34 protein-coding genes, 1 tRNA gene and 3 pseudogenes (2 of these 38 running past the window's edge) are annotated in these 57,671 nt (G+C 74.2%); 9 read left to right on the top strand and 29 right to left on the bottom strand.

Annotated features, from left to right (window positions below; translation table 11 throughout):
- Together OHB00_RS08945 and OHB00_RS08940 are read right to left on the bottom strand one after the other, a co-directional pair.
- Positions 1–1,864: the 5' portion of an FtsX-like permease family protein gene (locus OHB00_RS08945; RefSeq protein ID WP_406433007.1), read on the bottom strand. 479 nt of this gene lie to the left of the window's left edge; 1,864 of the gene's 2,343 nt are visible here — the first part of the coding sequence; the start codon lies at positions 1,862–1,864; the stop codon falls past the left edge of the window.
- Positions 1,861–2,553, bottom strand: coding sequence for an ABC transporter ATP-binding protein (locus OHB00_RS08940; protein ID WP_406433005.1), 693 nt, complete (start codon positions 2,551–2,553; stop codon positions 1,861–1,863). Before OHB00_RS08940 ends, OHB00_RS08945 begins: the two co-directional genes overlap by 4 nt.
- Positions 2,554–2,726: 173 nt before the next feature.
- On the opposite strand from OHB00_RS08940, the gene OHB00_RS08935 reads away from it, so the two are divergent.
- Positions 2,727–3,956 (top strand): sensor histidine kinase, encoded by a 1,230-nt coding sequence (locus tag OHB00_RS08935; RefSeq protein WP_406433003.1) that lies wholly within the window; start codon positions 2,727–2,729, stop codon positions 3,954–3,956.
- Positions 3,953–4,627 (top strand): response regulator, encoded by a 675-nt coding sequence (locus tag OHB00_RS08930; protein WP_406433001.1) that lies wholly within the window; start codon positions 3,953–3,955, stop codon positions 4,625–4,627. The genes OHB00_RS08935 and OHB00_RS08930 overlap by 4 nt, the downstream gene beginning before the upstream one ends.
- A 23-nt stretch (positions 4,628–4,650) precedes the next feature.
- On the opposite strand, the gene OHB00_RS08925 is transcribed toward OHB00_RS08930, so the two are convergent.
- Together OHB00_RS08925 and OHB00_RS08920 are read right to left on the bottom strand one after the other, a co-directional pair.
- Positions 4,651–8,916, bottom strand: a complete 4,266-nt coding sequence (locus tag OHB00_RS08925; protein ID WP_406432999.1) for an HAD-IC family P-type ATPase — start codon at positions 8,914–8,916, stop codon at positions 4,651–4,653.
- Between the two features lie 22 nt (positions 8,917–8,938).
- Positions 8,939–9,526, bottom strand: coding sequence for a hypothetical protein (locus OHB00_RS08920; protein ID WP_406432997.1), 588 nt, complete (start codon positions 9,524–9,526; stop codon positions 8,939–8,941).
- A 676-nt stretch (positions 9,527–10,202) separates the two neighbouring features.
- Here OHB00_RS08920 and OHB00_RS08915 point away from each other — a divergent pair.
- On the top strand, positions 10,203–11,534 hold the full coding sequence (locus OHB00_RS08915) for an enolase C-terminal domain-like protein (protein ID WP_406432995.1): 1,332 nt from the start codon (positions 10,203–10,205) through the stop codon (positions 11,532–11,534).
- A gap of 4 nt (positions 11,535–11,538) precedes the next feature.
- On the opposite strand, the gene OHB00_RS08910 is transcribed toward OHB00_RS08915, so the two are convergent.
- Entirely contained in the window at positions 11,539–13,128 is a 1,590-nt protein-coding gene (locus tag OHB00_RS08910; protein ID WP_406432993.1) for an MFS transporter, read from the bottom strand.
- 190 nt (positions 13,129–13,318) lie between these two features.
- On the opposite strand from OHB00_RS08910, the gene OHB00_RS08905 reads away from it, so the two are divergent.
- Entirely contained in the window at positions 13,319–14,314 is a 996-nt protein-coding gene (locus OHB00_RS08905) for an Lrp/AsnC family transcriptional regulator (protein WP_406432991.1), read from the top strand.
- A 25-nt stretch (positions 14,315–14,339) separates the two neighbouring features.
- Here the strand turns inward: OHB00_RS08905 and OHB00_RS08900 are convergent, their stop codons facing one another.
- The 15 genes and pseudogenes from OHB00_RS08900 to OHB00_RS08830 all read right to left on the bottom strand — a co-directional run bounded on the left by OHB00_RS08900 (position 14,340) and on the right by OHB00_RS08830 (position 42,510).
- Positions 14,340–14,963 carry a DedA family protein gene (locus OHB00_RS08900; RefSeq protein ID WP_406445687.1) on the bottom strand — a complete coding sequence of 208 codons (624 nt, stop codon included), beginning with the start codon at positions 14,961–14,963 and terminating at the stop codon, positions 14,340–14,342.
- A 226-nt stretch (positions 14,964–15,189) separates the two neighbouring features.
- Positions 15,190–16,002 (bottom strand): thioesterase II family protein, encoded by an 813-nt coding sequence (locus OHB00_RS08895; RefSeq protein WP_406432989.1) that lies wholly within the window; start codon positions 16,000–16,002, stop codon positions 15,190–15,192.
- Positions 15,999–17,597, bottom strand: a complete 1,599-nt coding sequence (locus tag OHB00_RS08890) for a hypothetical protein (protein WP_406432987.1) — start codon at positions 17,595–17,597, stop codon at positions 15,999–16,001. The genes OHB00_RS08895 and OHB00_RS08890 overlap by 4 nt, the downstream gene beginning before the upstream one ends.
- Positions 17,581–18,795, bottom strand: a complete 1,215-nt coding sequence (locus OHB00_RS08885) for a 2-oxo acid dehydrogenase subunit E2 (RefSeq protein WP_406432985.1) — start codon at positions 18,793–18,795, stop codon at positions 17,581–17,583. Before OHB00_RS08885 ends, OHB00_RS08890 begins: the two co-directional genes overlap by 17 nt.
- On the bottom strand, positions 18,792–19,829 hold the full coding sequence (locus OHB00_RS08880; RefSeq protein WP_406432983.1) for an alpha-ketoacid dehydrogenase subunit beta: 1,038 nt from the start codon (positions 19,827–19,829) through the stop codon (positions 18,792–18,794). Before OHB00_RS08880 ends, OHB00_RS08885 begins: the two co-directional genes overlap by 4 nt.
- On the bottom strand, positions 19,826–20,773 hold the full coding sequence (locus OHB00_RS08875; protein WP_406432981.1) for a thiamine pyrophosphate-dependent dehydrogenase E1 component subunit alpha: 948 nt from the start codon (positions 20,771–20,773) through the stop codon (positions 19,826–19,828). Before OHB00_RS08875 ends, OHB00_RS08880 begins: the two co-directional genes overlap by 4 nt.
- 60 nt (positions 20,774–20,833) lie before the next feature.
- A pseudogene (locus tag OHB00_RS08870) lies at positions 20,834–21,043 on the bottom strand (acyl carrier protein); the annotation flags it as partial.
- 24 nt (positions 21,044–21,067) lie between these two features.
- Positions 21,068–21,283, bottom strand: a pseudogene (locus tag OHB00_RS08865) (MbtH family protein); the annotation flags it as partial.
- A gap of 59 nt (positions 21,284–21,342) precedes the next feature.
- On the bottom strand, positions 21,343–22,662 hold the full coding sequence (locus OHB00_RS08860; protein ID WP_406445685.1) for an MFS transporter: 1,320 nt from the start codon (positions 22,660–22,662) through the stop codon (positions 21,343–21,345).
- Positions 22,663–22,705: 43 nt separating this feature from the next.
- A complete protein-coding gene (locus OHB00_RS08855) occupies positions 22,706–27,616 on the bottom strand; it encodes a condensation domain-containing protein (protein WP_406432979.1) in 4,911 nt (1,636 codons plus the stop codon).
- Positions 27,613–33,909 (bottom strand): amino acid adenylation domain-containing protein, encoded by a 6,297-nt coding sequence (locus OHB00_RS08850; protein ID WP_406432977.1) that lies wholly within the window; start codon positions 33,907–33,909, stop codon positions 27,613–27,615. Before OHB00_RS08850 ends, OHB00_RS08855 begins: the two co-directional genes overlap by 4 nt.
- Positions 33,910–34,015: 106 nt before the next feature.
- A complete protein-coding gene (locus tag OHB00_RS08845; protein WP_406432975.1) occupies positions 34,016–35,887 on the bottom strand; it encodes a BTAD domain-containing putative transcriptional regulator in 1,872 nt (623 codons plus the stop codon).
- 208 nt (positions 35,888–36,095) lie between these two features.
- Positions 36,096–37,166, bottom strand: a complete 1,071-nt coding sequence (hppD, locus tag OHB00_RS08840; RefSeq protein WP_406432973.1) for a 4-hydroxyphenylpyruvate dioxygenase — start codon at positions 37,164–37,166, stop codon at positions 36,096–36,098.
- A 425-nt stretch (positions 37,167–37,591) separates the two neighbouring features.
- Positions 37,592–40,642, bottom strand: a complete 3,051-nt coding sequence (locus OHB00_RS08835) for a type I polyketide synthase (RefSeq protein WP_406432971.1) — start codon at positions 40,640–40,642, stop codon at positions 37,592–37,594.
- The gene (locus tag OHB00_RS08830; RefSeq protein WP_406432969.1) at positions 40,639–42,510 is read right to left on the bottom strand and encodes a non-ribosomal peptide synthetase; all 1,872 of its coding nucleotides are present in this window, start codon (positions 42,508–42,510) and stop codon (positions 40,639–40,641) included. Before OHB00_RS08830 ends, OHB00_RS08835 begins: the two co-directional genes overlap by 4 nt.
- Before the next feature lie 207 nt (positions 42,511–42,717).
- Between OHB00_RS08830 and OHB00_RS08825 the strand changes: the two are divergent.
- A pseudogene (locus OHB00_RS08825) lies at positions 42,718–43,029 on the top strand (winged helix-turn-helix domain-containing protein); the annotation flags it as partial.
- A 9-nt stretch (positions 43,030–43,038) separates the two neighbouring features.
- A complete protein-coding gene (locus OHB00_RS08820; RefSeq protein ID WP_406445683.1) occupies positions 43,039–43,608 on the top strand; it encodes an AfsR/SARP family transcriptional regulator in 570 nt (189 codons plus the stop codon).
- A gap of 24 nt (positions 43,609–43,632) precedes the next feature.
- On the opposite strand, the gene OHB00_RS08815 is transcribed toward OHB00_RS08820, so the two are convergent.
- From OHB00_RS08815 to OHB00_RS08790, 6 genes are all read right to left on the bottom strand, one after another.
- Positions 43,633–44,463 carry a class I SAM-dependent methyltransferase gene (locus tag OHB00_RS08815; protein ID WP_406432967.1) on the bottom strand — a complete coding sequence of 277 codons (831 nt, stop codon included), beginning with the start codon at positions 44,461–44,463 and terminating at the stop codon, positions 43,633–43,635.
- Positions 44,464–44,614: 151 nt separating this feature from the next.
- On the bottom strand, positions 44,615–45,781 hold the full coding sequence (locus tag OHB00_RS08810) for a substrate-binding domain-containing protein (RefSeq protein ID WP_406445681.1): 1,167 nt from the start codon (positions 45,779–45,781) through the stop codon (positions 44,615–44,617).
- Between the two features lie 68 nt (positions 45,782–45,849).
- A complete protein-coding gene (locus OHB00_RS08805) occupies positions 45,850–46,944 on the bottom strand; it encodes an ABC transporter permease (RefSeq protein ID WP_406432965.1) in 1,095 nt (364 codons plus the stop codon).
- Positions 46,941–48,452 carry a sugar ABC transporter ATP-binding protein gene (locus OHB00_RS08800; RefSeq protein WP_406432963.1) on the bottom strand — a complete coding sequence of 504 codons (1,512 nt, stop codon included), beginning with the start codon at positions 48,450–48,452 and terminating at the stop codon, positions 46,941–46,943. Before OHB00_RS08800 ends, OHB00_RS08805 begins: the two co-directional genes overlap by 4 nt.
- Positions 48,453–48,619: 167 nt before the next feature.
- Positions 48,620–51,658, bottom strand: a complete 3,039-nt coding sequence (locus tag OHB00_RS08795) for a SpoIIE family protein phosphatase (protein WP_406432961.1) — start codon at positions 51,656–51,658, stop codon at positions 48,620–48,622.
- Positions 51,659–51,742: 84 nt separating this feature from the next.
- Positions 51,743–52,732, bottom strand: coding sequence for a cyclase family protein (locus OHB00_RS08790; RefSeq protein WP_406432959.1), 990 nt, complete (start codon positions 52,730–52,732; stop codon positions 51,743–51,745).
- A 151-nt stretch (positions 52,733–52,883) separates the two neighbouring features.
- Here OHB00_RS08790 and OHB00_RS08785 point away from each other — a divergent pair, with 151 nt between their 5' ends.
- Positions 52,884–54,134 (top strand): PP2C family protein-serine/threonine phosphatase, encoded by a 1,251-nt coding sequence (locus tag OHB00_RS08785; RefSeq protein ID WP_406432957.1) that lies wholly within the window; start codon positions 52,884–52,886, stop codon positions 54,132–54,134.
- Between the two features lie 28 nt (positions 54,135–54,162).
- On the opposite strand, the gene OHB00_RS08780 is transcribed toward OHB00_RS08785, so the two are convergent.
- Positions 54,163–54,744 carry a TetR/AcrR family transcriptional regulator gene (locus OHB00_RS08780; protein ID WP_406432955.1) on the bottom strand — a complete coding sequence of 194 codons (582 nt, stop codon included), beginning with the start codon at positions 54,742–54,744 and terminating at the stop codon, positions 54,163–54,165.
- A gap of 214 nt (positions 54,745–54,958) precedes the next feature.
- On the opposite strand from OHB00_RS08780, the gene OHB00_RS08775 reads away from it, so the two are divergent.
- Together OHB00_RS08775 and OHB00_RS08770 are read left to right on the top strand one after the other, a co-directional pair.
- Positions 54,959–56,386: an MFS transporter gene (locus OHB00_RS08775; protein ID WP_406432953.1), complete on the top strand. Its 1,428-nt coding sequence runs from the start codon at positions 54,959–54,961 to the stop codon at positions 56,384–56,386.
- A gap of 43 nt (positions 56,387–56,429) precedes the next feature.
- Positions 56,430–56,503 (top strand) — tRNA-Pro (locus OHB00_RS08770).
- 215 nt (positions 56,504–56,718) lie between these two features.
- Here the strand turns inward: OHB00_RS08770 and OHB00_RS08765 are convergent.
- Both OHB00_RS08765 and OHB00_RS08760 read right to left on the bottom strand, forming a co-directional pair.
- Positions 56,719–56,961 (bottom strand): hypothetical protein, encoded by a 243-nt coding sequence (locus tag OHB00_RS08765; protein ID WP_406432951.1) that lies wholly within the window; start codon positions 56,959–56,961, stop codon positions 56,719–56,721.
- 363 nt (positions 56,962–57,324) lie between these two features.
- Positions 57,325–57,671: the end of an ABC transporter substrate-binding protein gene (locus OHB00_RS08760; protein ID WP_406432949.1), read on the bottom strand. It continues 523 nt past the right edge of the window; only the last 347 of its 870 coding nucleotides appear in the window; its start codon lies beyond the right edge, outside the window; its stop codon occupies positions 57,325–57,327.

Below are 57,671 nucleotides of genomic sequence, written 5' to 3'. Positions count from 1 at the left end.
GCGCCGCGTCGAGGTGCCTGACGTACGCCTTCGGGTCGGTGCCCGGGGCGAGCCGTACGGCGCGCTCGGCGGGGTACAGGTCCGGGTCGGCGGACCGGAGCGTCGCCAGGTCCGTGAAGACCCGCATGCCCTGCCGGCCGGTGTCGAAGACCTCGCCCACGATCCTGGTCCGCACCGGCGAGCCGTTCACGGTGAGAGTGACCGTGTCGCCCACCTCGGCCCCGCTCGCGGTCAGGAACGGGGTCGCCGCCACCGCCTCGCCGGCGGTCCGGATCCAGCGCCCCGACACCATGACGAACCCGCCCCAGGAGGCGTCGCCGTCGTACGCGGTCACCGGCACGCTGTCCGTCACCCCGGCCACCTTCGCCTCGGTGGTGGCGATGCCGTACTGGTCGCGGGTAGCCCGCTGGGCGGCGACAGCGGTCTTCACGGCGGCTGCCTGGGCGGCCGTCACCTGTTGAGCGCCCGGCCCGACGGGTACCGGGCCCTGCACCCGCGCGGCGCCCACTGCCACGTCCGCCGCGTTGTGGTTCTTGGCAGCGATCACCTGCTCCAGGGACGCGGCCATCCCGACGGCGAAGGTGACCGCCGCCGTGCCGAAGACGACCGCCGCGACCATCGAGGCGGCCCGGGCCGGCCGGTGGAAGGGCCGGGCCAGCCCGACCCCCACCGCCCGTGGCACCGGCAGCCGGGCCGCGATCCGAGCGGCCGTACGGCCCCGGCCCGCCGCCGGGGTGCGGCCCACGGACAGCGCGTCGACCGTGCGCAGCCGCCCGGCCCGCCAGGCGCTCACCCACGCGGTGCCGGCCACCACGCCCAGCACCCCGCCCACGACCGCCAGATCCAGCCCGGCGGACACCCCGAGCCCGACCGAGCCGTACACGGCAGAGGTCTCCGCCAGCAGCGGCGCCGCGAGCAACTGCCCCACGGTCACTCCGAGCCCGGTGCCGATCGCGGCCGGGACCAGCGCCTGCCCGACGTAGGCCCGGACGACCTGCCCCGGAGTGCAGCCCACCGCCTTGAGGACGCCGATCCGCCGCAGCCCGGTGCCCACCGCACCGGCGACCACGTTCCCGACGACCAGCGCCGACATCACCAGGCCCAGCACCCCGAAGGCCACCAGGAACGGCACGTAGAGAGCCGTCTCGCGGGTCGCGAACTCCCGTACGGAGAGCCACGACCGGGAGCCGGAGAGGACGCCCTTCGGCACCGCCGCCGACACCGCCGCGCGGTCCTCGGCGACCTGGGCGGCGGTGGCCGCGTGGGCGAAGCGGTACAGCATCTGATAGCCGCCGGGGCGGCCGGAGGCGGTGAGCGCCGGGATCTGCGCGGGCACCACCCAGGCGTCGGCGGTACGGCTCACCGAGCGGGCCGTGCCGACCACGGTGAGCGTCGGACCGCCGGGCAGACCGGGGAACCTGAGCGTCTCCCCGAGGCGCACGGGCGGCCCGTCCGAGTCCGCCGCGAGCACGATCTCGCCGGTCCGCCGCGCCCACCGGCCCTCGGCCGGCGTGACCTGATCCACCGCACCGCCGGGATCCGCCCGCCCCACGACCGACAACGCGCCCGCGTTCTGCGGTGCGGCGGTCGCGGTCGGGAACGGGCCGGAGGTCCCGGTCACCCCGGACGCGTGTGCGGAGGCGGCGAGTCGGGCGGTGGTGACCCGGCGTGCATCGAACTGCGCGGTGAGCTGGGCGCCGTGCTGGCGGGCGAAGGCGTGGTCGAAGGGCGCCCGGGAGGCCGCCAGCAGCGCACCGGCCAGCACGGACGCCGTCACCGCCAGCAGCGTGGCCAGCACGACGACCAGGGTCTGCGTACGGCGACGGGTCATGCCCGAGCCGACCACCCGGAGCAGGGCGCTCATCGGACCGCCTCCGCCGTGACGTCGGTGATGATCCCGCCGTCGGCGAGCTGGACCGTGCGCCGGGTGCAGGCCCGGGCCAGGTCGTGGTCGTGGGTGACCAGGACCAGGGTCTGGCCGTCGGCGTTCAGTTCCTTGAGGAGGCGGGCGACGTCGGCGCCGGACGCGGAGTCCAGGGCGCCGGTCGGCTCGTCGGCCAGCAGCAGCGCCGGGCGGTTCATCAACGCCCTTGCCACCGCGACGCGTTGGCGCTGACCGCCGGAGAGCCGGCCCGGGTAGGCGGTCGCCTGCGCCGCGATGCCCAGGGATTCGAGCAGTTCGCCGGCCCGGCGGCGGGCCTCGCGCCGTCCCGTTCCGGCGAGTTGGGCGGGCAGGGCCACGTTGTCCGCGACGGTCAGGTCGTCCAGCAGGTTGAAGAACTGGAACACCATCCCGACCTTCGCCCGCCGGTAACGGGCCGCGCCCGCCTCGCCCAGCCGGTCCACCCGGACCCCGTCCACGGTCACCGTGCCCTCGTCCGGCCGGTCCAGGCCCGCGATCAGGTTCAGCAGCGTCGACTTGCCGCTGCCGGAAGGACCCAGCACCGCGACCGCCTCCCCGGGTGCCACGGTCAGGGTCACGTCGTGTAGCGCGGGCGGTCCGGCGTCGTAACGCCGTGCAGTGTCCCGCAGTTCGATCAGCGGTGCCGTCATCGGTGGGCCTCCGTCCCTCGGTGGGCGCCGACGCTAGGGAACGGCCGGGGGCGGGCACGACGGCCGCCGGGGGTAATCGCCGTACCGTGCCGGAGGTACGGGGTGCGGGGTCATCCTTGAGATGTAGTCGGGCGAGGGATGCCCGGGGAGCCCAGGTCGCCGAGAATGGGGCGATGACCACGAGACGGGCGCCCGGCCCACTGGTACGACTGCGCGCACTGGCCGAGCCCAGCGGTCCCGCGCCCGGGCCCACCGGGCGTGGCCGGCTCTTCGACGCCGGTCTCGCCCTGGTCGTCCTCGTCTCCGAGATCCAGTACGCGGCGGACCCGGATCCTCCGACCGGGCGGCACGGCACGGCGGGCCTGATCTGCCTGGCGATCCTCGCCTCCGTGCCGCTCGCCTGGCGCCGCCGGTACCCGCTGGCCGTGCTCTGGACCGTGCTGGCGGCGAACATGCTCACCCCTGGAGACGTCACCCGGCTCACCTTCTACGCCTGTGTCATCGCCGCCTACAGCGCGGCCGCCTACAGCCCCCACCGGATGGCGGCGACGGGCACGCTCGTGGTGGCCGTGCTGGTCACCTTCACGATCGGGAGGTCGGTCCCGCACACGCCCTTCGGCGTCGAACCGACCGTCCCCACCCAGTACGTGCCGCTGCTGATCTCCGCGCCGCTGGTGATGACCGCCGTCGGACTGCGCACCTGGAAGGTGCGGGCGGCCGAGAGCCGGATGCGGCTGGCGGAGGTGGAGCGGCGGCAGGCCGAGGCGCTGCGCACCGCCGTGGAGCACGAACGCGCCCGGATCGCCCGGGAGTTGCACGACGTCGTCACGCACAACGTCAGCGTGATGGTCATCCAGGCCGGTGCCGCCCGTAAGATCATGGCGAGTTCGCCGGAGCTGGCGCGTGAGGCGCTGCTCTCGGTGGAGGCGGGCGGCCGTACGGCGATGGGGGAGCTGCGGCAGGTGATGGGGCTGCTCACCATGGACGACCCCGAGGACCCGGAGCTGGAACCGCAGCCGGGTCTGGCACGGCTCGGCCCCCTGATCGACCGGACCCGCGGTACCGGCACCGCCGTCGAGCTGTCGGTCCGCGGAACGGTCCGGCCGCTGCCCGGCGGGGTCGAGCTGACCGCCTACCGTGTGGTGCAGGAGGCGCTGACCAACACCCTGAAGCACGCGGCCGGTTCACGGGCGGACGTGCGCGTCGACTACGGCGAGGACGAACTGCGCGTCGAGGTCAGCGACTCCGGTGGCACCCCCGGACCGGCCGCCGCCACCGGCAACGGGCGCGGTCTGATCGGGCTGCGCGAGCGGCTCGCCGTGTATGGCGGCACCCTCGACAACGGGCCGCGTCCGCTGGGCGGTTACCGGGTCCGCGCGCTGATTCCCCTGGAGCGCACGTGAGTTCGCCGAGCGTTCCGCCGCGGGTCCTGGTCGCCGACGACCAGGCCCTGGTGCGCACCGGCTTCCGGCTGATCCTCACCGCCGACGGCATCGACGTCGTCGCCGAGGCCACGGACGGCAACGAGGCGGTGGCCGCCGTACGGCGCACCCGGCCCGACGTGGTCCTGATGGACATCCGGATGCCCGAGCTGGACGGCCTGGAGGCCACCCGCCGCATCCTCGCCACCCCCGACCCGCCCCGGGTCCTGATGCTGACCACCTTCGACCTCGACCGGTACGTGTACGCGGCGCTGTCCGCCGGGGCCAGCGGCTTCCTGCTCAAGGACGTCAGCCCCGAGCACCTCACCGCCGCCGTGCGCACGGTCCGGTCCGGTGACGCGCTCCTGGCGCCCGCCATCACCCGCCGACTCGTGGAACGCTTCGCCCGCGCGAGCGCCGGCTCCACCGCCCTGCACCGCGACCTCGCCCACCTCACCCCGCGGGAACTCGACGTCCTGCGGCTGCTCGCCCAGGGGCTGTCCAACGCCGAACTCGCCGGCCGCCTCCACCTCTCCGAGGCCACCGTCAAGACCCATGTCTCCCGTGTCCTCGGCAAGCTGACCCTGCGCGACCGCGCCCAGGCAGTGGTCGTCGCCTACGAGACGGGGCTGGTCACCCCGGGCGGTCGTTGAGGGACGGGCCGAGAGGGGCGGACTCACGGGCGCGGCAGCAGGTTCGCGACCCTCCGCTCCAGAAGCGGCAGGGCGCGCTGGCTCCAGACGGCCGCGGCGACCGACGCGGCCACGACGGTCAGGGCGAACGGGCCCAGCGGGGTGCAGCCGAAGAAGTGACTGAGTCCCGGTGTCTCGATGACCGCGACCAGGACGGCGGCCGAGCCGAGGGAGGCGAGGCGGACCAAAGCGCTGTCCCGGCGGTCCAGCAGGGTCTGGATGAGCTGGGTGCCGACCACCGCGGCCAGTGCCATCGTGCTGGAGCGGCGGGGCGTGCCGGGCGTGCCGCGGCCGATGAGCCAGGCCATGAGCGCGCCCGCGCTGGTCGTCAGCGCGCGGTGCCGGATCTGCCGGAGCAGGGGCGCGCCGAGCACGTCCGACGGCGCCCCGGGGTCCGGCTGCTCGGCCGTCTCCTTCGGCGTGACCGCCACCGCCATCGCCGGGAACAGGTCGGTGAAGAGGTTGACCAGCAGCATCTGGCGGGTGGACAGCGGGGCGCTGCGGGACAGCAGGGTGCCGAGGATGCCGAAGCCGATCTCGCCCGCGTTGCCGCCGATGAGGATGGCGACGGCGTCCGCGACGCTGTGCCACAGCGACCGGCCCTCCCGGACGGCGTCGATCAGCACCGTCAGGTCGTCGTCGGTGAGGACGAGGTCGGCCGCGTTGCGGGCGGCGGCGGAGCCGCGGGCGCTGATGCCCACACCGATGTCGGCGGCGCGGATCGCGGCCGCGTCGTTGGCGCCGTCGCCGACCATGCCGACCACCCGCCCCGCGTCCCGCAGCGCCTCGACGACCTGCAGCTTCTGCTCCGGCGCCACGCGGGCCACGACACCGGCGTCACGGAGCATCCGGGCCCTGCCCGTCCGGTCGGCGGCGGCCAGCTCGTCGCCCGTCACCACGACCGTGTCCGCGGGCCAGCCCAGCTCGGTGGCGATGGACCGGGCGGTCTGCGGATGGTCGCCGGTGAGCATCACCGGCCGTATGTGCTCCTCGTGGAGACTGCGCACCAGCTCCTTGGAGGTTTCGCGCGGGGTGTCCGCGAAGCCGAGCAGTCCCAGGAACTCCAGGTGTTCCAGAGGCTGTTCGAGGAGGCTCGGCGCGTCGTCGGTGTCGCCCGTGCGGCGCTGGGCGACGGCCAGGACCCGCAGGCCCTCGGCGGCCAGTGCCTGCGCCGTCCGCGAGGCGTGCTGGGCGACGTCGGAGCAGGTGGGCAGCACGGTCTCCGGGGCGCCCTTCACCACCAGCAGGGACGGCTCCTCGCCGGGCCGGCCGACGGCGGCGGCGTATCCGCGGGCCGCCTCGAACGCGAGCTCCTGCGACTGCTCCCACTCGGGGTCGGGTTCGGCCGCGTCCAGGACCGCCGCGTCGGTGGCGTGCTCCGGCGGGCCGTCGCCGTCCTCGAGCTGGGGGCAGGCCCGGGCGGCCGCCCGCAGGATGCCGGCCGCCGCCTTGTCGTCCGGGGCATGGCTCTGCCCGTCGGTGCCGGCCACCTTCACCAGGCGCAGTGTGTTCTCGGTGAGCGTGCCCGTCTTGTCGAAACAGATGGTGTCCATCCGGCCGAGCGCCTCCAGCGCGCGGGGCGCCCGGACCAGCACCCCGGCCCGGCTCAGCCGCCGGGCGGCGGCCAGCTGGGCCACCGTCGCCACCAGTGGCAGCCCCTCCGGCACGGCGGCGACCCCGACGGCGACGCCGCCGCTCACCGCCTCCCTGATCGGGGTCCCGCGCAGCAGCGCGAGCCCGGTGATCGCGGCGCCGCCGCCGAGCGTCAACGGCAGTGCTTTCGCGGTGAGTTCATGCAGCCTGGCCTGCACTCCGGCGGCCGGGGGCGTCCGCGCGGCCAGGTGGACCGCGCGGGCGGCCTCGGTGCGCTCGCCGGTGTCCACCACGACCGCCCGCGCGTGACCGGCGGCCACCGTCGTGCCCTCGAAGACCATGGAGTGCCGGTCGGCCACCGGCACATGCGGGGTCGCGACGGTGTGCTTCTCGGTCGGCACCGACTCCCCGGTCAGCGCGGACTCGTCGACCTCCAGGCCGTCCTCGGACAGCACCCGGGCGTCGGCCGGCACCACGTCGTCCGTGTGCAGGTCGATCACGTCGCCGGGTGCCAGGCGTGCCGCGTCCACGGTGTGCGTCTCCGGCTCCTCGGCGGAGTCGGCCACCCGGGCCTGCCGTTTCTGCTCGGCGAGCAGCCCGGACACGGCCTGTTCGGCCCGCAGCCGCTGGATCCCGCCGATCAGGGCGTTGAGGTCCAGCGCGCCGACCACCAGCAGGGCGTCCACGGCCGAGCCGACGATCGCGGACGCGGCCGAGCCGACGGCGAGCACCGGGGTCAGCGGGTCGTCCAGTTCACTCCGTACGGCGTCGGCGAGCCGCCGGGCCCATCGCACCGGCGTGAGCAGCGGGCCCGGGGACGGCTCGGCGGTCTGTTCCCGCTCGCCGGGCGGTTCGCCCTCCCGTTCGTGCTCCAGCCGCTCCAGGGTTTCCCGCGGCCCGAGTTCGTGCCAGTGCACCCGCGCCCTGGGCTGTGGAGCCTCGGCTCGTGCCACCCGCAGGGCCGCCCGGGTCCCGGACAGCAGGGCGGCCGCGGCGGCGCCGTCCACCGGGGCGTGCCGCAGACCGGGCAGCGCGATCCAGCCGCGGCCGTGCCGGCTCCTCCTCTCGCCGACGGCCACCAGCAGTCCGGAGAGCGCGGCACCCGACCGGGCCAGGGTCTGCGCGCGCCGGCCGACCCGGCGCGCGGCCGGTATCGCGGTCAGCAGCCGCCACACATCGGGCAACCCGTACAGGGCGAGGGCGTCGGCGCTCCAGACGACCGCGCTGCCGCCGTCGGTGAGCGCGAGCGCGATGTCGCCGGCGAGCAGCCCGGCCAGCGTCCCGGTGTCCCTGCCCGACCACAGCCGGGCCACCGTGATCACCGCGCCCGCGTCCTCGGGCAGGGAGTACACGATGTCGTCCAACGGCCGCCGGGCGTCCACCACCTGGTCGGCGAGGCCGGTGAAGTCCTCCAGCGCCGGGTCCTCGACAAGCACCACCCGCAGTCCGGCGCGCCGGGCCGCGTCCAGCACCGGCTCGGTCCACGGGTCGGGTTCACCCTCCGCGGTGCACACCGCGCTGGGATGCAGCACGAGCGTGCCGGCCAGCTCCAGCTCGCGCAGCCGCTCCGGATCGCGGACCAGCAGCCCCGACCGGGCCAGTACGGCGCCGAGCACCGCCTCGAAGGCGGTCGGCCCGTACCGGGCGGCCTTGGGGGAGCCCGCGAGTACCGCCTCCGCCGCCTCGGTGACGTCGTGCTTGACCAGCAGGGTGGCCGCCGCGCCCAGCACACTGCCGGCGAAGGCGTGCGTGGCGTACTCCTGGGCCGGGGTGGTGCGCAGGGGCGGGCGCGGCCGGCCGCCGTCGCCGACGCTCGGCCGGTCCGGGGTGCACAGCTCGTCGTGGAAGAGCTCGAAGGCGGCCGCCCGCGCCATGGTGTCGGCGAGCTGGCAGGCGCGCAGCGCGCTGTCGAGCAGCAGCGCGGCGGGGGTCTGCCCGGCCCCGTGGGCCGCCGCGTTGGCACAGGTCAGCAGCAGATCCATGGCGTCGGCGCCCAGGTGGGCGCGGATCACGCCGCGCACGCGGGGGTTCTCCCTGAGCACCGTCACCACCGCGGTCACCGCGCGCGGGGAGGGCGGGAGCCGCAGGGAGTACGCGGCGACGCCGGCACCGGCACCGACCAGGTCGGCCGCGAGTGTCGCAAGGGCCGCCCGGATGCCCTCCGGGTCGGCCGGGTGCGTGACCTCCTCGGGGCCGTCGGCGGCCATGGTGAGACCGTGCCGGGCGGCGAGGTCGGCCGCGTGCGCCACGACCTGGTCCGTGGCCGTCTCCTCGGCGGCGGCCACCACCAGACGGCCGAGGCCCTCGTCCCAGTAGGCGAACAGGACGTCAGGGTGTTCGGTCAGCACCTCGGCGACATGCGCGGCGATCCGGCGCAGACCGCCCGCGGCGCCGGCCTCCCCGGGGTCGGCCGCCCGCAGCGCGAGGTGTGCGCGGGTGCCGGACCGCCACTGCCGTGCGTCGCCGAGCAGCGCGTTGCGGGCCGCACGGGTCATCCGGGCGGCCGTGTCCAGGCTTCTCGCGCCGGCCCGCGCGGTGCCGGCCGCCGCCCCCGCGACCGCACCGACTCCCGGCGCGGCCGCCCGGGCCAGCAGCCGGGGCGCCTCGGACAGGACCCGCGCGGCCAGTGAGGGCACTGTCGGCAACCCGAGCGCCATCGCCCGTCAACCCCGGCGCACGTCAGCTGGTGGGCGGCGGCGCTGGGGCCGGGTCGGTGGACGGCGGATCCTCGGGCCCGGGCGATGCCTCCGGTTCGAGGGGCGGTGCCATCCGGTTGACGGGCGGGACGAGCGGGTCAACGGCGGGTGCCGTCGGCGCCGCCGGATCACCCGGCCGTGTCCAGGCGCCGCCCGGCATCTCGTCCTCCCGCATCGGACCCGGGGCGCCGGCGGCCGGAGCCTGCGGCGCCGTCGTCTCCGTCGCCGCATCGCCCATCGCCACGTAGGCGCCGTGGCCCGCGGTGTCGGTCATGCCCGCGCCCGCTTCCGGGTGGGCGGTCTCGCCGTCGTGCTGCGGACGGGGCTGGGTGAGCCAGGCCACCGCCGCACCGGTCAGCGCCACGGGCCACTCGACGACTCCGACCGCCCCGAGCACACCGGCTCCGGCGTACACGGCCATCCGGCGACCCCGGGGCGAGACGGCCCCGATCCTGTCCAGGGTCTCCTCGGCGGCCTTGGTCACCATCCCGGCGCCGGGCACGTGGCGCACCGCCGAGGCAGCGTTCCGCAGGGGCGCGGTGAGGGCCGAGGACGACTTCTGCTCAGCCATGGGACTACTCCTCGTCAACGCAGGGATCACACGTTCTGCGTGCCGAGTGCCCCAACCGCCGCGGGACATCTGGGATCTACCAGACATTTGGGAAAGTTTGGGTCCTGGAGGCCCCCCTGGGCGGCGGATGCCGACGGCGGACCCCAGGGCGGGCCTCGTCGGGCTGCACGGGTCGCCGGCAACGGCGCCAGGGGGCAGCGGCGGGGATGGGCGGCGCGGCTTGGCGGCCCGGTCTGCGGTGGCCGGTCCGTGGCGCGGTTGTGCGGGCGGGCGATGCCGGCAGCCGGTCTGCGGGCCGGCGTGAGCGGAGGGGCGGTGGGGCTTGGTGGCGCGGCTGTGTGTGCGGGCGATCCTGACGGGAGGTATCGGCAGCCGGGGTCAGCGGCCGGTCCTTGCGGGGCTTGGCGGCCGGTCGTGGCGGGGTGCGGGTAGGCGGTGGCGGTGGCGGTGGCGGTGGTGGTGGTAGTGGCGGTGGCGGGGTCGGGCTCGGGCGTGGCCCGGTGGGCCCGGGGCTGTTGTGGGCCCGTGTCGCACGTGGGTTGTGGCGTCTGGAGGGGGCGAGTGGGAGCCGTCGGGGTGTGAGGAGCCGGTCTGCCATTGACCGGAGTGTGTCCGCATCCATAGCCTCTATCTGCATATGTAGATGACGCTTCCGAGGCAGTGAGGACGTTCGCCCATGAGTCAGCCCTTCGTCACCCGTTTCTCCGTGTATCCGGTGGCAGGCCGGGACTCGATGCTGCTCAATCTCTCCGGTGCGCACGCTCCCTGCTTCACCCGCAACGTCGTGGTCGTCGAGGACTCCGAGGGGCGGACCGGGCTCGGCGAGGTGCCCGGTGGGGCGGCGATCACCCGGACGCTGCGGGATGCCGCGCCCCTGGTCGTCGGCGCACGGCTGGGGGACTACCAGCGGGTGCTGCGGGCGGTGGGGGAGGAGTTCGGCGGACGGGACGCCGGCGGCCGCGGCGAGCAGACCTTCGACCTGCGCACCACCGTGCACGCCGTCACCGCAGTCGAGTCCGCCCTGCTCGACCTGCTCGGCCAGCACCTGGAGGTACCCGTCGCCGCCCTCCTCGGCGACGGCAAGCAGCGCGACTCGGTACGCGTCCTCGGCTACCTCTTCTACGTCGGCGACCCCGGCCGCACCGACCTGGACTACCTCCGCGAACCCGACTCGGACGTGCCCTGGTACCGGATCCGCCGCGAGGAGGCCCTCACCCCCGACTCGATCGTCCGGCAGGCCCAGGCGGCCTACGACCGCTACGGCTTCCGTGACTTCAAACTCAAGGGCGGAGTGCTGGAGGGCTCCGAGGAGGTCAAGGCCGTCCAGGCGCTGAAGCAGCGCTTCCCCGAGGCCCGGATCACCCTCGACCCCAACGGCGCCTGGTCCCTGCGGGAGGCCGTCGAGCTGTGCCGTCCGCTGCTCGGCACGCTCGCCTACGCCGAGGATCCCTGCGGAGCCGAGGGCGGCTACTCCGGCCGTGAGATCCTCGCCGAGTTCCGCCGGGCCACCGGTCTGCCCACCGCGACCAACATGATCGCCACCGACTGGCGTCAGCTCACCCACGCCCTCGCCCTGCAGTCGGTGTCGATCCCGCTGGCGGATCCGCACTTCTGGACCCTGCGCGGGTCGGTGCGGGTCGCCCAGCTCTGCCACGAGATGGGGCTGACCTGGGGCTGTCACTCCAACAACCACTTCGACATCTCGCTGGCGATGATGGCCCACTGCGGTGCCGCCGCCCCTGGCGACTACAACGCCCTGGACACCCACTGGATCTGGCAGGAGGGGCAGGAGCGGCTCACCGTCGAGCCGCCGAGGATCAGCGGTGGCGAGGTCGCCGTCACCGACGCACCCGGGCTCGGCGTACGGCTCGACATGGAGCGACTGCTCGCGGCCCATGCCCTCCACGAGGAGCAGGGCCTCGGCGCGGTGCGGGACGACACGGCCGGGATGCAGTACCTCGTGGAGGGCTGGGCCTTCGACGCCAGACGGCCCTGCCTGGTGCGATGAGGGGTCAGGCGCCCCGCGCCGCCGAGACCTTCTCGGCCGTGGGGTGCCCCGTCGCCCTGAGCGTCCGCTGCTGCCGGGGTGCGCGCAGCAGGACCACCGCGACCAGGGCGGCCAGCAGCGTCAGGCTGCCCGCCGTGATCAGGCACAGGCGCATTCCGTCCAGGAAGGAGTCGCCGAGCGCGCCCATCGTCCGGCCGGTCGCGGCGCCCAGGTCCAGCCCGGCGACCGCGCCGAGGCCGTCCGTCTGCGCGGTCGTGACGATCCGGTCCTGAGCCGCGCCGGTGACCCCCGCGTCGGTGAGGTGCCCCGGCAGCGCGTCGAGGGCCCGGCTGGTGAGCAGCGCGCCCAGGACGGCCGGACCGAGGGCGCCGCCGACCTGCCGGAAGGCGTTGTTGCCGGCGGCGGCCATGCCGGCCAGGTGGTACGGCACGGAGGCCACCGCGGTCGCGGTCATCGGCGTCATGACGAAGCCCATGCCGAGGCCCAGCAGGGCGAGCCGCCAGGCCGCCGAGCCGAACGAGGTGTCGGCGGCCAGACCGGTCAGCGCGAACTGGGCGGCGGCGACCAGCAGCAGACCGCCGGTGATCATCACACGCGCCGATATCCGGTGCATCAGCCGCCCGGCCGGCCCGCCGACCAGCAGGGCCGCTCCGGTGACCGTCAGCAGCCGCCACGCGGCCTGCATGGTGTCGAGCCGCTGCACCATGCCGAAGTAGAGGCTGAGCACGAAGAAGAACCCGATGAGCGCCAGGAAGCTGGTCATCGCGACCAGCGTGGTGGCGGTGAAGGCGGGGCTGCGGAACAGGCTCAGGTCCAGCATCGGGCTGTCGCTGCGCCGCTCCGCCAGCACGAACGCGGCCCCGGCGACCACGGCCGTGAACAGCGCCACCATCACCTTGACGTCGGTGAACGAGCTCGCGCCGCCCTCGATCACGCCGTACACCAGGGCGGTGACCGCGAGCGTGGCGGTCAGCTGGCCGGGCCAGTCCAGGCGGCGCCCGTGCGGCGCCCGCGAGTCGGGCAGCCACCGGGCCGCGGCCACGGCCAGCAGTGCGACGGGAACGCTCGGCAGATAGATCCAGCGCCAGGAGAAGTGCTGGACGACCACACCGGCGATCGGCGGGCCGACGGCCAGGGCCGCCATCAGGCAGGTGGCCCAGACGCCGATGAACTTGCCGCGCTCCCGGTGGTCCGGCACCGCGTGGCTGATCAGCGCCAGCGTGGTCGGCAGCAGCGCGGCCGCGCCGACCCCGGCCAGGGCCTGCCCGGCCCAGACCACCTCGATCGAGCGCGCGCACAGCGCGGTGACCGCGCCCGCCGCCGAGAACAGCAGGCCCGCCCGGAACACCTTCTTGCGCCCGTGGACGTCCCCGAAGACGCCCGCGGTCAGGATGAACGCGGCCATCGGCAGCACGAACGCGTCCTGCACCCACGACAGCTGGGCGGTCGACGCGTTCAGCGCGGCCTGCAGGGCGGGCAGGCTCACGGCGACGGTGGTGACCGGGAGGTAGGCGACGAAGACGCCCAGGCAGGCCATGACGATCGTGGCCGCCCGCCGCTCGACCCGCACGCTCGCCGGTGTCGTGACGTTCACGGAGATACTCCTTCGCGGCGCACCGCGCCGCGGTCGAAGACCACCGGCGTGTCCGGTGGCCTGTGTGGTACGGACTTCCGAAGGGAAACCCGCCGCCACAGCATCCGGTCTCGCTCACGCAACCGCCAACCAACTCGGCCCGCACCCGCAGAATCCTCCAGATGACGGAGGGGCATGGCACACTTCCACCATGCTTGACGAGGTGGACCGAAAGATCCTCCGCACCTTGCAGTGCGCGCCCCGGCTGCCCTTCCGCCGGATCGGCGAGGTGGCCGGGGTCTCCGAGCAGACCGCGGCCCGCCGCTACCAGGCGCTGCGCCGCAGCGGGGCGCTGCGCGTGGTGGGGCTGGTCAACCCGCGGGTGTACGGCGCCGCGCAGTGGGTCACCCGTATCCGCTGCCGTCCCGACCGGGTCGCCCCGCTCGCCGACGCCCTCGCCCGGCGCCCCGACATCTCCTGGGCCCATCTGGCCTCGGGCGGCTCGGAGATCATCTGCGTCATGCGCTCACCGCTCGACATGCCGCGCGAGGACGTGTTGCTCCGCCAACTGCCCAGGTCCGCCTCGGTCCTGGACGTCAGCATCGACCTGATCATCCACAACTACGACGCTCCCGGTACCGCGGGCTGGACCGGCTACGGCGACAGCCTCGACCCCGCGCAGGTCCGGCTGCTGACCTCGGAACGGCCGCCGCTCACCCCCGGGCCGCCGCCCCCGCCCGCCGACGAGGACGCCCCGCTGCTCGACGCCCTCGCCCAGGACGGCCGTACCACCCATACCCGGCTCGCCGAACTCACCGGCTGGTCGCTGTCCCGGGTGGCCCGCCGGCTGGAGACGCTGGAGAGCTCCGGAACCCTTGAGTACGAGGTCGAGCTGCTGCCGGAGCGGCTGGGCCACCGGCTCAACGCCATCCTCTGGCTGCGGGTGGCCCCCGCCCACCTGGAGCGGGTCGGCGCGGAGGCCGCCCGGTACGAGGAGGTCCCCTTCGCCGGCGCCATCAGCGGGGAGCACAACCTGATGGTCAGCGTCATCACCCGTGATCCCGAGGACTTCTACCGCTTCCTGACCACCCGGATCGCCGCGACCCCGGGCATCGACGGCTACGGCGTCAGCATCAGCGTCCACCACCTCAAGAAGGCGGCCTCCCTCATCTCCCGGGGCCGCCTGGTGCCGCCGGCGTCCGTCTAGACGGACGCCCCGCCCGCGAGCGGAGTCAGTGGCCGCGGCGCGCCCGGCGGGCCTCCAGCAGCAGCGGCAGCAGGGACAGTCCGACGATCACGGCGACCAGCGGCAGCAGATAGCGGTCGATGTGGGAGACCGAGGAACCCAGGGCGTACCCGGCGAGCACGAAGCTCTGCGACCAGAGGACCCCGCCGACGGCCTGCCAGACGGTGAACGGCCGCACCGGTACCCCGAGCGCCCCGGCCGCCGGATGCAGCACCGACCGGAGCATCGGCACGAAACGGCCGATCACCAGCGCCTTGCCGTATCCGTAACGGGCCAGCAGGCGCTCCGCCCGGACGGCACCCTCCCGCACCCGCGGTCGCGAGGTACGGGCCAGCAGCGGCCGCCCGCCGTGCCGGCCGATCAGATAGCCGACCTGTCCGCCCGCCACCGCGCCGACGGCCGCGCACACCAGCACCTGCCACAGCTCCAGCCGGGGCGGCCGGTCCGCGGTCGCCGCGCACAGCACACCGGCCGGGAAGAGCAGCGTGTCACCCGGCAGGAAGAAGCCGACCACCAGCAGCCCCGACTCGGCGAAGATCACCGCCAGCACGCCCAGCGCCCCGAAGGCAGCGAGCAGCGAACCGCTGTCCGTCGGATTGACGGCGATCACCACGCTCGCCTCCCCGCCCTGTTCGCCGGCCGTCTCACTCAAGTGTCGCGTGACAGTGCCCGCGGACCCGCCCGTGACACCGCGCGCCCGGACGTCCGGCCTCCCGCCGCGGCACATGCCGACGGCGCGCAGCATGCCGATCTCACGGCGACGTTCGGTGACCGGCATCGCCAGGAGCAGGTTCAGCGCCGAGGAGCGCACCCTGCTGTCCTCGAAGACCCCGCCGTCAGACCCCGGCAGGACGACCGTGACCGGTTCCGCCGCGCCGGGAGCCGTGGTCCGTGGCGGCGCGGTGGGGCATGGACCGGATCGCCGCGCAGAGGTCGTCGACCCGTTCGCGGTAGTAGAAGTGGCCGCCGGGCCATGTCCGGCGCTCGAAGTCGCCCGCCGTCCAGGCCCGCCAGGCCGCCAGGTGGTCGTCGGTGACCCAGGGGTCGCCGGTCCCGCCGAGGGCTAGCAGGGGCACCCGGAGCGGACCGTGTTCCGGCCGGTAGCGGGCGAGCATCAGATAGTCGGCCCGCAGCACCGGGATCACCAGGTCGGCCAGGTCGTCCGTGTCGACCGGCGAGCCCGTCGCCGCCGCGCCCTCGGCGAGCTCGGCGAGCCAGTCACCGCGCCCCATCGACAGCACGCGCGCGGTGTCGAGACGGACCCGGTCCGGCGGCGGAGCGGCCGAGACGACCACCCCTGCCGGGGGCCGGCCCATGGCCGTCAGCAGTGCGGCGATCTCGTAGCAGAGCAACCCGCCCATGCTGTGACCGGCCAGCACCAGCGTGCCGGTGCCGTACCGGACGATGTCCCGGGCGGCCTCCGCCGCCACCTCGGACAGGCTGGTGGCGTGCGGCTCGGTGCTGCGCGGACCGCGTCCCGGGTACTGGATCACCAGTGCGGTGTCGCCGGGCCGTACCAGCCTCGGCGGCAGCTCGGCGAGCGAGTAGGCGCTGCCCCCGGCGAACGGGGCGAGCACGAACGTCACGCCCGCCGGGTCACCCGCCTCGCCGAACCGCCACAGCAACGGGGTGAGCGGTCTGCGGCTCACCACGGCCGCCGCACCGCCCGCACGGCGACGCTCCGGCCGCCGCCGTCCCACGTGCGCTCCTCGGCCCCGGCCGCGAATTCGAGCGCGACACCGTTGCGCCCGGTCGGGGTCAGCACCAGCTCGACCGTGCCGCAGCCGTGGCGTCCCGCGATGTCCACGATCCGCTGCAGGACGAGCGGCTCGACCCCGCGGCCCATCACCGGGCACGAGACAGAGAACACCTCGACCCGGCAGATGTCCGGGGACAGCGCCAGCGCGGCCACCGCGCCCAGACCGTAGTCGCCGAACCGGTCGTGGACATCGGCCGTGAGCAGGACCCGGTCGTCCCCGCCGGCGAAGTCGGCCGGGCTGAACCCGTCCGGCACCGGGCCCAGGACGAAGTCCTTGGACCGCGCCAGCAGATCGGCCACCTTGGGGGAGAGGCCGCCGGCGGTCTCGTCGAACGCGACCGACACGTCCAGGCCGGCCACGAACTCCTCCAGCGACAGCGTCCGGGCAGATTCCGCCGAGGGCGCCGTGCCGTCCGTGCCGTCCGGTCCCGGCCGCCCGCGCAGGGGCCGGTCGAAGACGCCCGCCTCCCGCAGCTCGGCGGGCCAGGCCTCGGGAGCCGGGCCGAGGAGCACCGGCTGGAGTCCCTCGACCCCGTCGGCCGCCGCGGCCAGCCCGGGGTCCGCGGTCAGCAGCAGGCACGGCCCGAGGCCGTCCGCCGCCGCGCGCAAGGACTCGGCGTCGCCCGCGCCGGCCGGGTCCGACGCCAGGTACGGTGCCAGCGGGGCCCAGGCGCCGGTCAACGCCGTCAGGAACGCCTCCCCGTCGACCGGTCCCGCGACCGTCAGACGCACACCCGCCTCGGCCAGCCGGACCAGCGGATCGCTCAGGACCTCCGGACAGCCGGGTGCCAGGAGGTCGCCGCCCAGCACCGCGGCACGGGGCACCCCGCCGAAGTGGACCCCGAGGAGCCGCGCGACTCCCAGCCCGAGCCGCCAGAACACCTCCTCGGTGTAGGGGATGCGGGCGAACGCGTACAGGCCCGGGTGGTGGGCGCGCAGCGCGCCGACGTCGCGCACGGCTTCCTCCGCGTCGGCGACCAGCACATGCGGGTGGGCCGCGAGCCGGTCCCGCAGCCGCTGCCTGGCCGCCGTGGCGGCCGCCGCGACCCCGTCGGGGCGTCCGGCGTCGGCCACCCCGGCCCGGTCCTGGGGAAGTGCGGGAACCACGAACACCAGGCAGATCTCCCTGCGTCCGGCCGCCTGCAGGGCCGCGTCCGCGATCCGCAGCAGCTCGCCCTCCTCGTCGCCGTCCGGCATCTCCTCCCAGCGCGGGGCGACGACGAGCACGTCCGGGTCGAGCCGCGCCATGCGCCCGTCGTCGTCCAGGCACTCGGGCAGGATCTGGTTGAACGGCCCGAAGACGATCTCCGGGACCAGACCCGCGTCCGCGAGCGCGGTGTGCAGGTACGGCTCGATCGGGTCGATGGTGTAGGAGGCCAGCACGCCGGTGCGCAGGACCGCCGGGGCGGCCGGCAGGCCCCGGCGGCGGGTCCGTACGGCGGCGGCCGCGGCGGCCAGGTCGTCCCGCTCAGCGGTCGCGGGCATCGGCCCCCGCCTCCTCACCGCGCACACCGGCCAGGGAAGGCCGGGACACCCCGGCCGCGTCCGCGCCGGGGTCGCCGAGCCCGGAAGGTGATTCCAGCGCCTTCTTGATCGCTTTCAGGAACTCCACCGCGGTACTGCCGTTGACGAACCGGTGGTCGTAGGCCAGCCCCACGACGGCCACCGACCGCGCGACGACGGCGCCGTCGTCGGTGAACACGGCCTCACGGCGGGTGCCGGCCAGCGACACCGCGCAGGTCTGGCCCGGGAAGACGATGGGCTGGGCGAACAGCACGTCCTCGTCGTGGTTCAGGGAGAGCAGGATGTTGGCGCCGTTGAGATCGTCCGTCTGGAAGGCTTCCCGCATCGCCTTGATGCGGTAGTCCATCAGCAGCCCGGCGATCTCGTCCAGCCCCCGCTCACCCGCGTTCTTCACCACCGGTGCGAACAGGCCCCGCCCGACATCGACGGTGACACCGACCCGCGCCTCCTCGGGCAGCAGCAGCGTGCCCTGGCCGGTGGGCGTGCCGTAGCAGAGCGGGAACCGGTGGTGCAGGCGGCCGAGCACGGCCACGAGCAGCTCGGGGAGGCCGATGAGCGCCCCCGTCCGCTCCGACAGCTCCCTGGCCGTGGCCAGGGCGGAGTCGACGGTGACGACGACCGCGGTGAAGGCGGCCGGGATCTCCCGATGGGACTGCGCGACCGCCGCGGCCACCGCGCGCTGCGCCCGGTTCGGGGTGTGCGCCCGCGCCCCGCTGTCCTGCGGGGCCTCGCTCACCAGTCGGCGTACGTCGGCCTCGCGCACGACCCGCAGGCCCAGCCGGGCCAGGGCGGCCGGCTCGATCCCGTGCCGTTCGGCCAGGAGCCGCGCGGGTTCGGTGAGCGTGGGCAGCCCGGCGGCGCCGTCGGCCACGGGCGCGGGCGCCGGGTCCGCGGGCCGCTCCGCCAGGAACTCCTGCCGGTCCGCCTCGGAGGCGAACAGGCGGGCTATGGCATCGCCCTGCGCGCAGTCGGCGGGGGCGGCGACCAGCCGCTGCAGCACGCCGCCGTGCTCACAGCACAGCTCCTCGGCCGCCTTCGAGGTCTCGATGACGACGACCGGATCGCCCTCCTCCAGCCGCTGTCCGTCCTCCGCGAGCCACTCGACGAGCACGTAGGCGGTGTCGTTGTTGTTGAGCTTCGGCACCTCGATGGCGGTCACACCGGGCTCCTTTCGCCCTGCAGGTCCGCGAGCACGGCGTCGCGGATCGTGTCGGCCTGGACCAGGACCGCGCGTTCCAGATGGACGGCCGTCGGGATGACGCTGTCGGCCGAGTGGACGAGCCGCACGGGCCGCCGTAGCCGCCCCCACAGCTGTTCGTGCAGGACGTGCGCGACCTCCGCGCCCCAGGTCCCGCCCGCCGTGCTCTCCTCGACGACGCACACGTACGACGCCCGCCGCGCCGCCTCGACCAGCGGCCCGGTCTCCACCGGGTACAGCCGGGAGGGCACCACGAGCCGGCAGCTGATCTCGTGGCGCAGCAGCAGGTCGCGCATGGCGGCCACGGCGCGGTCCGCCACGCCGCCGGGCGCGACGACGAGGCAGTCGACGTCGCCGTCGGCATCGACGTGCACCTGCGCCGGGGCGATGTCGTCCGCGCCGAGGAAGGCGTAGTCGAACAGGTCGTCCACCCGGCCGCCCCCGGCCGTCCGGCGGGTGTAGAGGACCTTGTCCTCGACGAACACGCACGGTTCGCCCAGGTCGAGCATGCGGGCCAGCACCGCCCGGTTGTCGTGGAACGGCGACAGCTCGAACAGCGACAGCCCGGGTATCCCGACGAAGTGCTTCAGCAGGGTCTGGCTGTGCGTCGGCCCGTAGCCGCGGTTGCCGCCGGACGGGCAGCGCATGACCAGGCGCATGGGGTGCCGCCGCCCGTACATGGACACGGACTTGCTGGCGAAGTTCAGCATCTGGTCGAACGCGAGACCGGCGAAGTCGCCGAACATGATCTCGACGATCGCCGCGTCCCCGGCCAGCGCGAGTCCGGCGGCGACCCCGACGATGCCGTTCTCGCTGATCGGCGTCGTGATCACCCGGTCCGGATGGGCCTGCGACAGCCCTCGGGTGACCTTGAACGCCCCTCCGTAGGGGTCGGCGATGTCCTCGCCGAGCACGTACAGCCGCGCGTCGGCCCGCATCCGCTCGTGCAGCGCGAGGTTGAGGTTCTCCACCACCCGTACCGGTCGCCCGCTCATGCCGCGCTCCAGACCGACAGCGGCCGCGCCGCCACCTCTGCCACCAGCCGGGCGACCCGGTCCGCGGCGGCCGCGTCGGCCGCCGCGAACCGCTCGCCGAGCGCCGTGCGGTACCGCGCGTGCCAGTCGGCCTCGCGCACCCGGCGCAGCTCGGCGTCCGTCCGGGTGTCGTCGCCCTTGCTGTGCGGCCCGAGCCGCTGGGTGACGAACTCCAGGACCAGCGGGGCGCCGTCCCGGACCCGCTCGACGAGCGGCCCCGTCATCGCCCGGATCCCGGCCGGATCCGTGGACTCGACGCGCAGGTGGGCGATGCCGAACGCGGCGGCGCGGGCCTGGACGGTGCCCGCCATGTGGGTACCGGTGGCCGTCGACTGGGCGATGCCGTTGTTCTCGACGACGACGAGGAGCGGCAGCCGCCACAGCGCCGCCATGTTGAGCGCCTCGTACACCGCGCCCTCGCCCCAGGTGCCGTCGCCCGTGTAGGCGAGCGCGAGGGCGCCCGGCTCGTGCCGCTTGAGGTGCAGGGCGGCCCCGGCGGCGACCGGCAGGCTCTCCCCCTGCACACCGGTGGACAGGTAGCGGTCGCGGAAGACGTGCTGGCTGCCGCCTACGCCGTTGCAGACGGCACCCTCCCGCCCCATGATCTCCGCGAGCAGGTCGCTCGGGTCGCCGAACCTGGCGATGTAGTGGCCGTGGCCGCGGTGGTTGCTGAAGACGTAGTCACGCTCGCCCAGCAGCGGCGCCAGCGCGACCGGCACGTGTTCCTGGCCCAGGCAGGTGTGGGTCGTGCCGTGCAGCTCGCCCCGTGCGAAGAGGTCGAGCAGGGCGCGCTCGAAATGGCGGATCAGCAGCATCGCCGCCAGGTCGGCGTCCGTCGGTGGCGAGGTGCTGCCGGCGCCTTCCGGCACCGTCGCGACGGTCGTCGTCGCCGTGTGGTCGGTCACTTGCTGGTCCTCTCCCGGTGTCTGCGGCGGGCGAGCGGGACGCTTCGGCCGGCCGGTCGGTCAGACGACGGCGTTCTTGGCACGCAGCGTCTCCCGGATGGCCGCGACGGAGGTCATGCCGCGGATCTCTGCCTGCGACAGCGAGATGCCGAAGGTGTGCTCCAGGGCCGTGACGAGCTGGATGTGCCGCAGGCTCGTCCAGTCGGCGGACCTGCCCGGTCCGGTCTCGTCGTCGATCTGAGCCGGATCGGTCTCCAGGATCTCGGCGATGAGCCGGACCAGCGGCGTGGCGTCGGACGTCGCCTCGGACACGGCCTCACGGACGGACCGCGGGCGCATGTCCGTCCACACCTCCTCGATGTAGGCGAGGCACTCCTCCTTGCTCGCCGTCTTCCCGGCGTCGTGCCAGCCCGGCGGGTTCTCCTTGTGGTCCGGCCAGACGGAGTACTGCTCCTCGTCGTTCACGACCACCCGGTAGGCGGGGGCGGCCGTGGCGGCGGTGTCGGTCATGGAGGGCTCCTTCCAAGGGGCGCTCAAGTCGCTCAGGTCGCTCAAGTCGCGCGGGTCGCTCAGGTGGCGAGGCGGGTGCCCGGAGTCGCCGGGGAGGGTTCGGGCTCGGCGTCGCCCCCGTCCGGCAGCAGGGCCTCCGCGTGCCGGATGGACGGCGTGAGAAAGCCGACGAGGGCGACGACGACCGCGCCCAGGCCGGACAGGACGTACAGGACGGCGATCCCGGTGCCCGGCCCGGTGCCGGTGATGGGCCCGAAGACCGGGGCGAGCCACCCGTGCGGCCGCATGGCGGGCTCCAGGACGTGGTCGGCGAGGAGGCCGGCGGCGAGGTACGCGATGGGGCTCGCGATGTTCTCGGCCATCTGGACCGCGGCGAACAGGCGCCCCTGGAGCTCGGGCGGGGTCTTCTCCTGCCAGATGCTCTGGTTGTAGCCGTCGATGAAGGGCAGGGCGCCCCAGCCGAGGAACAGCGCGATCGACCAGATCCAGACGCCGTCGAAGGCGAAGAAGATCCGCCCCGGAATGCCCAGGACGAGGATCGCGACGAGCATGCGGAAGATCTTCTTGTCGGTGGGCCTGAGCATGGCGAGTACGACGCCCGCCCCGGTGCCGCCGATCGCCCCGACGGCCTGGACGATGCCCACCGCGTCGGCCGACCCGTCCGTGCGGGCGAGGACCAGCGGCGTGAACAGCACCCAGCCCAACGCGGACAGGAAGCTGATCGAGAGCATGATGGACAGCAGCCCGACCAGGGGCCGGCGGTGCGCGATGTAGCGGAACGCCATGCCGATGTCCTGCCGGAACCCGGCCATCCCCTTCGCGATGTGCTCACGCACCGGGTTGGGCGGCAGCTTGACGGCGAACACCGCGGCGATCGCCAGCAGGTACGAGGCGGCGTCGACGGCGAGGACCGAGTCGATCCCGATCGCCGACAGCAGGGGAGCGGCGATGGCGGGAGCGGCCACGTACGGCGCCGCCCTCAGCATGGTCATCATCGCGTTGGCCCTGGTGTAGCCGCCCTTCTCGATCATCACGGTGATGGCGGCACCGTACGCCGGAGCCTGGAACGCGAGGAACGCGCCGGTCAGGAAGTTCACCACGTACAGCTGCCAGAGCTGCGCGTCCCCGGCCAGGTACACGCACAGCAGGAGCAGGGTCACGACCCCCGAACCCACGTCCGAGGCGATGATGGTGGTGCGACGGCTCCACCGGTCGATCAGTGCCCCCGCGACGGGGGAGAAGATGACGGTCGCGCCGAAGGCGACGAACGTGAGCAGGGTGACGTCGAGGGACGAGTGCGTCGTCTGATAGACGTGGATGCCGATGGCGAAATTCGTCATCCGGGTACCGACCTGCGACAGTATCTGGCCGGCCCACATCACGGTGAACCCGGCGAAACCCGAAGCGCGCCTCACAGGTGAATCAGTTCCTTCCTCGTAGGAGTTGGTCTTCGGTCAGCTGTCGCGACGGCTCTGCGGCGCTCGACGCGTCCGCGGCCTGCTCGGCGATGGTGGGACAGGCGCAGAACCGGCCGGCGGTGATCACGACACCGGCCCGGCTCGCGCGGGCGGCGGCCTGGATGGCGAGCATCGAGTCGCCGCCGAGAGCGAAGAAGTCGTCGTGGACCCCGATCCGGGTCATGTCCATCCCCAGCACGTCCGACCAGACCCGCGCCAGCGTCCGCTCCCGGTCGTCGCGGGGCTCCGCACGCGTCGGCTCGGCCAGGGCCAGCGGCACCGCCGGCGACCAGCCGGACGTCACCGACGGCGCGTCCAGCTCCCATCGCGTCCGTACGGCGGCCCAGGGATCGTCCCCGTCGGGAAGCAGCACCGTGCACTCGGCCGGGTCGGTGCCGGCCACCCCGGTGAGCGCGGCCGGTGACGAGGTCGCGTCGTCGTGGACCAGCCGGACCCCTTCGGCGTCCCGGAGCCGGGCCGGCGGCTCGGTGCCGGGCGGCACGCAGACGACGAGGCGGCGGCCGTGAGCCTGCTGGAGCGCGGCGAACCGGACCAGGTCGGCCTCGGACCAGCCGGCCGCCGGGGTGACCACCCACTTCACCGGAGGGACCCGGAAAGCCTGGTGCAGCCGGCGCACGGCCGTCTCGCCGACCGCCACCGGAAGCGGGCCGGTCAGCACCTCCGTCCCCGGGAGCGCGGCGAGTTCCACGGAGAGCCGGGCGTCCATGCGCGCCTCCAGCCGCGGTTCCAGGAGACCCCCCGCGGACCGGGTCAGCACCACCAGCGGGCGGCTCGACCCGGCCCGGTACGCCCTGGCCGCCGCCACCACGTCGGTCACCGCGTCGTCCAGGCGGCGGACCAGCGTGCCCAGGCGTCCGGGCACCGGTGAGCCGATCAGGTCGGCCCAGCGCAGCACGACCACGTTGACCCCGTCGGGCCCGGCCGCGAACGCCCCGGCCGGGTCGAGCAGGGCGCCGAACAGCTGGGAGGTGACGGAGAGGGCCGGCGCGACGTCGAAGCGGGTCAGCAGCGGCTCGGTCTCCTGGCGGATCGGTTCGGCCGGGCAGGTCGTGGCGACGGCCAGCCGCGGTACGTCGAGCGATCCGGTCCGGACGGGCTCCGGCAGCGTCGGCCCGGGGACGGCGGCGCCGGGCGCGCCGCTCATCTCCCTGAGGACCGACTCGAAACGGGAGAGCAGGTCGTCCACCGCGTCCCCGCTCAGCCTGGTGGTGTCGTACTCCACCTCCGCGCCCAGGACGCCGTCCCGCCAGTGCAGGTGGAGGAAGAACTCGTACGCCGTGTTCCGCTTCGGCACGTCCAGCGTCCGCACCGACACCCCCGGCAGGTCGAGGCCGGTCGACGGCTCGTCCACCACGTTGAGCGCATGCTGGAAGACGGGGTGGTACGAGGCGTCGCGCGGCGGCCGGACCTCCTCGACGATGCGCCCGAACGGCGTCTCCCGGTGCCGTTGCGCGCCGAGCACCGTCTCGTGCACGCGGCGCAGCAGCGCCCGCGAGGTCGGGGCCCCCGACAGATCCAGGCGGAGCGGCATCAGGTGGGCGAAGCGGCCGACGAGGTCCCGCAGCTCCGGCTGGTCCCGGCCCCCGGACGGTACGCCGAGCACGACGTCCCCCCGGCCGCTCTCCTCGCCCAGCACCAGCGCGTACGCGGTCAGCAGCACCACGAACGTACTGACGCCGCACACCCGGGCGAGCTCCTCGGCGCGCGCGCCCAGGTCGCCGCCGAGCGGCCGGGCCAGCACACCGGCGTTCCCCGCCGACGCCGACGCCGACGCCGCCGACGGTGATGGCGTGTTGTCGCGGGCGCGGGCCAGTTCCAGCCGTGGCGGTGCGTCCTGGAGGCGGTCGCTCCAGTAGGCCGCGTCGGCCTCGGCGGCCGCGGAGGCCAGCCGGTCGCGCTCCCACACCGCGTAGTCCGCCATCTGGACCGGCAGCGGGGGCAGCGGTTCGCCCAGGCCCACCCGGGCCCGGTAACAGGCCGCCAGGTCTTTGAGGAGGATGTGCCATGACGCGTCGTCACAGGCGATGTGGTGCACGCCGATCAGCAGGTGGTGCCGCTCGGGCCCGTCCCGCAGCAGCCGTACCCGCAGCAGCGGTCCCTTCTCCAGGTCGTACGGCTGTGTCTCGTGCGTGTGGATCGCCGCGGCCGGCTCGTCCGGCCGGCCGCGGACGTCGTCGGTGTCGCCGGTGGCGTCGGCCGGTGCGCCGGGCCACCAGCAGTCCAGCCGGTCGTGGACGGTGAGGACCGGGCGGTCCTGCTCGGTGCCGAAGGTCGTGCGCAGGGACTCGTGCCGCCGCACGACGTCGTCCACCGCCGCGCGCAGCGCCGCCTCGTCCAGCGGCCCGGTCAGGGTGGCCGCGAAGGTGACCGCGGCGGAGCCGGCGCCGAGCTGGGCGAGCGCCCACAGCCGGCGCTGGGTCACGGTCGGTTCCACGGGCCGGTCCCTGGGCACCGGAACGACCACCGGCCGGCCCCCGGCCTCGGGCGCGCCCTCGTCCCGCGCGGCCCGTCCCAGGTCGATGGTGCGGGCGAGCGCGGTGATCACGGGGTCGGCGTAGAACTCGTGGAACGACACGGGCACCCCGAACTCCTGGTGCACCAGGGACAGGATCCTGGTGGCCAGCAGCGAGTGCCCGCCCAGCGTGAAGAAGCTGCTCCGGGCGCCGACCTCGTCGGTGCCGAGCTGCTCGGCCCAGAGCGCCGCCAGCCGCTTCTCGGTCTCCGTCCGCGGCGGCACGTACTCCTGCGGATCGCCGTCCGCGGCGGGCTCGGCGAGGTTCTCGCGCACCGCTCTCGTGAGCTGCGCCGCGGTGGCGAGACGGGTCGCGGCGTGCTCCGCGCGCTCCGGGCCGGGCGGTTCGGCCCGCCACGCGGCCAGCAGACGCCGTACGGCGAGGGTGCCGAGCGCGGCGAAGTACTCCTCGGTGTACGGGACGTGCCCGAGCGCGTCGGCGGTGGCGTCGGTGATCTCCGTGACGCCCAGCCCGGCGGCGAACTCCGCGGGCCACGTCACCTCGACGCCCGGTATTCCGGCAAGTCCCCGGGCCAGCCGCTCGTCGGCCGCGCCGAGGACGGCCCCGTCACGCGACGGGCAGACCATCACGAGCAGTGGTGTGCCCGTCCGGGCCCGGAAGGCGGCCACCGCCGCGAGCAGGTCGTCGACGACTGCGGCGAGCGAGCCTGCGGAGAGCTCGCCGGAGCGGTGGCGGGACCAGTCCTCCCAACGCAGGAGCACGACCTGCCCGTCGCTCCCCGCACCGGCCAGGAGCTGCTGGAGGACCTGGCCGTAGGGCGCGAACCGTGCCTCGAAAGGCACCCTGGAGAAGCCGGACCAGAACCGCATCGCCTCGCCCATCGGCTCGGCCGTGAACGACGCGGCCACCTGGACCGTACGGCGGCGCAGCGGCACCAGTTCGGCGACCGGCCGGCCGGGTGTCTCGGCGAACCCGGTCAGTACGGCGGCCAGGCCGTCGGCGACGTGCCGGGCGGTCTCGGCCAGGTAGAGGTCGGTGCTGTACCCGAGGACGCCCGTCAGACCCGCGGCCCCGCGGCGCACTGTTAAAAACATGTCAAAGTCGGTGGCACCCGTCTCTACCCGCTCCGGCGTGAACGTGACATCGCCCGCTGTGCGGGGCTCCGTCACGCCCAACTCGCTTGCGCTGAGCATGATTTGGAACAGTGGATTGTACGCGAGCCGCCGGGTGGGCGCGAGTTCCTGAACGAGCCGGGAGAAGGGCACGTCCTGGTGCGCGGTCGCGGTCGCGGCCGACCGCTGGACCCGGCGCAGCAGTTCCTCGCCCGTGGGGCCGCCGGACAGGTCGACCCGGATCACCAGGGTGTCGGCGATGCTGCCGACGAGCGGTTCGAGCTCCGTCCGCTGCCGGCGCGCGACCGGCGTGCCGAACAGCACGTCGTCCTGGCCGGTGGCCTGCTGGATCAGCACCGCGAAGGCCGCGGTGACGACGTTGTTGAGGGTGACGCCGGACTGCCGGGCCACCGCCGTCAGGCGGTCGGTCACATCGAGGGGGAGGGTGAACTCCGTGTGGGCGCCCCGGCCGGTCGGCGCGGGCGGGCGTGGGCGGTCCGCCGGAACGGTCGACAGGGCGGGGGCGCCGGCCAGCCGCTCCCGCCAGTGGGCGAGCTGCGGGGCCAGCCGGCCGTCGTCGGCCGCCGCCCGTTGCGCCGCGGCATGGTCGGCGAACCGCAGGCGGAGCACGGGCAGATCGGCGTCCTCGCCGCTGCGGCGCGCGTAACAGGCGACCAGGTCGGCGACGAAGACCTCGGTGGACCAGCCGTCGATGACGATGTGGTGGACGCTGACCAGCAGCAGGTGGTCGTGGTGTCCCAGGGCGAACAGCGTCATGGCCACCGGTGGGGCGGTGGTCAGGTCGAACGGCGGCCGGGCCCGGTCGGCGATCAGCCGCGCCACCGCCGGGGAGTACGGCCCGGCCGGCGCCGCCGGGACCGGCTCCGCGACGACCACGGGCAGAGGCGGCACGAACGCGTCGAGAACGACCTGGCGAGGCCCGTCCGCAGTCTTCCGGAACACCGTCCGCAGCGCCGACTGACGGGTGATGACGTCCCCGATCGCCGCGTGCAGGAGATCCCGGTCCAACGGCCCGGTCAGCCGGACCCCGAACGTCACCGGCACCGCCCGGCCGGGCGACAGCTGATCGGCCAGCCACAGCCGCTCCTGCGCCGGCGAGAGCGGCAGCGCCTCCTCGTGGGACACCGGCCGGCCGGTCCCGGCCGGGACCGGCACGGAGGCGGCGGACCGCTGGGCCAGCCTGGTCTGCAGCAGCCTGCGCTGCTGCGGGGTGAGTCCGTCGAGCAGCTCGCCGAGGTCCTTGCTCATCGCACCGTCCGCCCTTCGAGGTCGGCGACCGCGTCACTGAGGGACGCGAGCACGAGGTCGGCCGTCCGGTCCGCGAGCCCGTCGGCGACGAGGTCGGGCCGGGCCCGGACCATCAGCTCCCAGTCCTGCGAGAGCGGCCGGCGCGCGACCGTGACGGTCATCGGGAAGTCGTTGCGGTCGGAGTACCAGAACTCCAGCGGCCGCACGTGCCGCAGGCCCGCGAGGGAGTCGTAGGTGTGGAAGTCGGCGTAGTTGAACAGGACGTCGAACGGCATCGAGCCGAGCGCCCCGCGCAACGTGGCCAGCGGGAACCTGCGGTACGGGGCGAGCGCGCGCTCCGCGGCCCAGGCCGAGGCGACCACGTCGTGCCACCCCGCGGTGGAGCCGGTGTCGACGCGCAGCGGCACGCTGTTGACGAACATGCCGATCGCCCGGTCCGCGCCGTCCACCTCCGCACGGCCGTTGACGGCCAGCCCGGTGACGACATCGGCCGAGCCGCTCAGGGCGGCCAGGGCCCGCAGGTGCGCGGCGAGGAAGACGCTCTTGGCCGGTACGGCCAGCCGCGCGGCCGCCGCTCGCGCGCGGCGGCGCAACACGGGGTCGAGCACCCGCCGGACATCGACGTCGGGAGCCGCCGGGGCGGCAGGGGCGGCCGGTTCGGTGCGCACCCGCGCCGTGACCGGCGCCGGTTGGTGCCCCTTCAGCATCGTCGTGAAGTACTCGCCCGCGCCGGGATCGGCCACCGTCCGCCGTTCGAGCGCCACGAACTCGCGGTAGGCCCCCGTCCGTGACGGCTCGCCGGGCTCGGCCGGGGCTCCGGACAGCCGGAGGTCGTACGCCTGCACGAGGTCCGTGAGGAGGACCGCGAGGCTCCAGCCGTCCAGCACCGTGTGGTGCACCGACAGCGCCAGCGTCCACGAGCCGTCGCCGTGGTCCAGTGCGTGACACCGGGCGAGCGGCGGCCGGGCGAGGTCGAACCACTCGTGCCACTGGGGCAGCCACCACTCCCGCACTGCCGCCGCGTGGCCGTCCGCCGCTGTCACCGGGGCCCGGACCACCGTGAGCGGCAGCGGGGCGTCCTTGTGCACCCGCAGGACGGGCCCGTCCTCGTGCAGCACGTCGAACGAGGCACGCAGCAGGTCGTGCCGGGCCGAGACGGCGTCCAGCGCGTCGCCCAGCGCCGTGGGGTCGAGCGGCCCGGCCAGACGCAGGGTGCTGAGGTCGTGGTAGAGGGTCGGGTCGTCGCCGATCTCGTACTCGTAGATGATTCCGGTCTGCAGCACCGAGGCGGGGTAGGCGTCCGCCAGGCCGTCGGACGCGGTGTCGCCCGCGGGGTCGGCCAAGTCGACCGGGGCACCTGCCTGCGGCTCCTGGTCGGCACCGGCGGCGAGCATCGCCAGCAGCCGGCCGACCGTGGGATGGGTGAAGAGGTCCGCGACGGTCATCGCCAGCCCGGCGGCGCGGGCCGCCGCCACCACCTGGACGGCGTGCATGGAATCGCCGCCGAGCACGAAGAAGTCGTCGTCCTCGCCGACCTGTTCGACGCCGAGCACGTCCGCCCAGATGGCGGCCAGCGCGTCGGCGGCCGGTTCGGCGGCGGCCGCGTCGGGCCGCGCGGCCGCGGGCCGTGGCGGCTGCGGGGCGGGGAGGGCGGCACGGTCGAGTTTGCCGTTCACGGTGAGCGGCAGCCGGTCCAGCAGGACCAGCGCCGCGGGCACCATGTGCCCGGGCAGCCGCTCGGCGAGACGCCGGCGCAGCTCGGCGACGTCCGGCTCCGCACCCGGCGCCGGGACCACGTAGCCGACGAGCCGTTCCGCGTCGCCGCCGTCGGCCCGCACCACCACGGCCGCCGAACGGACCTCAGGCTCGGCCAGCAGCGCCGCCTCGATCTCGCCCGGCTCGATCCGGAAGCCGCGCAGTTGCACCTGCTGGTCGGCGCGGCCGCAGAACACCAGCTCGCCGTCCGGGCGGAGGATCGCGAGGTCCCCGGTCCGGTACATCCTGGCGCCCGTGAAGGGATCGGGCAGGAACCGTTCGGCGGTGAGCGCCGGGCGTCCCAGATAGCCGCGGGAGACGCCCGCGCCCAGCACGTACAGCTCGCCCTGCACGCCGACCGGGACGGGTTCGAGGTCGGCGTCGAGCAGGGCCAGTCCGAGGTCGGCGAGCGGGTGGCCGATCGGGCTGCCCGTCCCCGCCGCGTCGGCGGTGGTCAGGGACCGCAGCGTCACATGGACGGTGGTCTCGGTGATCCCGTACATGTTGACGAGTTGGGGGGACCGGTCGCCGTGGTGCGCCAGCCAGTCGCGCAGCATCGCCGGTTCGAGGGCCTCCCCGCCGAAGACGACCAGGCGCAGGTCGGTCGCCGGGTGGCCGCGGTCGGCGGCGACCGCGGCGAGCTGCCGGAACGCCGACGGGGTCTGGCTGAGGACGGTGACGCGCTCGCTCCGCACCAGCTCCCAGAACGCCTCGGGATCCCGGCTCACGGCGTACGGCACGACCACGACCCGGCCACCGTGCAGCAGTGCCCCCCACAGCTCCCACACGGAGAAGTCGAACGCGAAGGAGTGGAACAGCGACCAGGTGTCCTCGGGCCCGAACCCGAACTCGTCGGCGGTCACGGCGAACAGCCGGGACACGTTGGCGTGCGTCACCGTCACGCCCTTCGGGCGCCCGGTCGAGCCGGAGGTGTAGATGACGTACGCGGTGTTCGCCGGGCGCACGCCGCTGCCGGGCGGGGCGGCGGGCAGCGTCGGGTCATAGGCGTCGGCGACGTCGACGAGGTCGGCGCCCGGGAGCAGGTCCGCGAGATCCGCGTCGGCCACGACCGAGCGGCAGCCGGAGTCCTCCAGGGTCAGGGCGAGGCGGGCCGGGGGGTAGCGGGGGTCCAGCGGCACATAGCCCGCGCCCGCCTTGAGCACGGCCAGGATCGCGACGACGACGTCGGCTCCCCGGTCCAGGCAGACGCCGACCAGCGTCTCCGGTCCCGCGCCGCGGGCGCTCAGCCGGTGCGCCAGCCGGTTGGACGCCAGGTCCAGCTCCCGGTAGGTGAGGCGGGTACGGCCGTCGCTGACGGCCACCCGGTCCGGGGTGCGGGCGGCCTGGGCCGAGAACAGTTCGTGCAGACAGCCACCGGGGTCGGCGGGCCGCGCGGGCAGGAGCACGCCCCGTTCGTCCTCGGCGGTGAACCGCAGGGAGCTCAGCGGGGCGTCGGGGGCGGCCACGGCCGAGTCCAGAAGGCGCGTGTACCAGTCCAGCAGCCGCCGGGCCGTGGCGGGCTCGAACAGATCGGCGCTGAACTCGGCGGTGACCCGCACGCCGTGCGGCAGCTCGTCGAGTTCGAGGGTGAGGTCGAACTTCGCGGTGCCGTTGTCCAGGGCGACCGGCTCGACGTCGAGCCCCTGCAGTGCCGCCTGCGGCCGCAGCGGCCCCTGGTAGGCGAACGCCACCTGCGCGATCGGCTGCCGGGACAGGTCGCGGTCCGGGGCGACCTGCGCCACGACGGCCTCCAGCGGCACGTACTGGTGCTCATGGGCGTCCAGCGTGCGCTCCCGGCTCTCCCCGACGAGCGAGCGGAAGCTGCGCCGGGCGTCCGCCCGCAGGCGCAGCAGCACGGTGTTGGTGAAGAAGCCGATCACGTCCTCGGCCTCGGGGCTCGGCCGTCCGGCCATCGGCGCGGCCACCACCAGGTCGTCCCCGCCGCCCACGGCGCGCAGCAGCGCACCGAACGCCGCCAGGTACACGGCGAACGGGGTGGCGTTCTCGGCGGCGGCCAGGTCGGCGACCGCGGCCGCCCGGTCCGCCGGCAGCGTCGTGGAGACCCGGCCGCCCGCGTGGGTCTGGACCGGCGGCCGCGGCCGGTCGGCGGGCAGCTCGACAGTGGTGGGCACGCCGCTCAACTGCTCGCGCCAGTAGGCGAGTCCGGGCTCCAGGGCGCCGGTGCGGGCGAGTTCGGCGTGCCGGCCGGCGAAGTCGGCGTAGCGCGGGGCGGGCGCGGCCGGCTCCGGGGCCGCCCCGGTCTCCCGCGCGTACAGCAGGGCCAGATCGCGGTCGAAGACGTTCTGCGACCAGCCGTCGGTGACCAGATGGTGCATGACCACCACGAAGAGGTGGTCGTCCGGCGCGAGTCCGTACAGGGTGGCCCGCACGAGCGGCGCACGGGCGAGGTCGAAGGGGCGCGCTGCCTCGGCGGCGGCCTCCGCCACGACCTCCTCGACCGTGCGTCCGGCCGAGTCGACGACGGTCAGCACGGCGTCGTCCCCGGCCGTCCCGGACACCGTCAGCTCGCCGTCGACGAGGTGGAAGGCCGTCCGCAGCGCGTCGTGGCGGCCGACGAGCGCGGTCAGCGCCCGGCCGAGGGCGGCAGGGTCCAGGGGGCCGCGCAGGCGCAGCGCGGACGGCACGTGGTAGGCGGGGCCCGCGGCCGGATTCAGGTGGGACAGGAACCAGAGCCGACGCTGCCCCGGCGCCGGTACGGGCGGCCCGCCCGCCGGCGTGGCCTCGGGCGGCGACGTCCGCTCGGCGGTGCCGGTGCGCAGCAGCTCGCGGACCAGGTCCGCCAGTTCGGCCAGGGACCCGGCCGCGTGGAAATCGCGCAGGGTCGGCCGGACTCCGAGGTCGGCCACGATCCGCGTGAGCACGCGGGCGGCCTGCAGGGAACTGCCGCCCAGCCGGGTGAAGCCGTCACCCCGGCCCACGGGCCGGACATCGAGCACGTCCTCCCAGACGGCGGCCAGAGCCCGTTCGAGGTCGTCCGACGGTTCCTCGAAGGCCACGCCGTCCGGCCGGGAGGTCAGTTCCAGCGAACGCAGCACCGCGCGGTCGACCTTGCCGCCGTGCGTCTGCATGGGCAGCGCCGCGAGCGGCACGAACAGCGAGGGAACCATGGTCGGCGGCAGCACGGCGGCGGCCTCGCGGCGCAGCTGGGCGGCCGAGACGCCGGTACCGACGACGAACGCGACCAGCCGGGCGTCGGCGCCCTCGCCGCGGGCGACCACCGCGCACTGCCGCACGCCGGGAAGGGCGGAGATCGTCCGCTCCACCTCGGCGGGTTCGATCCGGACCCCGCGGATCTTGACCTGGTCGTCGGTCCGGCCGACGAACTCCAGCTGGCCGTCGGGCAGCACGCGCGCGAGGTCGCCCGTGCGGTACAGCCGGGCGCCCGGCCGTTCGGCGAAGGGATGCGGCCCGAAGAGCTCGGCCGTCAGCGCCGGCCGGCCCAGGTAGCCGCGGCTCACGGTCGGGCCGCCCAGGTGGAGTTCGCCCACCGTCCCGGGCGCGACCGGCCAGAGGTCGGCGTCGAGGACGTACGCCTCCGCACCCGGGAGCGGGTGGCCGATGGGCGGCGGCCGGTCCGGCTGCCGCCGGTCACTCGTGGTGATGATCAGGGTCGACTCGGTGGGGCCGTAGGCGACGTGGAAGTGCCGACGGCGCTCCCAGCGCTCGACGACCTCCGTGGGGACCACCTCGCCGCCGACCACCAGGGTGCGCAGGTCGGGCAGTTCCGTGTCCGGCAGCACCGCCAGCACCGAGGGCGGCAGGAACGCCGTCGTGATCCGCTCCCGTTCGAGCAGCCGGGCCAGCCCCGGGCCGACCAGGTCGGCGTCCGGGGGCGGCAGCACCACCGTGCCCCCGGCGGTGAGCGGCCCGAAGATCTCGCCGACGGTCGCGTCGAACGTGATCCCGGCGAACTGCAGCGTCCGGGTCCCCGGACCGAAGCCGACACGGCTGCCGATCCCGGCGAGGAACGCGGTCACGCTGCGGTGCTCGACCATGACGCCCTTGGGCCGTCCGGTCGACCCGGAGGTGTACATGATGTACGCCAGATCGCCGGGGCGCGCGGCCGTGGGCGGGAGCCCGTCGCCGCTGCTCCCGGGGCCCGGGCCGGCCGGTTCGTCGACCAGCACCACCGGGCAGGCGTCGGCGGGCAGCCGGCCGGTGAGCTCCGCCCGGGTGACCACCAGAGCGGCCCCCGCGTCGTCGAGCACGACGCCGAGCCGCCGGGACGGGTACGCCGGCTCCAGCCCGATGTACGCGGCACCGGACTTCAGCACCGCGAGCAGGGCGACGACGAGCTCGGGTGAGCGGTCGAGCAGGACGCCGACGTGACGGCCCCGGCCCGCACCCGCTTCCCGCAGCCGCAGTGCGAGGCGGCGGGCCGCCGTGTCGAGTCCGGCGTAGCTGAGCGCGATGGTTCCCTGGACGACCGCGACCGCCTCGGGGGTCGCCGCGACCTGGCGTTCGAACAGGCCGTGGATGGTGTCCGCGCCGTTCCGGCGGTCCTGGGCGCTGGTCATGGCTGGCTGGTCCACCTCCCTGCGGCCCGGCCGTGGACCGCAGCACCCACCTTCGCCGTGGGCTCTGGCGCGCCGCTGACTGCTTGCTGGTCCGTCACTGACGCCCTCACGCGCCGTCGGCGCGGCCGCCCGCGACGGCGGCGGACAACTGCCGTACGTCCCCGGGCTCGGGCGCCAGTTCGGCCGCGACCAGCCGGACCAGTGTGGACATCCGGTACCGGCCGTCCGGCCGCGCCAGCACGAGGTGCACGTCGGCGAGGGTGTTGAGGGCGGAGCGCACCCGGGGGAGCGTGAGCCCGGTGTGCGCGGCGAGCACCGGTGCCGCCACGCCGTCGGAGTCGACCTGGGGCCAGCCGCTCAGCAGCCGGAACATCCGCCTCGCCTCAGCCGGCAGCAGCCGGTCGTAACTCGCCCGGATGCGGGCCCGCAGGGTCAGCCCGCCGAAGGCCAGTTCGTCCAGACAGCGCTGCTTGTCGGAGAGCTGGTCGGCGACGTCCTTGAGCGGGAGTTCCGGCCGGGCGGCCAGGCGCGCCGCCACGATACGGATCGCGAGCGGCAGGTTCTCGCACTGGTGGACGATGGTGCGCGCGGACATGAGCTCCGCGTCGACCCGTCGCGGCCCCGCCGTACGGCGCAGCAGTTCCAGCGCCTCCTCGTCGTCGGGGACCCCCAGCGTCAGGTGCGCGGCACCGTCGATCATGGTGAGGGCGCGCTTGCCGGTCACCAGCGCGGCGGAGCTGCCGGCGCCGGGCAGGAGCGGGCTGACGTGGTCGAGGCCGGCCGCGCCCTCCACGACCACGAGGACGCGCCGGGTCGCGAGCGCCGACCGGAACAGCGCGGCCAGCTCCTCGCCGTACCGGGGCAGCGCGGTGACGCCCAGCATGGACAGCCACCGGCGGAGGATCTTCGCCGGCTTCGGCGCGGTGTCGTCGTCGCCGTGCAGGTTGGCGTAGAACTGGCCGTCGGGGAATCGCGCGGCGAGCCGGTGGGCCGCGTGCACGGCGAGCGTGGTCTTGCCGACGCCGGCCGGGCCGCTGATCATGCCGACCTGACCCGCTCCGTCCTCGGAGAACCAGCCGCAGACCGCGGCGAGTTCGGTCCGGCGCCCCACGAACGTCGTCGTGTCGCGGGGCAGTTCGGCGGCCACCCGCACTCGCTCCCCGCCGGCGGCCGCGGGGCGGGGCGGCGCGGTCGGCGCCCCCACGAACCAGAAGCCGTCGGCGTCCCCGGCCCGTCCGACGGCCCGCCCGGACAGGATGTCGCGCTGCAACTGCCGTAGCTGCGGCCCCGGTTCGATCCCCAGGTCGGCCCGCAACCGGGCTCGGGCGCGCCCGTACGCGGCCAGGGCGTCGGCCTGCCGGCCGGCGCCGCAGAGCGCCACCATCAGCAGCGCCCACAGCCGCTCACGGTACGGATGGGCGGCCACCATGGCCTCCAGCCGGGGCACCATCGTCGCCTGCCGCCCCAGCGTGAGCGCCGCCTCGACCGCGTCCTCCTCGACGGTCATGCGCAGATCCTCCAGGCGCTGGACGTCGGCCTGGATCGCGGTCGCGGACACGTCGGCGAGGGCGGTGCCCCGCCACAGCCCGAGCGCCGTCTGGAGGGCCGCGGAGCCCTCGTCCGCCCGCCCAGCCCTGATCGCCGCGCGCCCGCGGTCCGTCAGGTCCTGGAAGCGGTGCAGGTCGAGGGCTCCGTCGGGCACCGTCAGCCGGTAGCCGCCCGCCTCGGTGAGCAGCGCGGTGTCGGAGTCGAACCTCAGGAGCTGGCGCAGCCGGTAGACGTAGGCCTGCAGGGTGTTCCTGGCCTTCGCGGGGGGCGTGTCCCCCCAGACCTGGTCCTCCAGCTCCTGCACGGGCACGGTCTGGCCGGCCCGCAGCAGCAGCACGGCCAGGACGGCCCGCTGCTTGTCGGCGGCGATGTCGATCAGCCGGTCGCCGTCCCATACCTGCAGGCAACCGAGAATCCGGAAGTCCATCATGCTTCTCTCAGGTCGTACGCGGGTCCGTCCCCGTCGGATCGCGATCGGGATCAGCGGACGCCGGCGTGCCGGGAGTGGTCGGTGATTCTGGCGGCAGGCCGACGTGTTCGCCGGCGCCGCCGGGAGGGAAGTACCGCGTGCGCGTCCGGATGACCGACGCGGGGCGGAAGCCGCCGGACGGGCGGCTCCGGAGGACCTGACCAGCCGTTCAGGCCGCGTCGGCCGACCCGGCGCGGCTCTGTTCCCGTTCGACCGCCTCGTAGAGCCCCTTGATGTTGCCGCTGCCGAAGGTCCGCGCGCCGCGCCGCTCGACCAGCTCCAGGAACAGCGTCCGGCGCGTGTACGGGGACCGGGTGAAGATCTGCAGCAGCAGGCCCCATTCGTCGATGTCGGCGAGGATGTTCCGCGCCCGCAGGTCGTCGAGCTCGGCGCCGAGTTCACCGACCCGGCCCTCCACCAGCTCGTAGTAGGCGTCCGGTGTCCGGAGGAACTCGACGCCCTGGTCGCCGAGGCGCCGCACGGCTTCCCTGATGTCCGCCGTCCCGAAGGCGACGTGCTGGACCCCGGCCCCGCCGTGGGACCGCAGGAAGGTGTCGATCTGGCCGGGATCGTGCGTCGCGTCGGGCTCCAGGACGGTGAGCGTGATGCCGCTGGCCGGGTCGCGCACCACCTTCGACGACATGGCCTGCCGGCCGACCTCGATGAACTCGGAGAAGATCTCCTCGAAGCCGAACGTCTGCTGGTACCGGCTCACGGTCTTGTCCAGCTCGCCGACCGGCACGCACACGGCGAAGTGGTCGATGTCCCCCAGCAGCTCACCGTCCGCGGGCACGGGTGACGCACCCGCCACGGGCGACAGGGCGGGGTGCGGGAGCGCGGCACCCGCCTCGACGAACGTGTGCACGACGTCGCCGAAGCCGCGGACCGCGGCATTGACGACGGGGCCGGCCGGGCCGGCGTGGGTGGCCGGCGCCGTGACCGGTTCGGCGCCGTTCGCCACCGCGGTGCGGTAGGCCTCCGCGACGTCGGGCACCTCGATCGCGATGTCGGCCACACCGTCGCCGTGCGCGGCCACATAGCGGGCGACCGGGTCGGCCGCGTCGGTGGCGGAGGTGAGCAGGAGCCGGATACGGCCCTGGGCCAGCAGGACGGAGTGGGGCTGCACGGCCGGGTCCGACTCCGCGATCGGGCGGAAGCCGAAGGCCGTGCGGTAGTAGTAGGCCGCCTGGCAGGCGTCGCCGACATACATGTGGACATGGCTCAGACGCGCACGATTCATGGTTCCCCCGGGGCAATACACTCAGGTGGCCCATGCGGGCCCGGCTGACGTCATCATCACATCGAGGGCTTTACGGCCTACTGAACACTTTGCTTAACCCCGATCTCCCGACCGGCCGGTTGTCCGGGTAAGTCATGAAAGAGTGACGCAGGTTGTGGCGGCCACGAGAGAGCGGCCCGGTGTCCCCGAGCGGGCATGCGGGGCCGGCCCGGCGGCCGGCGGAAGGCCCTTCTCGAAACACCGCGGCGGAAGTGCGCCGCCCGGACCCGAATTGCGGGGTGGGCCGGGCGCGGCGCTTTTCCGGCGAGAGCGAGGTCCGCCGGCCGGTATTCTGCCGATTTCGGCTTCCCGCCCGTCGGCGGCCGGAGTCGTCGGCAATATGCCCGCCCGGCAACGGCCCTTTCCCGGCCGACCGCAATTCCCGGTCAGCTTTCCCTGCGAAGCCAGTCCTCGACCTCCTCGGGTGACAGCTCCGCGATCTCCGCGACGAGCTCGGCCACCGTCTCCGGGTCCGCCTCGCCGCCAGGTGAAGAACCGCTGCGTTCGACGAGCGCGACGAGCTCCCGGGGCGTCGGCGCCGAGTAGAGCGCGTCGCCCGGCAGTTCGACCCCGGTCGCTTCGGTCACCCGGGCGATGATGCGGGTCGCCAGCAGGGAGTGGCCGCCGAGCTCGAAGAAGTCGTCGTCGAGGCCCACGTCGTCGATGCCGAGCAGCTCCCGCCAGATGCGCAGGACGATGTCGGACGGACCCACGGCCGGCTCCGTCGCCCCGGCCGGCTCCGGCCCGGAGGAGCGGGGCCGCACGGGCTGTGGCTCCTGCGGCCGCGCCGCCGTGACCGCGAGGCCCAGCTCCGCCCCGGGCGCCGGCTCCACCCAGTGCCGGCGGCGGCCGAAGGGGTACGTCGGCAGCGGTATGCGCGACCACGTCCCACGACGCCACCGGCCCCAGTCCACGGATGCGCCCGCGGCCCACAACCGGCCGGCCGTACGGGCCAGATAGTCACCGCCGGGCCCCTCGCGCTCCGGATCGGGCAGCCCGCCGAGCAGGACGTGGTCGTCCCCGCCCCTGCCGGCCAGCGTCCGCAGGGTGGCCCCCGGACCGACTTCGAGGAACACCGACGCCGGGCCCGCCAGCAGCCGTCCCACCCCCTCGTGGAAGCGGACCGGGGCCAGCAGATGACGGACCCAGTACGCCGGATCCGCCGCCTCCTCGGGACGGATCCAGTCGCCGGTCAGGTTGGAGACGAAGGGGATCTGCGGCGGCCGGAGAACGGCCTTGCGCAGCATCGCCTCGAACGGCGCGGCCACCGCCTCCATCATCGGGGAGTGGAAGGCGTGGGACGTGTGCAGCCGGCGGCACGTGGTCCCGGCCGACCGCAGCTCCTTCTCCAGTGCCTCCACGGCCGGGAGGGGACCGGACACGACACACAGGTCCGGGCCGTTGACGGCCGCGACCGCGATGCCGCCGTCGAGGACCGGGCGCACCTCGTCCACGGGAAGGCCGACGGCGAGCATCGCGCCGGGCGGCTGCTCCTGCATGAGCCGGGCCCGCGCGGCGACCAGGTCGAGCGCGGTGGCGAAGTCGAAGCACCCCGCGACGGTCGCCGCCACGTACTCGCCGAGGCTGTGCCCGATCATCGCCCTCGGCGTGATCCCGAGCTCCAGCCACACCTGGGCCAGGGCGTGTTCGACGGCGAACAGCGCCGGCTGCGTGCGGCCGGTGCGCTCCAGCGCCCGCGCGTTCTCGGCCGGATCCCCGTCGTACAGCAGGCCGCGCAGGTCGAAGTCCAGGCGGTTGTCGGCGGCGTCGATCCAGGTGCGGAAGGTCTCCTCCGTCTCGTACAGGTCCCGGCCCATGCCGACCCGCTGGGTGCCCTGGCCGGGGAACATGAAGACCACACCACGATCGCGGGCGTCCGCGGCCGGCGGCCGTACGGCGGCCAGCGCGGCGACGGCCGAGCCGAGGTCCGTACAGGTGACCGTGGCCCTGCGGCGCTGCGGGGCGCGGCCGCTCTGCAACGTGGCGGCGACGTCCGCCAGCTCGGTCTCCGGATGGGCCAGCAGGTGCTCCCGCAGCCGGGCGGCCACTTCGAGCAGCCGCTCGTCCTCGCGGGCGGACAGGGTCAGCACCTCGCGCTCGCGGCCGCCGCGCGAGCGCGGCGGGGGCGGCGGGGGCTCCTCCAGGACCATGTGCGCGTTCGTCCCGCCGATCCCGAACGAGCTGACCGCGGCCCGTCGCCGCCCGGTGTCCTGCGGCCACGGCGTCGCCTCGCCGAGCAGGCGGAACCGGCCGGAGTCCAGGTCGATGTCCGGGTTGGGCCTGCTGAAGTGGCGACTGGGCGGCAGGACCCGGTGCTTCAGCGCCAGCACCGTCTTGATCAGACCCGCCACGCCGGCCGCGCCGGACAGATGCCCGATCTGGGCCTTGAGGGTGCCGAGCGTGCACGGCGTTCCCTCGGTGCCGAACGCCTCGGTGAGTGCCTGGAACTCGATCGGATCCCCGAGCGACGTGCCGGTCCCGTGCGTCTCGACGTAGCTGATGGTGCGAGGGTGGACGCCCGCGACGCGGTGCGCCGCGCGGACGACGGCGATCTGCCCGTCCACCCCCGGAGCCGTGAAGCCGACCTTTCTCGCGCCGTCGTTGTTCACCGCCGATCCGAGGATGACGGCGTGCACGGTGTCGCGGTCGGCGAGAGCGTCCGCCAGCGGCTTGAGCACGACCGCTCCCACGCCGTTGCCGAAGACCGTCCCGTCGGCCTCGGCGTCGAACGGCAGGCAGTGGCCGCTGGAGGAGAACACCGAGCCCGGGGTGTGCCGGTACCCCTCGTACTGCGGCACATGGACCGTGACACCGCCGGCCAGGGCCAGTTCGCACTCGCCGGCGATCAGCGCCTGGCAGGCCATGTGCACCGCGACCAGGGAGGAGGAGCAGGAGGACTGCACGCTCAGGCTCGGCCCGCGCAGATCGAGATGGTAGGAGACCCGGGCCGCCAGCATGTCCTTCTCGGTGGCCAGCAGCAGCTCCTGCGGGCCCGTGTTCGCCAGCGCCCCGGGGGAGCGCAGCAGGTTGCCGAGCAGGTAGGCGTTCTGGCTGGCACTGGCGTAGACGCCGACGGAGGCGCGTTCGGCGCGGGGGGCGTACCCCGCGTTCTCCAGCGCGGCCCAGGCACACTCCAGGAAGATGCGCTGCTGCGGGTCGAGCAGGGCTGCGTCCCGGGGCGTGTACCCGAACAGGACGTTGTCGAAGTACTCGACGCCGTCGAGCACCCCGTGGACGTGCCGGTAGTCGGGGCGTCGGGCCTCGTCCGGTGCCACCCCCGCGGCTATCGCGTCCTCCGCGGTGAACGACGTGAGGCGTTCACCGCCGTCGACCACGTTCTCCCAGAACCGTCCGACCGAGTCCGCGCCCGGGAACCGTCCCGCCATGCCCACGACGGCGATCTCCAGCCCGGTGGGCTCCGCCTGCCGCGCGCTCATCGCTCGTCCTCGCTCATCGCGGCGCGCCGCCGGGCCCGGGCGGCGGTCGTCAGCCTGCTGCGCCCCCTGCCGTACTCCGCATCGGGGCCGGACGCCTCCGGGCCGGATGCCGGTGAGCCGGGTGCCGTGGCGGTCTCCAGATGGCGCACCAGCAGGTGCACGGTCGGATTGCGGAAGAGCGTGACCATCGAGATCTCCCGTTCGAACAACTTGACCAGCCGGGCCCTGAGCCGCATCAGCAGCAGCGAAGTGCCGCCGATGTCGAAGAAGTTGTCGTGCACGCCCACGCTCGGCCGGCCGAGCGTGGCGGCCCAGACCGCGGCCACCCGCTCCTCCGGACCCGCCCCCGGAGCGACCTGGCCGCCGCCCTGCTCGGTCACGGGGGCGGGCAGGGCGGCCCGGTCGATCTTGCCGTTCGGGGTCAGCGGCAGGGCGTCGAGCACCACGACGGCCGAGGGGACCATGTGCTCGGGCAGCAGCTCGGCGGCGAAGGCGCGCACGTCCCCCGCCGTGACGCCGGATCCGGTCACATAGCCGGCCAGCCGCAGCTCGTCGGCGGCGCCGTACGGCACGACGACGGCCTGCCCCACGTACGGATGGCGGGTCAGGACGGCCGCCACCTCGCCCGGCTCGACCCGGTAACCCATGACCTTCACCTGGTCGTCGGCGCGCCCGACGAACTCCAGGTCCCCGCTCGGCAGTCGCCGGACCAGGTCGCCCGTGCGGTACCTGCGGGCCCCGGGCGGCTCGCCGGGACAGGGGGTGAAGGCGGCCGCGGTCGCGGCGGGAGCGTCGAGGTAACCGCGGGCCACGTTCGCCCCGGAGATGTGCAGTTCCCCGGTGACGCCGTCGGGCACGGGCTCCCCGTCCGGCCCGAGGACATACGTGCGCACGCCCCGGAACGGCCGGCCGAGGGGCACCGTCGCGGCCTCCGGCACCTCCTCGGTCACCCGGTGTCCGAGCATCGAGACGGTCGTCTCGGTCGGGCCGTAGTGATTCTCCACGGCCAGGTCCGGCCGGGCGGCGCGGACCTGGCGGACCAGGTTCGCCGGCAGCGGCTCTCCGGCGCAGATCAGCAGTCGCCGCGGCAGCACCCCGGCGACCGTGGCGCCGTCGGGGCCCGCCAGCGCCCCGAGATGGCTCGGCACGAGTTTCATGGCGTCGATACCTTGGTGCGAGAAGTAGGCCGCGAACTCCGCCGGATCGACCGCCTGTTCCCGGGAGAGCACGTGCAGCCGGCCGCCGGTGGTCAGCGCGCCGAACACGTTGGTGCTGCCCAGGTCCGCGGAGAACGTGGACACCAGGGCCCAGGACCACCCCGGCTCGATCCGCTCGTACAGGCCGTTCAGGTAGTGGACGTACTGCCGGTGCTCGACGGCCACGGCCTTGGGCCTGCCGGTCGATCCGGAGGTGAACAGCACGTAGCACAGGGCCGCGTCGGGAGTGGGCGGCCGGTCCGGGCCCGGCTCGCCGGGGTCCTCGCCCAGCACGGCGACGGGAAGTCCGCCGGCCGCGGCGCGTTCCGCCAGTTCCGGTGTCGTCACCACGGCCGCCGCGCCCGCGGCCGACAGCAGGGCGGCGCGGCGGGCGCCGGGAAGCTCGGGGTCCAGCGGCAGGTAGGCCCCGCCCGCCCGCAGGATGCCGAGCATGCCCACGATCATCGCTGCCGACCGGGGCACCAGCAGGCCCACGGGACGGTCCACTCCCACGCCGAGTGCGGCGAGCCGCACGGCCACCCGCTCCGCCTGGTGTTCGAGTTCGCCGTAGGTGAGGTCGCCGTCGGGCCCGGTGACCGCGATCCTCGACGCCGCCCCGCGCGTCTGGGCGGCGATCAGTTCGTGCAGTGTGGTTGCTTGAGTGGCTCCCATGAAGGCGATCGTCGTGTCGCACACTGACTCAGCGCTGAACCGGCGGTGACGCGCCGGACGGGCGGGTGCGGCCGGTCGTCCCTGGCAAGTCCAAAACGGGCCACAATTGATCGCATATTGACACTGTATTGAAGCTGAAGTGATATCAGGTATGTACACTCGGACCTGTTTGGCGCATTGGCCGTTCAGCCGCGCACGGGGGTAAAAATGAGCAGGTTCGAAGTCGGGTACCCGTATGTCACCGAGATGCTTGCGGGTAACTATGTCCGTATTCTGGGCCCGGTGGATGTTCTCGCCGAGGGTGTACCGGTTCCGCTGGCCCGGCGCAAACAACGCCTTCTGCTGGCATTGCTCGCATTGGACGCGGGCCGCCCGGTTCCCTTCTCACGCATCGTCAGTGTCCTGTGGCCCATGAAAGCGCCTACTGCCGTGCGTAATCAGGTCCATGTACACATATACGCGCTCCGTCGGGCGCTGGCGGCGATAACTTCAGCCGAGAAGTGTCTGGAGACACGGCATGACGGATATGTGCTGAACACCCCGGTCGTCGAGGTGGACCTGTGCCGTTTCGAACAGGCCGTCGCCGACAGCGAACGCGCCCTGGCGGCCGGTCACCTGCCCGAGGCGCACCGGACCTTGTCCGCGGCGCTCGACCTGTGGCACGGGATACCCCTGGACGGCCTGGACGGGGTGTTCGCCCAGTCGGAGTCGGCCCGGCTGCAGGAACGCCGCCTGACGGCCCTGGAGCGGCGGCTGGACCTCGACCTCGCCGTGGGCAGACATGCCGACGCCCTGGCCGAACTGGCGGGGCTGGTGGCCGCCAATCCGCTGCACCAGGGCTTCCAGCGCCGTCACGTGCTCGCGCTGTACTGCTGTGAACGCACCAGCCAGGCCCTGTCCGCGTGCCGCGCGGCTCGTCGGCTGGTCATCGACGAACTGGGCATCGACGCGGGGGAACGGCTCGGCGCGCTGGAGATGGCCATCCTGCGCGGCGCCCCGGCGGAAGAGCTGGTCGCCGAGGCCATCGGCTGGGAGGGGCCGCGCGTCCGGCCGCCCCGCAGGACGGCCGGACACGTGCGGTACGGCAGCGGCCTGTGACCGGCCGCGGCCGTCGCGTGCGAACTACTCCGGCTTGCGCGCGGAGCAGGTCCACGACAGCGGGATCGGGTCCCCGGGCAGCCGCCAGAAACCCGGGTCCTGCTCGTCCCGGACCATGGAGCTGAGACGCTGCCGGCAGTCGACCGGCACCTCCGTGAACGTCTCGATCCGCAGCCCCGCCTGGATCAGCGCGGTGATGACGTCGGAGACCGTCCACGGCCAGCTGTACTGCTTGTACGGGTCGATCTCCCGCGCGCCCTCGTACTCGTCCCCGTAGGTGATGCCGACCTCGTTCTCGTGCGGACCGTTGGTGAACAGCTCCGAGCGGAGCCGCAGTTCACCGCCGACCTCCTGGAACGCGCCGAGGATCGAGTGGATCTCCACGATGTGGAAGACCCCGCCGGGCTTGAGGAAGTGCGCTATGACCTTGGCCCAGCCGGGCAGGTCGGGCAGGAGGTTGAGCACCCCGTAGTCGGTGTAGACGATGTCGAAGGAGCCCTTCAGCACCTCCGGCAGGTCGTAGATGTTGGCTTCCACGAACCTGATGTCCACGTTCAGGCCCTTGGCCAGGTCGCGGCCGATCTCAAGGGCCTGCCCGGCGAAGTCCACCGCGGTGACGTTGGCGCCCTTGCGGGCCCAGGAGATGGCGTTCAGCCCGATGTGGCACTGCAGGTGCAGGAAGTCCTTGCCGGACACGTCACCGAGCGCCGCCAGCTCCAGCGAGCGCAGACTGCTCTTCCCGGCCCGGAACGAGTCGAGGTCGTAGTAGCTGGAGTCGACGTGTGCCAGGGCTCGCCGGTTCCACCCCTCCTGGTTGCTCTCCATACGTTTGCGGTCGTCGATGGTGGTGTCCAAGGGAGACCTCTCTTCGATGTGACGGCCAGTGCCGGTGCACCTGTGTCGGTGGAGCGTCCTACCGCCGATCGTCCCCGCGGCCGCTGACTCGGTGCTGAAGTGCCGGACGCGGCCCGCTGGAGCCTGCCGGGCCGGCGGCCGCGCGGGCTGCTCAGCGGCCCCAGATCCTCCGGTACGCCTCCCGGTAGCCCGGCGGGTCCCAGGTCGTCGCTCCGGCGCTGTTGGCGGCCGTCGAGACATGGGTGGGGGCGACATAGCCGCTGGCGGGACGGCCGGAGAAGGCGCGGTTGAACTCGTCGACGATCTGCCAGCCCTGCTGGGACAGCGGCTCGGGAACGGTGGCGGCCTGGTACTGCCGGCTGTTGATGCGCTGGAAGGCGGACGGGTCGCCGTCCCCGGCACCGATGTTGAAGGGCGGCCCCGCACCGTTGCGGCCGGCCGCGCGGAAGGCGGGGGCGGCGTCCGCGAAGTACAGGTCGTTGATGGCGGCGGAGTGCGTCCACGTGTCCGGGAAGCGAGAGAGCAGGGAGGCGATCTCGCGCGGGACGCGGCTGCCGGCGTCCGGGATCGGGATGTTCTCGTACGCGAGCAGCCGCACCCCGGCGCAGGTGGCGAGTTCCGCTCTGATCAGTTCGGACTTCCGCTTCGCGAACGGGACCGAGGCGTCGGTGAACAGGACGACCCCGGCCCGGCCGCCGGAGTGCGCGATGATCCACTGCGCGCTGATGCCGGCCACGCTCTCGACCCGGGTGGTGACGTTGGTGAAGAGCGGGGGCCGCCTGCTCGGGCCGGGCGTGGCGACCGCGTGCCAGCCGACGAGAGGGATGCCGGCCGCGCCGGCCGCGGCGACCTGCTGTGCGGTCGAGCCGGGGTCGAAGCCGCCGATGACGATGCCCGACGGCCGCAGCGCCACTGCCTCGCTCATGGCCGCCTGGATGCCGGCGGGGCTGCCGCCGCCGTCGATCACCCGGACGTGCCAGCCGATGACGCGTGCGGCATCCCGCAGGCCGCCCGCGACGCCCGCGACTCCGGGGTTGGTCATGGTCTGCGCGACGTAGACGACCGTCTTGCCGGACACCGCCGTGGGCCCGGTGGTCGGCCCGTTCCAGGCGGTGTCGGTCCGCTCGGCCCGTGCGACCGCGGCCACGGCTGCGGCCTGGGCCCCCGGGCAGCCGCCGGGGCCGGTGGTGGTCACGTCGGGGCTGTTGGACGAGCCACTCCGGCAGCCGGCCAGGGCGACGGCCGCGGCCAGCAGCGCGAGGGCGACGGACCTGGCCCCGCGGACCCGGAGGCCGGTGGCCTCGCGGGCGCCGTGCACCGGGCGTCCTCGCGCGGGAACGAACGCCGGGCCATGGCTGGGCGCGGGGCCGGAGTCCGGGGTGGGGTTCATGGCGTGGGGTCCGCGGTTCCGTCTTCGGAGGCGGTCGTCGGCGGCCGGGGCGGAGCCGCCGGTGTGCCGTGGGCCGCGTCGGCCCCGGTACGCAGCCGGCGGGCGGAGTAGCCGGCCAGGCCGACGGCGAGCAGCAGGGTGCCGCCGTAGAACAGGGACACCGTCCAGAACGCGGCGCCCAACTGGCCGATGCCGGTGAGGCCGACGGCCAGCACGGCGACGGCGACGAGCGTGCCCAGGGCGTTGGGACGGCCGGGCCGGATCGCGGTGGAGCCCAGGAGGGCGCCGACGAACGCGGGCAGCAGGTAGTCGAGACCGACACTGGGATTGCCGATCTGCTGCTGAGCCGCCAGCAGCACCCCGGCGAAGCCGACGATCAGCCCCGACGCCGCGAACGTGTACACGGTGTACCTGCGGGCCGGAATGCCGACCAGTTCGGCGGCGCGCGGACTGGCACCGATGACGTACAGGCACCGGCCGAGCGGCAGCCGCTCCAGCACCAGCCACAGGACGACGGCGACGGCGAGCACGTAGTACGCGGGCAGCGGCAGGCCGAGGAACGTGGAGTCGTAGAGACCGGTGAAGGCGGCCGGCAGCCCGAGCGGGCCCGGGACGATCCTGCCGCCACCGGTGACCCAGCCGGTCACGGCGTACAGCATGCTGCCGGTCCCGAGAGTGGCGATGAACGAGTCGATCCGGCCGAACTCGACGATCACACCGTTGAGGACGCCCACCACCCCGCCGCCGGCGATCACCACCAGGCAGGCCCAGGGCCACGGCCATCCGGCGTGGACGACGAGTTGCAGCACCATGACATGGCCCAGGCCCAGACCGTAGCCGAGGGAGAGGTCGAAGGAACCGGTCACGATGGGGACCATGGCGGCGAGCGCGAGGACGGCCGGGATCGACTGGTTGGACAGGATCGAGTCGAGGGTGTCCCGGGTGGGGAACGTGTGCGGCAGCGCGACGGAGAAGACCAGGACGAGCAGCGCGGTGAGGACCAGGAGGCCGTAGGCGCCCGCGAGGTGCCCGGCCGGACTGCGCCGGAGCGGCCGGGGGCGGGGCGAGGAGGGCGGGGGCGCGGCGGTCATGAGTCCGTGGTGGTGCCGGGGGCCGGCAGGGCCGAGGCCGCCCGGGCGAGCCCCGTGACCGTGAGGTCCGCGCCGCTCAGCTCGGTGGTCACGCGGCCGCGGACGAACACCAGGGCGCGCCGGCACACGCCCGCCACCTCCTCGAAGTCGGTCGAGACGAGCAGCACCGCGAGACCGCCGGCCAGCGCCTCGTCGAGCAGGCGGTGCACCGCGGCCTTGGCCCCGACGTCCACGCTCGCGGTCGGCTCCTCCAGGATCAGCAGCCGCAGGTCCGCCGGGAGCCACCGGCCGATCAGGACCTTCTGCTGGTTGCCGCCGGACAGGGCGGCGAGGGGGGCCTCGCTGTCGCGGGGCCGCACCGCGAACCGCTCGATCAGCTCCGCGGCCCGGGCGCGTTCACGGCGGGGACCGATCCAGCGCAGCGCGGACAGACCCGCCGCCCGGGGATTGGCCAGCAGGTTCTCGCGCACGGTCAGCCCCATGGCACAGCCCTCCCGCTGTCTGTCGCCGGGCACCAGGCCGACCCCGGCGGCGACGGCGCCGGTGACGGTGCGGGGCCGGTACGGCCGGCCGGCCAGGAGAGCCCGGCCGCCGAGGAAGGGCCGGGCGCCGGCCAGCGCGCGGCCAAGCTCCAGGTGGCCGGCGCCGGAGAGGCCGACCAGGCCCAGGGCCTCTCCGGGCCGCAGCTCAAGGGTGACGGGTGCCGTGCCGGCGGTACGGGCGCCGTCGAGGACCAGGACGGGCGGTGCGCCCACGGGGACGGCGGCGGGGAGCGGGCGGGCGGGTTCCGTGCCGACGATGTCGTGGACCAGCCGGGCGGGGCTGTGGCCCGCCAGCGGGCCGTGACTGACGAGCCGGCCGTCGCGCAGGACGGCGAAGGCGTCGGCCACCTGGTACACCTCGTCCATGCGGTGGGTGACGTAGAGGATGCCGTGCCCCCGGTCCCGCAGGGTGTGCAGCACCCGGAAGAGCCGGGCGCAGTCCGCGGCGGGCAGCCGGGCGGTCGGCTCGTCGAGCACGACGAACCGGGCGCGCGCCGCGAGGGCCCGGCCGACGGCGACCAGCGAACGTTCGGCGGGACCGAGCCGGGCGACCGGCGTGTCCGGATCGAGGTGCCCGGCGACCGGCTCCAGGGCCTCGGCGCACCGCTGCCGGGTCAGCCGCCAGGAGATCAGTCCGGCGCGGCGCGGATAGCCCGTGGTCAGGGCGATGTTCTCCGCGACGGTCATCCACTCCACGAGCCCGAGGTCCTGGTGGATGAAGGACATGCCGCGGGCGGCGGCACGGCTTCCGAGCGGGTGCCCGGCCACCGTCACCGAGCCCGCGTCGGCACGATGGACCCCCGCGAGCACCTTGATGAGCGTGGACTTCCCGGCGCCGTTGGGGCCGAGCAGGGCGAGCACGCTGCCGGCCCGGACGTCGAGGTCGACCCCGTCCAGTGCGCGGGTCCCGCCGAACCGCTTGGCGAGCCCGCGGATCCGCACCAGCGGGTCGGGAGGGTCGTGCACGGACAGCTCCGGGGGGTCGGCCTGACGGTTCTTCTTCCCGACTCTCGCCTCTCGCCAGCGATACTAGTGGTCGAAATCGTGCCATTCCGGATCTGACGCCCATATGGCGAACACGTGGCGAATCCGATGGGCGTGACGACACCGGCGGGCCGGCCGCGCCCACGGCCTCAGGCGGCGTCGAGCGCGCATTCGGCCCAGATGACCTTTCCCTCCCGGATGTAGCGGGTGCCCCAGCTCCGCGTCAGCTGGGCCACCAGGAACAGGCCGCGGCCGCCTTCGTCGGTGGTGGCGGCCCGGCGCAGGTGCGGGGCGGTGTTGCTGCGGTCGGAGACCTCGCAGATCAGGGTGCGGCCGTGGAGCAGACGTACGCGCACGGGACCGGAGCCGTGGCGGATGGCGTTGGTGACCAGTTCGCTCAGCACCAGCTCCGCGGCGAACCCGGTCTCCTCAAGTCCCCAGTCGGCCAGTTGGCGCAGCGCGCGAGAGCGGACCTCGCTGACGAGGGAGGGGTCGGCGGGCAGGTCCCAGGCGGCGACCCGGTCGGGGGCCAGGGCGTGGGTGCGGGCGACGAGCAGGGCGATGTCGTCATCGGGGTGGATCGGCGCCACGGTGTCCAGGACCGTATCGCAGATGTCCTCGGGCGTGCGGTCCGGGTGGGCCAGGGTGTCCCGCAGCCGGTCGAGGACCACGTCGACGTCGCGGTTGCGGCCCTCGATGAGCCCGTCGGTGTAGAGGACCAGCCGGCTGTCCTCGGGCACGTCGATGTCGACGGCCTCGAAGGGCAGGCCGCCGAGGCCCAGCGGGGGCCCGGCGGGCAGGTCGGGGAAGGAGACAGTGCCGTCGGGGTGGACGAGCGCGGGGGGCGGATGCCCGGCCCGGGCCATGGTGCACTGCTGCGTCGTCGGGTCGTAGACGGCGTACAGGCAGGTCGCGCCGAAGATGCCCGCGTCGCCTGCGGCGGGAGCCTCCCGGTCGAGGCGGCCCACCAGGTTGTCGAGGTGGGTGAGGACCTCGTCCGGGGAGAAGTCGAGTTCGGCGAAGCTGCGGGCGGCGGTGCGCAGCCGTCCCATGGTGGCCGCCGAGAGCATGCCGTGGCCCACGACGTCACCGACCAGGAGGCCGACCCGGGTGCCGGAGAGGGGGATGACGTCGTACCAGTCGCCGCCCACGTCGGACTCCGCGGGCAGGTAGCGATGGGCCACCTCGACGGCGTCCTGTTCGGGCAGACCCTGCGGGAGCAGGCTGCGCTGCAGCGCCAGGACCATGGTGCGCTCTCGTGTGTAGCGCCGGGCGTTGTCGATGGAGAGGGCCGCGCGGCCGGCGAGTTCCTGGATGAGCGAGCGGTCGTCGTCGTCGAAGGGGGCGGGGTGCTGCCCGCGGTAGAAGGCGGCCACGCCGAGGATGACGCCGCGGGCCACGAGGGGGACGGCGACGAGGGAGTGGACATGGCCCAGCATGACCTCGCTGCGCTCCGGGTCGTGGGCGAGCCAGCCCATGGCGGCCCTCAGGTCCGGTTCCAGCACCGCCTGTCCGCTGGTCAGGCAGCGCAGGTGCGGAGTGGCCGGGCCGTAGTCGATGCGCTTGCCGACCGGGTGGAACGGACAGTCGTCGTCGATGCCGTGGACCACCGTGCGGTGAAGGTCGGAGCAGGGGTCGGCGGCCTCCTCGCCCCGCAGTACGGCCTCGGGCAGGTCGATCGTGACGTAGTCGGCCACCCGTGGCACCGCGGTCTCGGCGAGTTCCTCGGCGGTACGACGCACGTCCAGGGTGGTCCCGATGCGCGTGCTGGCGTCGCTCAGCAGCTCCAGGCGGCGCCGGGCGGCGAGCGCGTACCGCCCCACATGCGGCTCTCCCACCAGCACCAGCCCCCTGGCCGGGGGCCCGGCCGACGGCCCCGGGCGGCTACGGCCGCCCACCGCGCTGCCGAGTCCGGATCCGGCCGGTGCACCGCCGGCTCCGCCCGCCGTGCCGGTGCCGACAGGTCCGTTCGCCGGGCCGTTGCCCATGCCCGTCGCGCCGCCCGCCGGCGCGTCGGTGCCGTGCGCACCGGATCGCTGGGCCATGCGGTACGAAGCCGTGGCGCCGGGTACGGAGCCGGGCGCCACGGCGCCGGGAACGGTCGCGGACAGCGGGACGGCGAGGGCGACGGACGCGGCCCGCGCGACGGCGGCGGCGACCGGGCCCACGGCCGCGGCGGACGTCGCCGCTGCGATGGACACGGTGGTGTCCTGGGCGAAGTCGGTGGGTACGAGGGTGAGACGCGGCGGCTCCTCGGCGCGTGCGGGGCCGGGCAGGACGGCCTCGGTGACGAAGCCCTCCACCCCGGCGGGGGTCGTCATCGGGCGGCTCACCAGCGTGACCTGCCGGCCGTCGGACAGGGCGACGCGGACCGCGGCCCGCTGTGCGCAGGAGATCAGCTCGGCGGCCTTCTCCAGCAGGATCGCCTGGTCGCCGGGGCGCATCCCGAGGGCCAGGTCGCCGACCCCGACGCTGTGGTGAGGTCCGGCGGCGGTCTCGGCGCCGGTGCCCAGGTACGCCCGCAGCAGGGCGCGCTCACGTTCGGAACTCTGTCCGAGCAGCCGCCTCTCGATGGCGCGGGCCGCCCGGCGGATCACGGTGGCCAGCGCCGGGTCCTCGGCGGCGCGCGGGTAGCCGAGGCACAGGACACCCTCGATGCGGCCGCTGATCGGGTCGCGGACGGGAAGGGCCCGGCAGGCGTTGCCCTGCGCGCGTTCGGCGAAGTGCTCGGCGCCGTAGACCTGGACGAGCTGCCGCTCGGTCAGCGCGAGCCCGATGCCGTTGGTGCCGGCGTACTGCTCGGCGAAGACGAACCCGGGGTCGCGCTGGAACGCGGGGAGGCTTCCGGCCAGGGACGTCTCGCCGAAGCGGCGCAGCAGCACGGTCCCGTTGGCGTCCGCGACGGAGATGTTCATCCTGGTGCCGGCGAACCAGGACTGCAGCCGGTCCAGCACCGGCACGGCCGCGCGGACGATCCGGGCGTCGTGCTCGAAGTCGTCCCGGAAGGGGAGTCCGGGCTGGTCGGGGGAGAGTCCCAGAGCGCGGCAGCGCTGCCACGAGTGCGAGATGGGAGTGCGTACCCCGGCTTCGACCGCCTCGCCCTGCAGAAAGCGCTCACGCGAAAGGGCGGGTCCGTTGCCGTCCGTCGCACGGCCCGTCGTTGTCGCTTTCCCGCCGCCCCGAACCACAGCTTCGCCTCATTCGAGCCCGCAGAGTCCGATTACCTAACACAATAGGATATACGTTGCATTACGAACATTGCTCATTCAGTGTCACAGAACGGCGACCGGGTTGACCGGCGAGCCCGTCCCGCCCGGGATGTCCAGCGGTGCCACGACCAGCAGGAACTCGTGCCGACCCGCCCGTGCCGTCGCGGCCGCCAGGGCCTCCAGGCCGAGGTTGTCCAGGAGCGGCACCCCCATCGCCGCCAGCACCAGGGCATGGACGGGCGAGTGCACACCGGGCACGGGGGAGGGCCGTACGTCACTGTCGCCGTCGCCGCCGAGCAGCGCGATGCCGCGCTCGGCCAGCAGCGGTACGGCGTCCACGTGGAAGCCCGCGCAGGCGGTGTCCGGGTCCCAGGGGCCGAGGTCCGCGCGGCGGCGGGCCTGCCCGGAGCGCAGGAGCACCGCGTCGCCCTCGCCGATCCGCACGCCGAGTGCCCGCTCCGCGGCGACGACGTCCGCCGCGTGCACCGCCTGCCCCGGCTCCAGCCAGCGGATCCCGAGGACGGCGGGGAGGTCGAGGAGCACCCCCCGGGTGACCAGGGGGCCGAGCGCCGACACCGCCGCGAACCGGGCCCCCGCCGCACCGACGGCCTCCTTCGCCGGCCGGCCGTCGTAGAGCTCCCCCCGGTAGGAGACATGGCACAGGGCGTCGAGATGGGTGACGGCCTTGCCGTGGTAGTCGGCGGCGATGAAGTCCTTGTGGGTGGCGGGCTCCGGGCTCTCCACGTCACCGAGATCGGTCATGTGGTGCAGGGCGGGCCGGGGGTTGTCGGGGCCGGGCACGGTGTTCCAGGGCAGACCCAGCGGTACGACCTGACCGGACCGCACGGCCCCCGTTGCCCGCCGTACGTGCTCCGCGGTCACCCGGTTCCAGGCGCCGCGGTCGGCCGGGGTCCAGCGGCCCCAGGTGCGGACCGCCGCGAAGAGCGCGTCGAACTCCCGGCGGGAGACGGCGGGCCCGTTCCCGGCCCCGGCGGGCCCGTCGGACGCGCCGGCCGGCCCGGGGCCAGGACCGTCCGCGGGGTTCGCGCTCATCCGTACTCACCGTTCCCGGTGTCGGGACTCCCAGCCTCGCACGACTCGCGTGCGCTCGCCCGGGCCGCGGGCCCCGACGCACGGCAGGCAGAGCCGCAGCACGGACCGTAGATTGAGGTGGAAGCCGTTGAGGCGGGAAGGAGCGTCAGCGGTGGCATCGCGGGTTGATCACACGGCGCTGTTCGCCGCGACGCCGAGCCCGTATCTGGTGCTCGGTCCCGACCTGGTCATCGTGGATGTGAACCGGGCCTATCTGGCCGCCACCGGGCGCACCCGGCAGGACCTGCTCGGACGGCACATCTTCACCGCGTTCCCGGACAACCCCGCCGACCCGGACGCCGACGGGGTCCGCAATCTCGGCGCCTCCCTGCACCGGGTTCTCGCCACCGGCCGGTCCGACACGATGGCGCTGCAGAAGTACGACATCCCCGTCATGGGCCGGCCCGGAGCCTTCGAGGAGCGCTGGTGGTCCCCGGTGAACACCCCCGTGACCGGCCCGGACGGGCAGGTGGCCTACATCATCCACCGGGTGGAGGACGTCACCGCGTTCGTCAAGGAGTACCGGGCCACCCATCCCGGCGGCGTCCGGACGGGGGAGCGGCTGAAGGAGACGCAGGCACTGGAGGCGGAGCTGTACGCGCGGGCGCGGGAGCTGCAACGGCTCAACGAGGAGCTGCGGCAGGCCCACACCCGCGAACGCGAGGTCGCCGTCATCCTCCAGGAGGCCATGCTCCACGTGCCCGACCTGGCCCACCACCGCGACATCGCGGTGCGCTACCTGCCCGCCACCGGCTCCCTCAACGTCTGCGGCGACTGGTACGACGTCGTCGACATCCCGCCCGACCGGTTCGCCGTCGCGGTCGGCGACGTGATCGGCCACGGCCTGGAGGCGGCGGCTGTCATGGGCATGCTCCGCAGTGCCTTGTCCGCCGCCATCCGGGCCCTGGAGCGCCCCGCCCAGGCCCTGGAGGTCCTCGGCCTGTACGCCAGGTCGGTCGAGGGGGCGCTGGGCACCACCGCCGTCAAGGCCGTCGTCGACATGCGCAGCCGTCTGATCACCTACAGCAGCGCGGGCCATCCGCCGCCGATGCTCATCCATCCCGACGGCAGCTGCGAACTGCTGGACCAGGCCACCGACCCGCCGCTCGGCGCCCGTCCGCAGCACGTCCCCCGCCCGCAGGCGAGCCTGGCCTACAAGCCCGGCGACACCCTCGTCCTGTACACCGACGGGCTCATCGAGCGGCGGAAGCAGGACATCGACGTCGGCCTGGCCCAACTGGCCGGCATCCTCGGTGAGTTCATCCAGCTCGGCGCCGAACAGCTCGCCGACACCGTCCTGGCCCGCCTGGGCGTGGCCAGCGGCGGCCAGGACGACGTCGCCCTCATCGTCGTACGGCTCTGAGCCGTGCGACTCCGGCGAGGGAGCGGAGCTACTGGCGGACGGCGCGTACCCCGTCCAGGGCGATGGCGAGGACGCGGTCGCGCTGGGCGGCGTCGTCGAACGCCGTGGCCGTGATGCCGGAGACCATGCGGAGCAGGTCGCCGATCTCCATGTCGGTGCGGACCGCGCCCGACTTCTGGGCCCGCTCCAGCAGCGGGCCGCCGGCCGCGTACATCGAGTCCCGGCAGGCCTGGAAGATCTCCGACTCGTCGTTGAGGGCCTCGCGCACCGCCCGCTTGGTGACCATGTAGCCGGTGAAGCGGTCCAGCCACGACGTCAGCGCCTGCCACGGCTCCAGCTCGGCCAGGTCCAGGGCGGCCCGGCACAGCGCGTTGACCTCGTCCGCGTAGACGCTCTCGAAGAGGTCGCGACGGGTGGGGAAGTTCCGGTACAGGGTGCCGATCCCGACCCCCGCGCGGCGGGCGACGTCCTCCAGGGAGACGTCCGCGCCCCGCTCGGCGAACGCCTCGCGGGCGGCCGTGATCAGCGCGTCGTAGTTGCGGGCCGCGTCCTTACGGTGCGGTCTCCGGGACGCGACGATCTCACTGACCGGGAACGGGCTGTCCGTCACTGCTGCCTCCCGCGTGACAAGGGTGAACCGGAGGGATTCCTCGACTTCGGTTGAAGCGGAGGGTTGCCTCCAGTAGAGTGGAGGAGTACCTCCACTTTAGCAGTGCGGAGCGGCACCGCCATGGCCGGACGCGGCCCGGTCCCCACTTCCCGCACGCTCACCCGGCTTTCCTCACTCTCGCTCTTCCTCCGTTCCGATGTCGGAGAGGCTCCTCATGCCCCGCAAGTCCACCCGTCTCACCTTCGCGGTCCTCGCGACCGGTGCCGGCGTGTTCTCCATGCTCCAGTCGCTGGTCGCACCGGCCCTGCCGACCGTCCAGCACGCCCTGCACACCTCCCAGTCCACCGCTACCTGGGTGATGACGGCCTACCTGCTGTCCGCCTCGGTCTTCACCCCGATACTCGGCCGCGCCGGCGACCTGACCGGCAAGAAGCGCACCCTCGTCGCCGTCCTGCTGGCCGTCCTGGCCGGCTGCCTGCTCGCCGCTCTCGCGCCGAACATCGGCGTCCTGATCATCGCCCGGGTCGTCCAGGGCATCGGCGGCGCCCTGTTCCCGCTCTCCTTCGGCATCATCCGCGACGAGTTCAACCCGGCCGAGGTCAGCGGCAGCATCAGCAACCTGTCCGCGGTGATCGCGGCCGGCGGTGGCGTCGGCATCGTGGCCGCGGGCCCGATCGTCTCGGCGCTCGACTACCGCTGGCTGTTCTGGATCCCGGTCGGCGTGGTCGCGGCGACCGTCCTGATCGCCGCCCGCTACGTCCCCGAGTCGCCCAAGCGTGCCGGAGGCAGCGTCAGCTGGCTCGGTGCCGGGCTGCTCTCCGCCTGGCTGGTGGCGCTGCTGCTGCCGCTGAGCCAGGCCGGGCAGTGGGGCTGGGGCTCGGCCAGGGTCCTCGGCCTGTTCGGCACGGCCGTCGTGCTGTTCGCCGTCTGGCTGCTCACCGAGTCCCGCTCCGCCACCCCGCTGATCGACCTGCGCGTGATGCGGCTGCCCGCCGTCCGGACCACCAACACGGCCGCCCTTCTCTTCGGCGCCGGCATGTACGCGATCTGGTCCTTCCTGCCCGGCTTCGTCCAGACCCCCGCCTCGGCCGGCTACGGCTTCGGCGCCACCGTCACCGAGTCCGGCCTGCTCATGCTGCCGATGCTCATCGCCATGTTCCTCTCGGGTGTCATCGGAGGCCGCCTCGAACACCGCGTCGGCGCCAGAACACAGCTCACCGCGGGAGCCGCGCTCGGTGCACTGGCCTGCGGGTTCCTCACCCTCTGGCACGGCCAGCAGTGGCAGATCGGCGTCGTCGCGGGCCTGTTCGGCCTCGGCATCGGGCTGGCCTTCGCCTCGATGGCCAACCTCATCGTCGGCAGCGTGCCGCCCGAGCAGACCGGCGCCGCGACCGGCATGAACGCCAACATCCGCACCATCGGCGGCTCCATCGGCGCCGCGCTCACCAGCGTCCTGGTCACCGGCCGGCTCCAGCCCTCCGGGCTGCCGTACGCCTCCGGCTACACCCACGCCTGGGCCCTGCTCGCGCTGTTCTGCCTGACCGCGGCCGGGGCCGCCCTCCTCGTCCCGGTGCGCCGCGCGAGCCAAGCCGCCGGCCCGGTCACGGAGCGGCCGGCGGCAGCACCCGTACGCGTGCGGTAATGTTGACCTGCGTGATCACGCGGAACACCGCGTGACCCCGCAGCGGGACGTGGCGCAGCTTGGTAGCGCACTTGACTGGGGGTCAAGGGGTCGCAGGTTCAAATCCTGTCGTCCCGACGGTGTGAAGGGTCTTCGCAGGCGAGAGCCTGTGGGGCCCTTCACTGCGTTCAGGGAACCCGCGGTGTGCCGTGGTCCGGAAAGCGGACGCCACGAGGTTCCGCTGCTCGTCGGCATGGCGCCGGGCGGAGCCCACGGCCGCGGCGGACGCCGGTGGGCTGACGCAGTCGACCGGTCGGGACCCTATCCCTCCAGGCAGCGCGGCAGCAGCAGCGTCACCCCGGAACGCTGCCCCCACTCTGCTCCGATTTGACGGCCACCTCACTCACCGTGCTCGTTCCGCCGCGTACCTGTCGGTCCGCCGAGGCCCCGGGTGCGGCGAAGAGGCCCCGCCACGCCCGGTCGACCGAGCCGGGGTTCTGCAGATACCGCTCGTGCTGTTCGTCCACAACCCATTCGTTGAGGCCGAAGTCCAGCTCATTCGACAGCGGCTGTCCGGCTCGGGACTGCGACGCCACGATGAGGATCGCCTTCTTTCCTCATCGCGTACGGCCAATCACGGACGCGGTCGGCCCGGCGGAACGAACTCCTCCGGCGCCTCACACCGTCCACGGTAGGCCGGTGCGGCTGCCGCGTCGGACGGGCGAGCGGGCCATGACGGCCACACATCAGGACATGGCCTCGAAGCGACGGCACGCGTGTGGAAGGGCGCCGCGCGTCCCGTGCCGGGAAAGGACGGCGGTCCGTCGCCGGGCGACACCGTGCGACGGCGATCTCGCCCGCCGTACGCGGCTGGAGCCGGCGGGGTGGTCCGCCTTGCCCTGACGGGCGCTGAGTCCGGCGCCCGTCCGAGACCGGTGGGCATGGATCGGCGCCCGCTTCTAGGGGGCCGTGCGGTAGAACTCGGCCGCGGTGACGCCGGCGGGGACACCCAGTTCGGCGGCGACCGCGGTGATCGCGGCCTCGCCGATCGCGAGGTCGACCTGGCCGTCGGTGGTGTAGTGGGGCGCGATGAACGTGTCGTAGTGTGCCCGGACCTCGTCCGGCGTGTGACCGCCGAGGAAGGTCTGCATGTGGCGCACGGTGGTGTCCGGGTCTTCGTGGATCACCTTCAGGGCCCGGCGGTGGGCGCGCAGCACGGCCTGGACCGCGGGGTCGTCCGGGTCGGTGTACGTGGTGTCGACGGCCAGGCCCACGGTGGGGATCGTGAAGTGGTCGCCCACCCAGG

Origin of the sequence: Streptomyces sp. NBC_00631, assembly GCF_045206895.1 — a bacterium.
Taxonomy (GTDB): Bacteria; Actinomycetota; Actinomycetes; order Streptomycetales; family Streptomycetaceae; genus Streptomyces.
Note: the sequence above shows the minus strand (reverse complement) of the source record. Positions and strands in the feature narration are given on the sequence as shown.

Bases quoted from the DNA above. Each gene is read 5' to 3' on its own strand.
- OHB00_RS08940 (WP_406433005.1), bottom strand. From the start codon at position 2,553: ATGACGGCACCGCTGATCGAACTGCGGGACACTGCACGGCGTTACGAC.
- OHB00_RS08935 (WP_406433003.1), top strand. From the start codon at position 2,727: ATGACCACGAGACGGGCGCCCGGCCCACTGGTACGACTGCGCGCACTG.
- OHB00_RS08925 (WP_406432999.1), bottom strand. From the start codon at position 8,916: ATGGCGCTCGGGTTGCCGACAGTGCCCTCACTGGCCGCGCGGGTCCTG.
- OHB00_RS08920 (WP_406432997.1), bottom strand. From the start codon at position 9,526: ATGGCTGAGCAGAAGTCGTCCTCGGCCCTCACCGCGCCCCTGCGGAAC.
- OHB00_RS08915 (WP_406432995.1), top strand. From the start codon at position 10,203: ATGAGTCAGCCCTTCGTCACCCGTTTCTCCGTGTATCCGGTGGCAGGC.
- OHB00_RS08905 (WP_406432991.1), top strand. From the start codon at position 13,319: ATGCTTGACGAGGTGGACCGAAAGATCCTCCGCACCTTGCAGTGCGCG.
- OHB00_RS08890 (WP_406432987.1), bottom strand. From the start codon at position 17,597: ATGCCCGCGACCGCTGAGCGGGACGACCTGGCCGCCGCGGCCGCCGCC.
- OHB00_RS08880 (WP_406432983.1), bottom strand. From the start codon at position 19,829: ATGAGCGGGCGACCGGTACGGGTGGTGGAGAACCTCAACCTCGCGCTG.
- OHB00_RS08860 (WP_406445685.1), bottom strand. From the start codon at position 22,662: ATGTGGGCCGGCCAGATACTGTCGCAGGTCGGTACCCGGATGACGAAT.
- OHB00_RS08855 (WP_406432979.1), bottom strand. From the start codon at position 27,616: ATGAGCAAGGACCTCGGCGAGCTGCTCGACGGACTCACCCCGCAGCAG.
- OHB00_RS08850 (WP_406432977.1), bottom strand. From the start codon at position 33,909: ATGACCAGCGCCCAGGACCGCCGGAACGGCGCGGACACCATCCACGGC.
- OHB00_RS08845 (WP_406432975.1), bottom strand. From the start codon at position 35,887: ATGATGGACTTCCGGATTCTCGGTTGCCTGCAGGTATGGGACGGCGAC.
- hppD (WP_406432973.1), bottom strand. From the start codon at position 37,166: ATGAATCGTGCGCGTCTGAGCCATGTCCACATGTATGTCGGCGACGCC.
- OHB00_RS08835 (WP_406432971.1), bottom strand. From the start codon at position 40,642: ATGAGCGCGCGGCAGGCGGAGCCCACCGGGCTGGAGATCGCCGTCGTG.
- OHB00_RS08830 (WP_406432969.1), bottom strand. From the start codon at position 42,510: ATGGGAGCCACTCAAGCAACCACACTGCACGAACTGATCGCCGCCCAG.
- OHB00_RS08805 (WP_406432965.1), bottom strand. From the start codon at position 46,944: ATGACCGCCGCGCCCCCGCCCTCCTCGCCCCGCCCCCGGCCGCTCCGG.
- OHB00_RS08790 (WP_406432959.1), bottom strand. From the start codon at position 52,732: ATGAGCGCGAACCCCGCGGACGGTCCTGGCCCCGGGCCGGCCGGCGCG.
- OHB00_RS08775 (WP_406432953.1), top strand. From the start codon at position 54,959: ATGCCCCGCAAGTCCACCCGTCTCACCTTCGCGGTCCTCGCGACCGGT.